Genomic DNA, 57,534 nt, shown 5'->3' with positions numbered 1-57,534 from the left:
TCTCCTGTATGGGGTTCAGTCGCCGGTAAAGCGGCGCAAGGCGCGTGCGCACCTCCTGGAACGTGGCGAATTGGTCGTCGTACAGCGCGCGGGTCACGCGGGACGGTTCAAACAGGCGGTGGGGGCGCTTGAGGCGGGAAAGGTCGTGGAACTGCAGCTTGCCCAACGCCACCGCCACAATAAACGCCGCCCCGCGTGCATTGGTCTGGATGGCGTTCTGCGGCTGCTGGATAACGCGCCCACAGACGTCAGCCATGATCTGGCACCACACATCCGATTGGGCACCGCCACCGGTGGCCACGATCACATCGCTGGGCTGGCCGAGAAAACGCGCGAACGGCTCGAACATCCAGCGCGTATTGAGGGCGACTCCCTCCATGAAGGCGCGGATGATGTCCTCCCGCGAGTGCTCCAGCTTCAGATTGAACAGACCGGCGCGCAGGCTTGGATCACTGATTGGTGAGCGCTCACCACACAGCCAGGGTGTGTAGATCAACCCTCTCGACCCCGGTGGCACGCGTGCGGCGATACGGTCAAGCAAGGCATAGACGTCCGGCTGCTGTTCATCACTGAGCAGCTCATCCGGGTGGTACAGCACCTTGTCGCGCAGGAATGAAAGGTTTGCGCCCGCCGCCGACTGCATGGCCATCGCCAGGTAGCGACCGTTGACGGCACTGGGTACCGCAGCTATGTGGTGACGCACGCTGGTTTTCTTGAAAGGGACGTGAGCCCCTACCCACGACGAGGTGCCCAGATAGAGGTGCGGAGCAAAATCGCTGACGCTGGCGCCGACGGCCACCGCCGAGGTGTCGACGGCACCCGCCACCACTTGCGTAGTGCGCGCCAGTCCGAGCGTCTCGGCAAGCTCCGGGCGCAGCGTGCCGATAACTTCGGTGGAGCGGACAAGCTCAGGCAGTTTGCCGGCCTCTATTCCCAGTGCCTTGACCAGCCCGTCGTCGTAGCGGATGCGGTGAGGGTCGCGGTTATCGGTGATCCATGCGGTCAACATCGAGTCGCTGGTGGCGCAATAGCGACCCGACAGCCGTAGGTTCATATAGTCGAGCACGTTGAGAAACTTGTAGGTTCGCTCATAGCGCTGCGGCTCGTGATCGACGATATAGGCCATGTGCCCGGCGGCATCCATGCCGGACAACGAGGCCACGCCACCGGTCAGGCGCAATGAACGCCAGAGCTTGAGCGGTCCATAGCCAGCCAGGCTGAACCGCCCTCCTCCCATGCGTTTTTTCACCGCGCCGGCCCCTCGTTTGTCCAGCCACAACATGGCACGTCCAATAGCCACGCCGTCCCGATCTACACACACAGTGCCTTCGCCCTGTGTTGAGCAACACACCGCGATCACCTGGCGCCGCCGGACTGGATCGGCGCTGAGCAGTTCATTGGCGCCACGCAGGAAAGCATTCCACCAATCCTGCGGTTCCTGTTCGACGCTCAACCCGCTCACATGCAGCGGCACACTGTGAAACGCCCACGCCCGGATATCGCCTTCCAGTGAAACCAGGGCGCACTTGCAACCGGAGGTGCCGAGGTCCACAGCCAGGACGAGTTGCTCCAGACCGGTGGCCGCCTGAGGCGTCCGGGATAAGAAAAGCGAAGTCATAGAGGTTTACTCAAAAAGTACGCGAAATCGATGCGACCCAACGGTTGTCATCCGTGGCACGCACATGCCCATCGTCCTCGACCATGTACAGTTCACGCGCCTTGGTCTTGACCGCTATCCAGTCGATGCCCCAGTCGAATCCCAACCAGCGGTGGCTCAGGCCGATGTCATAGTCGGCCGCATCCGCCTCGGAAAAATTGACGAGTTGCTGGTAACCAGCGTGCAGCTTCAGCGTGGTGTTCATCCCCAAAGCATATTTGTAGTCCAGGTCATAGAGCATGCTGCCACGGGAGTTACGGTCGCCCTTGGCGTAGCATTCCAGGCCCTTCGTGGGATCGTCACGAAACTGCAACTGGGCGCCGCACACACCGCCGGTGTTGGCACCACGGTAGGTTTTGGACAGCACCCGAGCGACTCGACCTTCCAACGCACCGTAGCCAATTTCCAACACCGCGAACTGGCTGTTGTAGTTGGTCGTGCGCTCATCGGTGGGGGTGAAGGTTTCAAAGTCAAATTTGTTCGGCGCCTTGAACTGTGCGCCGGGGAACATTTCCGCGGCCACGCCCAGGCCGTAATGCCATGCCTCCGGATCGCCGAACCGATAACCACTCGCCAGTAAAACGCCCACTCCGTCGCCATCAATGAATTGTTTTTTGCTGACGGTGGTGAACTCGGCAAGCGCGACCAGGCCACTTTCATGGGCAACCTGAACGGTGACCCGGGCGCCGGGATGGTTTAACGAATCCGAAACGCCCCGGGTCCTGACATCGGATACAGCCTTGGCTGTGACATCAATGGCGTAGCTGGCTATTTCGTCGGCGAATGCCATGGACGGGCTGACGATAGGCCACAGCAAAGCAGCCATCAGACAATGGTGTGTCGTTGCACGCATGAGGCGCTCCTACAAGAAAGGTCGGATTTACAAAGTGCAAACCGGTGCAGGAGGCAGTGAGGCAACACGTTCCAATTGCTCTGTCTTGCCGAGTATCTCGGTACCGACAAAAGCCCGGACATTGAGGAGACCCTCTTTGACCCGAACAACGCCTTTGTATTTTTTATGATCGCGGGGATCAAACACCCAACCATCGCGCCATGCTTCCTGGTCGAAACGATCCAGTTGCATGATCTGTACGCCGCAATCGCTGGTGGTGGAGGCCATGTCCTTGACCCAGACCACCTTTCCACACAGCGCGCCGGGTTTATCGACGCAATCGTCGACTTTGACCACCGCATCCTTTTCCGAGGTAAGCCATAGGCCTTTGGCTTCCTGTGGACCCGCCGCCGCATAACCGATGGAAGAGCACGCCAGTGCCAGTGAAAGGAACAGCCATTGCCGAGCGTTCATAGTCATCACCTGTATTTTTTGTTTTAAGAGACCGTCACACTAGCGACGCATCGGTTATGATAGTCATCGCTACACGATAGTTATAACTACCATTTCTAAGCTCAGCAACATTTTTTTTCATCTTGATAAGCTGATTCTTCAACCTTTCTTTGCTAGGTGCCTATGGCCAAGCCCAACACTGCCAGCGCCCGCGTCGTTACCGCCGGGAAAACGCAAGACCAAAAGAAATCGCCTGCACAGCAGCGCAGCACCGAGACCTACGAGCGGATCCTGGTCGCGACCGCGCAGACCCTGTGTGATGTGGGAATCGAACGTCTGTCCACCAACCTGGTTTGCGAATGTGCAGGGCTGACGCCGCCTGCGTTGTACCGCTACTTTCCGAATAAATACGCGCTACTGAGCGTGCTGGGTGAGCGCCTGCTGGAAAAACAGAACGGCCTGATCGACCACTGGATTACCCCGCAATTGTTGTCCGGCCCGCCCGAGGATCTGGAATCGGCGCTGGCCGAACTGATCCTGGAAACCTACCGGGTCACCGACGCCACCTTGGGCGGTATGTGGATTCTCAAGGGACTGCGCGCGGTACCGGCGCTGGAGCATGTGAGGATCGACTCCCACCGACAGGTCTCAAGCGCACAGGCAGAAATCCTCGCGCAGGTGTTCCCGCAGGCAGATCCACAGCAACTCGCCACCGCCGCCAGGGTGGCGGTAGAGATGATCCACGCAACGATCGAGTTGTTGTTTGATGAGTCCCTGGACCCCAAGAGCGTGTGTGCCATGGTTGCCTCGATGATTATCAGTCATCTGGACCGGTTGACCCCGGCTCCAAACGTGTAAAGAGAGAGGAGCGAACATGGCCGGTGCGGACCCGTTGCCCGGCCGGATCGCACCTTCAACAGCAGCCATGTGCCCTTTACCCTCTCAGCAGCGAGACCACGCGTCACCTCACTTACCGCTGAACTCATTGGGTCCTTCATGCGCCGTGTCGAAAATCCCCCGCCGCCCCCTGTTCGCAATTACGCCCATTTCCATCAGGCGCTGGCTGGGGTGCAGCTACCCGCCGCCTTCATCGATCTGGAGGCACTCATCGTAAACCTGCAGCGCCTGGGCAAACGCGCCGGGGGCTTGCCCGTGCGGTTGGTGACCAAATCCATACGCTCGGTGGAGATGATTCGCACGATCATGGCCGCGGGGCCATTTATGCAGGGCCTGCTGTGCTACTCCGCCGCCGAGGCCGCCTGGCTGGCCGGCTTGGGGTTTGACGACATCGTCGTGGCTTACCCGACGGTCGATGAGCGCAGCCTGGTAAAAGTCGCCTGCCAATTGCGCCGCGGACGCTCGATTACCTTGATGGTCGATAACCGGGCCCAGGTGCAGGCGATCAACGAGATAGCCGTGACAGAAGGTGTGGTCATGCCGTTGGCGATTGATCTGGATATGTCATCGGCTTTTCCGGGGCTGTACTTTGGCGTGCACCGTTCGCCGATCAATGACGTGGGGACTGCGCTCCGGCTGGCCGCCAATATCGCCTCGTGCCGGGGCGTCGTGCTGCGGGGGCTGATGGGCTATGAAGGGCAAATTGCCGGGTTGATGGACGCTGTGCCAGGCCAAGCCGTCAAGAATGCAATCATCCGTTTTCTCAAGCGCCGCTCCATTGCCGAAGTCAATAAACGCCGTGAGCAGGTCGTGCAGGCATTGCGTAAGGCCGGCCATACGCTGCAGTTCGTGAACGGCGGCGGCACGGGCAGTTTTGAAAGCACCCGACTCGACCCTTCGGTTACCGAGTTGGCTGCCGGATCAGGCCTGTACGCACCGACCTTGTTCGACCATTACCAAGCCTTCGAACTGACGCCCGCCGCCGGTTTTGCCTTGCCGGTGACACGCACCCAGGCTCCCGGCGTGATGGTGTGCTCAGGCGGCGGTTACATCGCCTCCGGGCCGGCGGGTAAGGACCGATTGCCCCGGCCCTGGCTGCCCAGCGGCTGCCGCTTGATCGACAACGAAGCCGCCGGCGAAGTACAGACCCCACTGCTGCATACCCTGGCGCAAGCGTTGAACATCGGTGACCCGGTACTGTTTCGTCACGCCAAAGCGGGCGAACTGTGTGAGCGTTTCGATGAACTGTTGGTCATCAGCAACGGGCGCGTGGTGGACCGTGTACCGACTTACCGCGGCGAGGGCAAAAACTTCTCCTGATGGCGCACGCGTTCTCACCACTCCTCTTCCTGCACTTTGCTCAAGGATAACGTCATGAATCAGCCTCTCAGCAACCTGCCCTCTTCGCTTGAGCCCGTGCCGTTACTCAGTGAACTGTTCACGGCCCAACAAGCCGCCGTGCATGCCCAGGGAGCCCCCACCTACGAGCAGCGTATCGCTGCGCTGGACGCCGTGTTGCGCCTGGTCAGCGATCACCACGAGGAACTGCTGGAAGCGGTGTGTGCGGATTTCGGCAACCGTTCGTTCGCCGAGACCCAACTCAGTGAGCTGATGCCCATCGTCAACGGCATCAAGCATATTCGCTCGCACCTCAAAGCCTGGATGCGCCCCAGCAAACGCAAAGTGGGCATTGCCTTCAAGCCCGCCACGGCACGGGTGATCTACCAACCCCTGGGCGTAGTCGGCATTCTGGCGCCGTGGAATTACCCGCTGACACTGACCCTTGCACCGCTGGTGGAAGCGTTGGCGGCGGGTAATCGGGTGATGATCAAACCATCGGAACTGACGCCGCGTACCGCCCTGTTGCTGCAATACTTGCTGGCCCAAACCTTTCCCGCCGACCAGGTCAGTGTGGTCATCGGCGACGCGCAAGTGGCCAGCCGCTTCAGCGAACTACCGTTTGATCACTTGTTGTTTACAGGTTCTACACAGGTCGGGCGTCTGGTAATGGCGGCTGCGGCGCGCAACCTGACCCCGGTGACCTTGGAATTGGGAGGCAAATCGCCAGTGGTACTCACTGCGGATTTCCCACTGAAGAAAGCCGCGCGGATGATCGCCATCGGCAAGCTATTCAACGCCGGTCAAACCTGCGTCGCCCCCGACTATGTGCTGGTGCCGCGCCATTTGGTCGAGCACTTTGCCACCGAATGGGTGGCGGCGGCCAAGCAGCTGTATCCCACCATTGACGGCAATAAAGACTACACCTCGATTATCTCGCGGCGTCACTACGAACGCCTGTTGTATCTGGTCGATCAGGCCATCGTGGCCGGGGCCAAGGTGTGGCAGGACAAGGCGTTCGACCGGACCACCGAGCGCAAAGTCCCCCCAACCTTGCTGACCGACGTGCCCTTGAACACCGATATCATGCGCGAGGAAATTTTTGGCCCACTGTTGCCGGTAATCGCCTATGACACACTCGACGAGGCGCTCGCCTTCATCAATGCGCGGCCCAAACCGTTGGCGCTGTATTGCTTCTCCAATGATCGAACCAGCATCGCGCATGTGGTGCAGCAAACTCGTTCAGGCGGTGTGACCATCAATGGCACCATGCTGCATGCCACCCAGGACGACCTTCCCTTCGGCGGCGTCGGTGAAAGCGGCACAGGCGCCTATCATGGCTATGAAGGGTTCGTGCGCCTGTCCCATGCACGGGGCGTATTCAAGCTAAGCCCCTTCAATATGTCTGACAAGGTCTCGGCACCCTATGGGCGGCTGACCCGCTTGGTAGTCCGCCTGATGCTGGGCAAGTAGGCGCACAACGAGGAGCACTGCATGCTTGCCCCCCTATGGCACACCGCGGATTTACCGGTCAACCTGCTGCGCAGCCTGGCGGATCTCATTGCGCAATTAGGCCTGGACCCCAGCCGGCTGTGCTTGGGGCTGGGTTTCAATGTCGCAGATCTGGCCAACCCGCAAAGCCGGGTCTCGATTCGTCAAGCCTGCCTGATGATCAAACGCGCCCTGGAGATGACTAACGGCCGCGACCGAGGACTGGGTCTGGACATGAGCGCGACTGAGTCCATCACCTCCATGGGCCTGGTAGGTTACGCCATGCTGACCAGCGCCACCCTCGGCAGTGCGATAGCCCTGGGCATCGACCTGCAGAAGCAGACCGGCGCGCTGTTGAGCTTTGAGCACCTCCAATCCCCTGGGCATATTACGCTCCAAGTTACTTGCCCATTTCATGAGCCCGACATTCTGACCTTTCTCGTTGAAGAAGCCTTCGGGATGCTGCTGAATATCGCCCGCGCGCTGGCGGGCCCGATGTTCAGCCCATCGTCGATCGAACTGAGTTACCCAAGGCCCGCCTACGCCGATCACTATGAACACTTGTTTAGATGCCCGGTGCACTTTGATCGCAAGGACAATCTATTTGTCTGCGCCAATCACTGGGCGAATACCCCCATCGGCACCCACGATGCGCTGAGCAATCGACAAGTCGTTGAGCTACTGGAGATGAGTGCTGATCGAGGCGGTGAACTTGAGTTCATCGAGTCCGTCGAGCGCATTCTGCGTCGTGATCTACGTACGCCTGTCAGCCTGTCAGCAGTTGCCTCACAACTGTGTATGAGCGAGCGAACTTTGCGCCGCCGCCTCGCCCAGAACGACATGTCCTATCAGGCCATCCTGGATGACCTGCGCAAACAACGGGCCTTGGCGCTGCTGGGCAATGTGCGCATGACCCTGGATGAGGTTGCCTACGAGGTGGGTTTCAGCGACGCGCAGAACTTCCGCAAGGCGTTCAAGCGCTGGACCGGGCAGGGTCCACGGCAAACGCGCGCTTGAACATTTCAATTAGTCACGCGGCTTTTGGCTGAAGGCTTCAAGCCTGAAGCCATGCCAGGCGATTGCCAGCAGGCGCAAACGCCGCGGCCCATACAGCGCCTGGATGAAGCGTTCGAACAGTTGGAATTTGCGCGGTGTGTAGGGGTACCAATTGGCTTCGATCTTGCTCCCGGCCTTGTCGATCAATATGGCTTTACTGCGAGTGAACCCCAGCAACCCTTCCGGCCCACGCAGTTTTCCGAATCCACTTTTCTTCGCCCCACCGAACGGCAGGCCTGGGTTGCCTTCGCTCATGTTGACGTTGTTGATCGAAACACCACCGACCTCAAGTGCACCAGCCACCCGCAGCGCGCGCTGCGCATCAGCACTGAACACACTGGCGCACAGGCCGTAATGGGTGTCGTTGGCCAACTCGATGGCGTGGGCTTCGCTGGTAAAGGCCATGATCGGCAGTACGGGCCCGAACGTTTCCTCGTTCCAGACCCGCATGTCCGACGTGACACGGTCCAGAATAATTGGCCGCACTGTCAGGGAATTCGCATCGGGTATGACACCGAATCGCAGGCGGGCACCGCGCTCCAGAGCGTCTTGAACATGTTCGATGACCTTGTCGCGCTGAAAGCCGACGGTCATACGCCCGACGTCGGCGTCGCCGTTATCGCCACAGCGTACTACGACGTTTTCCGCCGCCTGCACCAGACTGTCGACGAAACGATCCAGCACGCTGTGTTCTACCAATAAACGCTCCACACCACTGCAGGATTGCCCGGCATTCGTGAAACCGCCCCACAACGCACCCGCCACCGAACGCGCTATTGGCGCGTCGGCAAACACAATCATCGGATCTTTACCGCCCAGCTCCAGCTCAACGGGGATCAACTCGCGACTGGCCTGGGCCATGATCTTGCTGCCGGTGGGGCCGCTGCCGGTAAAAAAAATCTTCGCCGGCTGTTGGTCGATCAACGCCGAGCCCAGGCTGCCGTTGCCGTACACCACCTGGACCAGGGCCTGGAGTATCGGAGAGCATGCAAGGACCTGTTCGACCAGGCCTTTGCAGGGGGCATGTTCGGAGGGTTTGTAGACCACCGCATTGCCCGTTGCAATCGCTGCTGCAATACCAGTAATCGCGTTATGGAACGGGTAGTTCCAGGGACAAATGATCAGCACCACACCCAAGGGTTCATGCAGCAGCAACGATTGCTTGCCCAACAATGTAATTGGCGTCTTGACCTTTTCAGGTTTCAGCAGCCGTTGGGCATTATTCTCCAACCAATTGAGCCAATCGAGGGTGCCAAGGATTTCCGCGATCAAGGCATCTGTTCGACATTTGCCAACCTCGTGCATGACCCGCGCGATGATCATTGAGCGGTGAGCCAGAATCGCGTGTTTGAGCTTGCACAACTCGGCCAGACGCGCCTGGATCGACAGCTGTGAGTGAGTACGCAAGGCCGTGCGGGCATTTTCGAATGCGACCCGGGAAATCTCAGCCTCATATGACAGCACAGTGTCGTGCGGGCGGGATTCGAATTCATTAGGGTGGGTCATTCAACGCTCCTCGGGATCATCGGCCAGCCGCCACGATAACGGGCTGTCGGGCATTGAGGCAGGGTTGATACGGACGAAAAAGGGTTCAAACCGGCTATATCGCGATAGCCACCTGCGAGCCCCGCGAGAAAACCCTAAACCATGAAATTAGTGATCGGAATGCACTTTTGTGCAGAATTGAGTCATTTACGGCCCTACCTGGCTCAGCCCTCAGCACTTTAAAGTACGCCAACTATTCAATCATCGGCGTCGTTATGAATCTCTGGTTTCGGCTTCTCCTCATGCTGCTGCGTCGACCGTGGCGCAAACCGGCAAAAGCACTCGAATCGACCGTCATCCGCATGCGCGTATGGCCATTGGATCTGGACTTCAATCGACACGTCACCAACGGCCGATATTTCACATTGGCGGATGTGGGACGCATGGACTTCGTTTTGCGCAGTGGCGCCTATCGAGTAGCTATCAAAGCAAAGGCGCTGCCCATCGTCGGAGACACTTGGGGTAAATTTCGGCGTGAGCTCAGACTGTTTGAAGCTTTTGAAATCCACACAAGGATGCTTGGCTGGGACGACAAGTGGAGCTTCATGGAGCATCGGTTTGTGAGCAAAGGCAGAGTGATCGGCGTTGTCATGATGCGAGGTCTGTTTCGTTCACAGAAAGGTGTTATCGCGCCAAGCGAATTTGTTCGAGAACTGGGACTGCCCGTGCAGTCGCCAGAGATGCCGAAATGGCTGATGTCGTGGTCGCAGAGCTGCGACGCCATGAGCCGCCAACTCAGAGATGAAGAAAGCACCAATGATCGGTAATCCGGGCCTGCGCGCCATCAACAAAAACCCTAAATGGCAAATTGCCACCACTGGTCGGATTGGCCGTTGCGTCGTTGGACGTTTTTTTTGCTCTGTGGCTCTATGTTCACAGACTTGATCGGATGATCGAGTGCAACTTTTTCAACGTGTTGAGGAGTACCACGACAGGCAGAACATAAGAGGCTCGACCGTAGCGCAGGCGAACCCCTTAAAATAACAGCGGAATGGGCTTTATGGCGGACTCGTATTATGCCTAACCTTCACTCTTTTCCCATTACACCGTTGATTCGCTGGTTTGTTAAAGACAACGAAAACCTGGATCGGGACATCCGCTTAAAGCTACTCAAAGACCCCTTTTCCTCTCGTGCCGCCCTGGTCGCGGCGGGGATGAATACACTGCTTGTGTGCAGCGTTGCAGTCATACTTCACCCAACGTTGTTTTTCATCTGTTGGTTAATCGCCGACATGCTGATTTGGATCATCCGCTGGTTCCTGCTGCGCAGGTTTATTGCCAGTGGCAAGTCCATGCGCCGCTACGCGACCGACCTTTCCCTGCTCTTCGGTTTGATCTGGGCGGCCGAAATAGGCATTGGCACAGCGGGCTGCATTATCAGTCAGGACCCGGTACTCCAAGTTCTGGCATGCACATCGGCAGTCAGCATGAATGGCGCGATTGCCATGCGAAACCAAGGCATACCCCGCTACGCATTTACGCAGATCCTGTTCACGGATATACCGATGAAACTGGCCACGTTGTTCCAACCAGAACCGATGTTGCGGGTGCTGATTCTACAAGCGCCCATGTACCTGACTGGTCTCTGGGTACTGCTGAACAACCTCAATGCAAACCTGACCAAAGCCTATATTGCAGAAGCACAGAGCACGCATTCAGCCACCCACGACAAACTCACGGGCGTATTGAACAGGTTAGGTATGTTCAATGTAATGACGGCGTTACTCAGCTCGAAAGCCAAAGTGGCGAGTGGTTTTTGCCTGCTGTGTCTGGATTTGGATGGGTTCAAAAAAATCAATGATGCCAACGGGCATGCCACCGGCGACAAAGTACTGGTGTGCTTCTCTGCAATGATCAGTAATGTGGTGCGCAAAAATGATGCCGTGGCGCGACTGGGCGGCGACGAATTTATCGTGTTGATGCCGGATATAGACCAGTCATCCGCTTCACTTATTGCAGAGCGAATTATCCAAACCCTGGAAGATTACGTGGGTAAAAACGCGAATTACAAAGGATTGGGTGTCAGCATCGGTATCACCGAGATCTCGCCTTTTGAGCCAGGGAGTGTTGAGCAGATGCTCTCCAGAGCGGATATTGCAATGTATAACGCAAAATCTGCGGGCAAGAACTGTTACCGGTTTGGATAAATTTTTGAACTTATTTGCCTGAAAATAGTGCTCAAGAATCCCGCCAAAATGTTTTTTCGCGACCCGCAAAGTCGGATTAACAGCCCAAGGCAGCCGCGGCGTCGGTGAGGGAGTCGACAACAATATCCCAGTCTTGCTCTGCGACCAGGTCTGATGTCTGGCCCGCCCCATGCTCAGAGGGGCGCGCGATAAAGATCGACTTGAACCCCTGCGCACGTGCGGCAGCCAGGTCTGAGTTGTGCGCGGCAACCATAGCGACCGCTTCAGGTGCGAGGCCCACAGCTTGCGCAGATTTGAGATAGGTTTGCGGCTGGGGTTTGTAGGTTCCGGCGACTTCTGCACCGACGATCACGTCCCAGGGCAACCCGCCAAACTTCGCAAGGTTGAGCATCAAGGCGATGTGCCCATTGGACAGAGGCCCGATTGAGAACTTGCGCTTCAATCGGGTCAGCCCGGCTACAGCGTCAGGCCATGGGTCCAGCCGCTCCCAGGCTTTGTTGAGTTCGACCAGTTCGGCCTCGGGGATTCGGCCAAAATCTGCAGCGTGGCGGGAGAGGACCGTTTCAAGGTTTTCCCGGTTCAGCACGTCCAGCGTTACGAAGGGACGCTCGCCAGACCTGACGCGTTGCATGGCGGGTTGGTACAGCCCGCGCCATTGATCTGCAAACGTCAGTGGATCTACGTCCAGCCCATGACGCTTCAGGAAGGGAGCGACTGCTCGCGAAACACCGCTTCGCCAATCGACCACCGTACCGAACACGTCAAACCCCAGAAAACCTACCCCTTCGAGCTTTGCCATCTCGCCGCCTCTTAAGTCTGTGGTCGTGAACACTGCCCCGATAAACGCGGTAATCAGCGCTCCGTCGGCCGATTATGCGCCGATCACTCCCTTGAGGTTTCGCGGCTGACGAGGGCTCAAGCAATAGAGGCTTGCCGCGCAGGCAGCTTGTGCCTGAGCGGTTGCTGGCGCGCCAGTTGCGCCTGAACCTCAGCCACCGCATCCAGCACGCGTTGCGCCCAGAGCACATCTTGCGGGTCCACCACAACCACGCGAAAGCCGTGGTCATGCCCTTCACTGCGCACGCCTTCGGAGTCATCGACGTGCAAGTCAATATCGAATGCCGGCGGGAATTTCGACGGCGCGTTCGACAGGCCGTGCACCGTCAGGGCTTGGCTGTGCAGCACGCTATTGACCACACCGTCGACGCGAATGCCGTACAGCAACAGCCAACGGCGGATGTAGGACGGCGTGCGACCGGATGAGGTGTAGACCCAGATACTGCAACCCTGGCGCCGTAACTCTCGGGTCAGCGAGCGTGTACCGATACGCAATGGTTCGCCCAGCCAACGGTGGACACAGGCTGGCACCCAGCTTTTTTCAACGGCGCAGTGGTGGAGCTGGCAGGCCAGTGTGTCGTCTATATCGAACGAAATACGGATGCGTGGGCGGCGCAACGCTGGCATCGAGAGCGCCTGCCAGGCGCGGCTGAACGCGGTTCGGCATTGGGTGAGCGTGGCGTACCGGCTCATCAATGGCCTCCCTGATACACAGGCGATGGTGGTTGGCCCAAGAAAAACTTCTTCGGGTCGGGCGCCTGTTCTTCCAGGAAGGCTGCGTATTTTTTTTTGATCTTGGGCAATTCGTACAACGCCTTGACCCCATGCTTGGCGGAGTTGCGTATGACCGAGGACGGGTTGAAGTAGCCCTCGGCGTTTTCCAGCGTGAGCACAAACGGCGGCAACCCGGCACGCATCAGCAAATAGCTGACGATGAGTGAACCACTGCGGTTGTTGCCTTCGATGAACAATTGCGGCTTGCTGAGAATCCTGACGTAGACGCCGGCAGCGCGCTTCCAGACCGACTCACTGCGGTACGCGCAGTACCAGTTGTACAGGTCCTTGATGCCACCCTCAACGTTGTTGAAAAAGTGCTGCTCGGTGGCGGCCAGGTGCTGAGCATACTCTTGCCTGCGCACCGGGTCCGTGCCGCAGAGCACGGTGGCGTTGATTTCGAGCATCAGGTTCAGTTGCTGAAGGTCAAACAGGTCGACGCCGCGAGCGACATAATCGTCAATCAGCGCATAGCCTTCAAGCACATTGTGCAGCACCTCGTCGGTCAACGGATCGCGCGGCTCGATAAAGTGCTGGCTGAGTTCGGTAAAGCGTCCTTGCACCTTACGCAGTGCGCGTTCTATCGCGGGCAGATCAAGACGACGTGTTGCAGGCATTGGCATTCCCAGGAAACTCTGAGTAAACGGTGAACCGGTGAGGGCCGTTAAGCCCCCCTTGGCTTAGCTGAACTTGCCGCTGATGTAATCCTCGGTCATTTGTTCACGCGGGCTGCCGAAGATCTGCGTGGTCGGGCCCATTTCAACCAGATAGCCGGTGCGTGTGCCCTGGGAAATATCCACCGAGAAAAACGCGGTGGTGTCCGCCACACGGATCGCCTGCTGCATATTGTGGGTCACCAGGGCGATGGTGTAGTCCTTCTTCAGCTCAACCATCAGCTCTTCGACACGGCGGGTGGCGATCGGGTCGAGCGCCGAGCACGGCTCATCGAGCAACAGCACTTCCGGCTCGGTGGCGATGGCGCGGGCGATACACAGCCGTTGCTGCTGGCCACCGGACAGCGACAGGCCGCTGACCTTGAGCTTGTCCTTGACCTCATCCCACAGCGCCGCGCCTTGCAGGGCGTGCTTGACGCGGTCACCGAGGTCACCCTTGTAGCGATTGAGGCGCAGGCCGAAGGCGACGTTGTCGAAAATGCTCATCGAGAATGGGTTGGGCTGCTGAAACACCATGCCGATATAACGACGCACGACCACCGGGTCGACGCCCTTGCCGTAAACGTCCTGCCCGAGGAAATGCACGTGGCCTTCAAAGCGGAACCCTTTCACCAGGTCGTTCATGCGGTTGAGGCTGCGCAGCACGGTACTTTTGCCGCAGCCGGAAGGCCCGATAAAACCAGTGATCTTGTTTTTTTCGATCGGTACATGGCTGTCGCGCACGGCCATGAAGTTGCCATAAAAAATCTTGTCGAGCTTGCAGTCCATGACCACAGGCGACTGAGTAACAAACGGAGAGGCTATTTTCGCAGTTGATACGTTCAAAATTCAGATGCTCCCGTTTTTAATACTTAGGCTTGCCGAAAATACGGCTGACAATGTTCACCACCAGCACAATCATCACCAGCACCAGCGAGGCCGCCCAGGCGAGTTCAAGCTGATTGTCGAAGGGCATGCCGGAAAAGTTGTAAATCAATACCGCAAGCGATGCCGTCGGGTTCATCACCGCCAGGCTGCCGTCGTGGTAGATCCAGTAGTTGCTGAACAGCGCGGTAAACAACAACGGTGCGGTTTCGCCCGCCGCGCGCGCCACGGCGAGCATCACGCCGGTGAGGATCGCCGGCATGCCGGTCGGCAAGATGATCTTCCAGATCACCTGCGAGCGCGTGCAGCCCATGCCATAAGCTGCGTCCTTCATGACCTTGGGCACCATGCGCATCGCCTCTTCAGCGGTCAGCACGACGATGGGCAGCATCAATACCGCGAGTGCCACGCCGCCAGCCGGTGCCGAGTAGGTACCGGTGGTCATCACCACCAGCGCATAGGCGAATACGCCGGCGAGGATCGAAGGCAGGCCCGTGAGCATCTTGGCGGCGAAGCGTGCAGCGCTGCCCAGCTTGCTGTCCGGCCCCAGTTCAGCCAGGAAGATCGCGGCCATGATGCCGACCGGAACCGCGATAGCGGCGGCGATACCGACCATCACGAACGTGCCGGCCATCGCGTTGCCGAAGCCGCCGCCCGTCTCGAAACCGGTGGGTGGCAGTTCGGTGAACACCTCAAGGCTCAAACGCGCCCCGCCGCGGGTGATCAGCATGTACAGCACGGAAATCAACGGCACGCTGGCGAGTACAGCGCCAGCCCATACCAGCGTGGTCAGCAGCAGGCTGCGCAAGGCGCGGCCTTCGAACTTGCGCTGCAGGCTGGGCAGAGCCCCTGCGGGCGACGCCAGGTTGTTGGCGGAGGGCGTGATGTCAGTCATCATTTATTCCCACGTTGGGCATAGACCATAATCATGGAGCCGATGACATTCACCAGCAGCGTGATGAACATCAGCACCAGCGCGGCGTACATCAACACTTCGATTTCGTTCGGCCCGGCTTCCGGGAAGTTCAGCGCCAGCAAGGCTGCCAGCGTGTTGGCCGGGGCGAACAGCGAAAGCGAAATATTGTTCGCGTTGCCCACCAGCATGGCCAGCGCCATGGTTTCGCCCAGCGCACGGCCGAGGCCAAGCACCAGCGAGCCGAAAATACCGGTGGCGGCAGACGGCACCATTACCTTGAGAATCGCTTCCCAATGCGTGGTGCCCATGCCGTAAGCGGCCTGCTTGGTTTTCATCGGTACGCCCGTCAGGGCGTCCTGGGAAACCGCGGCAATGGTCGGCAGAATCATGATCGCCAGTACCAGCGCCGCCGGCAGCAGCCCCGGCCCGCTGAGGGAGGTGCCGAAAAAAGGGATCCAGCCCAGTTCGCTGTTCAACCACGCGGTGAGCGGGCGAATCGCCGGGATCACTACGTAAATGCCCCACAAGCCATACACCACGCTGGGGATGGCGGCGAGCAGCTCGACGATGGTGCGAAACACCGCTGCGAGTTTTGCGGGCAGGAAATCCTGAGTCAGAAAAATCGCCATGCTGACGCCGAAAAAGCCTGCAATCAGCAACGCGATCAGGGCGCTGTAAAGCGTGCCCCAAATGGCCGGCAGAATGCCGTACTTGCCCTGGTTAACGTCCCAGACGCTACCGAACAATACATCAAAACCGTGTTTTTCCATGCCTGGAAGGGCCTTGCGTCCCACCTCGAACACCAAGGCGAAGACCAACGCCAGAATTAGAACCACACCGATTCGCGCAAGCGCACGGAAGATGCGATCAACCAGAAAATCCTTCGTAGAGGGTGGCCGGCAGGCAGAATCCGGGTTAACCGGTACGACAAAAGGTGGGTTCATTGGCTAATTCCGGAACGGGGGGGAAACTCCCCCGGCATGCCTGATCGCGCACACCGAGGAAGGCCTGACGCGTGTTACTTGATGTTCGCGGAGGCTTTGCGAACTTGATCGACAACCGATTGCGGCAGTGGGATGTAGCCCATCGAGTCGGCGATTTTTTGCCCTTCGGTCAGGCTGTACTCAACCATTTCACGCATGGCTTTGGCCTTGGCCGGGTTGCCGTTGTCTTTGCGGAAGATCATCCAGGTGTAGGAAGTGATCGGGTACGACTTGGCACCGTCCGGGTCCGGCAGCCACGCCACCAGGCTTTCCGGCATCTTCACCGCAGCCAGGGCTTCAGCACCGCTTTCTGCGTTGGGTACCACGTAATGACCGGCTTTGTTCTGCAACTGAGCGAAATCAACCTTGGCCAGTTTGGCGAAACCGTACTCGATGTAGCCAATCGCGCCTGGGGTCTGGCGTACGGTAGCGGTCACGCCATCGTTTTTCGGCGACTTGATGAACTTGTCACTGGCTGGCCAGTTAACCGTGTTGCCCTCGCCCAAGGACGACTGGAACTCGGCGTTGATTGCTGCCAAGTGCTTGGTGAATACCGCGGTAGTACCGCTGGAGTCGGCACGCACGACAACCGTGATCGGCGTATCGGTGAGTTTCAGGTCAGGGTTGGCGGCGACGATTTGCGGATCGTTCCACTTGGTGATCTTGCCCAGGAAGATGTTCGAGTACACGTCACGCGGCAGCTTCAAGCCTTTAGGGTTGCCCGGCAGGTTGTAGGCCAGCACGATTTCACCCGCGGTCATCGGCAGCAGTTGCACGCCTTCGGCCACCTTGGCCATGTCTTCTTCTTTCATTGCCGAGTCACTGGCGGCGAAATCGACGGTTTTGTTGAGGAAGTCCTGTACACCCGCGCCGCTGCCCTTGGATTGATAGTCCACAGTGACACCCGCGGTTTTCTTGCTGAAATCCTTGAACCAAGTGAGGTAGATCGGTGCCGGAAAGCTGGCACCGGAGCCTGTCAGACGGACGCTCTCGGCTGCGAAAGTCAGCGAGGAGGCACAAAGAGAAACTGTGACGGCGAGTGCTGCAGACTTCATCAAGCTTTTCATTAAAGGGAACTCCTTGTGATTACGGGCTCCCGAACCTTGCAGTAGATTTGTTACGTTTTTATGAAAATTGAATGGCAACCCCTGTTTTTGTCCCGTTTTGCCGTCACAGCAGCGCATTTCGCTGTCACTGCTTCGTAACAAAATGCGACTAAGGCGTTGCCATCGGCGCATTACGGCGCGGGTTGCACGTCCTTGAAGCTCAGCCCCGAACTCCCGCTGATCTGCCAGGGGTTGGCAGCGCCCTGCTGGCTGAACACCACGCGTTCGAAGTGTGAGTCCTTCAAGCCGTCGATACGCGCACCGGCAGCGCCACGCAAACGCACATCCTCGAAAACCAGGCCCTCGTGGTAGGCGTTGTGCAGGCTGTCGCCCTTGACCTCAATCGCACTGCCGTGGGCATTTTCGACGCTGACGTTGTTCACGCGGATGTCCTTGAACTGCCCGGCAATCGTCGAGCGCCGGTAATCCAGTTTGGCGTTGGGGTCGTTGTAGTCCAGGGTGAAGATGAACGCCTGCTTGACCGTGTTGCGAATGGCCGAGTCGCGGAACGTCACGTTACGCGCCCCGCCGCCCATAAAGTTGGTGCTTTTCATGCGCAAGCCAGCATCCGTGCCGTCAGACACGTTGTCTTCGGCCAGAATATTCTGGATCCACGCGCCAGTGTGGCTGCCGGCAACCACCATGCCATGGCCCTTGCGGAAGTAGTTATTGAAGATCCACGCCTGTTCCTGCGGCGGCTGATGCACCGCGTCGGCGCCGGTGCCCGCAGCAAAATTCACGCAGTCATCGCCGGTATCGAAGAGGTTATTAAAGACCATCGCGCCTTTGCTGTTGGCGAACTCAATGCCATCGCCGTTGTTAGCGTCGTAGGTTGTGTGCCGGGTGTTGGCCAGCACCACGTTTTCGGTCTCAAGGTTCATGATGCCGTGGTAAGCCGGGTTCACCACCGTGAAACCGCCGTAAAACACGTTTTTGACGTTGCGCAAAGTGATCAGCGACGAGCGCATTTGCCCGTAGGCGTCCTTGACATTCATGCCGCGCGCCACCGCTTGCTGCACTTGTGCCTTGGCCAGAATGCCGTCTTGCAGATAGCGCGTATTGTCGCTCGCCACATACACCGGCAAGGCCTGGCCACGCTCATCCACGGCATCGGCTTTACGCTTCCAGCCGTTACCGTCGAGGGTGCCCTTGCCGACGATGCGGATGTTTTCGAAGGTCTGGTGCTGACGCGGATCGCGCGGCAATGCATTGATCAGCGAGGCCGGACGCACCGTGGTCGAATACGGATATTGAATGTAACCGGCCAGCGGGTAATCTTCGGCACGCTCGGAACCGAGCAGGGTCGCGCCTTCGGCGATCTCCAGGGTCATGTTGCTCTTGAGGTAGAGCGCGCCGCTTTTGTAGGTGCCCTTGGGCAGCAAGACCTTGCAGCCGACGGTGCAGGCATCAATCGCGCTCTGAATCGCCAGGGTATCGAGGTGGTTGCCATCGCCCTTGGCGCCGTAGGTTTTTACGTCGAACAGTGCCGGCGAATGTGTGGTGCGCTGCAGCACTGGCGCGCTGTCTGCCGACTCTTTGCCGCTGCCATCCACCGAACGCACGGTAAAGCGGTAGGCCGTGTTGGGCTTCAGGCCCTGTGCGGTGTAGCTGTGAATGCCGACGCGGTAATGGAAATTCGCGGTGTCTTGCCGGTAGAACTGGTCGATATAGGGTTTGGCGGGCGAAACCTGGTCGTTGTTGGCGTTGGCGCTGCCCAGCAGCGTGCCGTTGGCGTACACCCGATAGTCCTTGATGTCGGCATGCTCGGCGGGTTTTTCCCAGACCAGAATAATTTGCTGATCGTCAAACGCCAGCGTCGGCACCTGCACCTTCGACGGCGCTTGCAGCGCCCACGACAGCGGGCTGCACGCGAGCGCGACGAGGGCCAGCGCGCAACGCGGCGATCTTCTTTGCGGGCTGTTTTTTTGCGGCATGTTGTTCTCCTTGTGTGTGCCAATGGTCATACCGACCTCCTTTTAACTCGCCCGGCGCCGCTCGGATTCCTGGCTGAAATCACGGCTGGCCTGCACCAGCATGCGCGTGTAGTCGTGCTCGGCCAGGTCCTGGCTCAGCGCCTGGCTGTCGAGCAACTCAACGATTTTGCCGTGTTGCATCACCGCCACCCGGTCGCACACGTGCGTGACCACCCCCAAGTCATGCGTGACCAGCAAATAGGTGAGTTTCTCGCGCTGGCGCAAGTCCATCAGCAGGTTGAGAATCTCGGCCTGTACCGACACATCCAGCGCCGAGGTCGGCTCATCGAGCAACAGCACGCGTGGCTCAAGGATCAACGCGCGGGCGATGGCCACCCGCTGACGCTGGCCGCCGGACAACTGGTGCGGGTAGCGAAAACGAAAACTGTCGTTCAGGCCAACCTTCAGCAGCATCTCGTTGATGCGGTCGTCCTTGTCGCCGACCCCGTGAATAATCAGCGGCTCGCGCAAGGCGGTGTCGATGGTGTGCCGTGGGTGCAGCGAGCCGTACGGGTCCTGAAAAACCATTTGCACCTTGCGAAAGTGCTCCTTGGGAATCTTCTGCTGCAGTGGCGCACCGGCAATGCTCAGCTCGCCGCTCCAGTGCCGGTATTGCCCGGCCAGGCAGCGCAGCACGGTGGTCTTGCCGGAACCGGACTCGCCCACCAGGCCGAACGATTCGCCGTCGGCAACACTCAGGCTGACGTCGTGCAGCACCTGGTTGATGGCAAGGCCTGTGCCGAAGCTCAGGTTCAAGGCGTGTGCTTGGATCATGGGCATGCTTGATTCCTCAGTGGGTCAGCCAGACGGGGTCGCGCTTGAGCACCGGCAAGTGCACGCGGCGGTTATCCATACTCGGCAGCGCGGCCAACAGGCCACGGGTGTAAGGGTGTTCGGCGTATTGCAGGTCGCAGGCGGCCAGCGACTCGACCACCCTGCCTGCGTACATCACCAGCACGCGGTCGCAATAGTTACGCACCAGGTTGAGGTCGTGGCTGACAAAAATCAGGCCCATCTGCTGTTGTTCCACCAACTCTTCCAGCACGTTGAGCACTTGCTGGCGCACCGACACGTCCAGCGCCGACGTGGGCTCGTCCGCAATGATCACTTCAGGGCGGGTAATCACCATCATCGCGATCATGATGCGCTGGCCCATGCCACCCGAGACCTCATGCGGGTACAAGTTGTAGACGCGCTTGGGGTCACGGATGTGCACTTGCTCAAGCATCTGCAGAACGCGCTCGCGCGCATCGCTACGGCTGGCCTTGTGGTGGGCCAGGTACGCTTCGGCGATCTGATCGCCGACCTTGACCACCGGGTTCAGCGAGTACTTGGGGTCTTGCATGATCATCGAAATGCGCTGGCCGCGTATTTTTTGCATGGCCTTTTCACTCGCCGAGAGCAGGTCAACCTCTCCAAACGCCATGCTTTTGGCGGTGATTTTGGCACTCGGCGGGTGCAGCTTGAGCAGGCTGCGCCCAACGGTGGACTTGCCCGAGCCGGACTCACCGACAATCGCGAGTTTTTCGCGGCCCAGGGTAAATGACACATCGCGCACGGCGTGGGTTTCTTTCTGGCCACTGACGAAGCGCACGTTAAGCCCTTCAACATTTAATTTGAGCGCGGACATAAGGTCTTCCTCCGGTTATTCGCTGCGTGGATCAAGGATGTCCCGCAGGCCATCGCCCAACAGGTTGAAGGCCAGGCTGACCAACATGATCGCCGCGCCCGGTACTGCCACCAGCCACCAGCATTCGAGCATGTAGCGGCGGCCGGTCGAAATCATCGCGCCCCACTCCGGCAGCAGCGCCTGCGCGCCCAGTCCGAGAAAACCCAGGGCGGCGGCGGTGAGGATGATCCCGGCCATGTTCATGGTCAGGCGGATGATCACCGAGGACATGCACATCGGCACGATATGCCGCAGGATGATCCGCGCCGGCGTAGCGCCTTGCAGCTCCACCGCCACCACAAAGTCGGCGTTACGCAGCGACAAGGTTTCGGCCCGCGCCAACCGCGCAATCGGAGGCCAGGAGGTCAACGCAATGGCGACCACCGCGTGTTCCAGGCCAGGCCCCAGGGCGGCGATGAACGCCAGCGCCAGCACCAGGCTCGGAAACGAAATGAAGATGTCGGTCAAGCGCATGAACACGGTGTCGACAACGCCGCCGAAGTAGCCCGACACCGTGCCGATAAACAGCCCGATCGGGCCGACGATCACCGTCACCAGCGCGATGATGTACAGCGTGATTCGCGAGCCGTAGACCAACCGGCTGAAAATATCGCGGCCATATTCATCGGTGCCGAACCAGTGTGCGGCGCCCGGCGCCTGCAGCGCATTGGCAAGGTTTTGCGCGACCGGGTCATGCGTGGCGATCCAGGGCGCAAAGGTCGCCACCACCACCAACAGCAACGCAACCAGCAGGCCGGCCAAGGTCATCGGGTTGCGCAACAGGTGCCGCAAAATCCGCAGGCCGCTCTTGCACAAGGCATCAAAGCTGGAACCCGGGGAATGATCCAGCGGGCGCTTGGCCGTGGATTCAATCGAAGACAGATTGGCATTCATAAGCATCTTCTCTGTGTGAAATCAGGATTGCCAGGCGGGCCTGGCCCAACTCAACGCTGCTTGTAGACACCCAGATAACGTGTGGCTTCGGCATCGTCACCGGTGAACCCCTTGACGTCGGCGGCGCTGACCACGGTGTCGGTCATCTGCGAGATCATCAGGATCGGCGCCACTTGCTCGTCGTAGAGCGCCTGCGCCTGGTGATACAGGCTGATCCGCTGCGCGGAGTCGCGCTCAGCGCCCGCCTGATCTATCAGGCGGTTAAGTGGCGGGCTGAAAAACGCAGCACGCCAACCCTGAAAGTTCGGCAAGCCGGCGTCGTCATTGTTGTTGGGGTTGTAGGCGAACGTGCGCAGGCTGAAATACGGGTGCGGGTAACGCTCGGCGCCCCTCGCCACGATGATCTCGAAATGGCGCGCACGCATTGCGCCGTACACCTGGTTGCCGGTGCCGGTGACGATGTTGGCCTTGATCCCGCCCTCCGCCAGCGTCGCTTGCAGGCGCGCGGCAATGTCAATAAACGGCGGTTCCGAGAGTGTGCGAATGGTCGTGCTGAAACCGTCAGGGTAACCCGCCTCGGCCAGCAGCTTTTTTGCCTGTGCAACATCCATCTGATAGCCAGGGTCCGGCAGGCGAGCGGCCAGGCCCAACTGCATTGGCCGCTGGTTGAGCGTGCCGTAGTACGGCATTACCTGGGTGTCGAGGCCCTTGTAGTCGATCAGGTTGCGCACCGCTTCGCGCACTTTGGGCTGGGCAAATTGCGCTTGCTTCATGCTCATCGCGACGTAGTACATCGTGCCGCGGGGCAACGATTGCACCTGAATGTTTTGCTTGCCGTCGAGGGCACGAATGTCCGGCGCTGCCATGCCGTAGGCCAGGTCAAGGTCACCGCGTTCGAGCATCAGCCGCAGCGACTGCGATTCGGTCATGTGCCGCACGACGACGCGCTTGAGCTTGGTCGCGCCGCCCCAATAGCCGTCGAAACGGGTCAACAACAGCGAGTCATTCGCCGTCCATTTGGTCAGCACAAACGGGCCGCTGCCCGCCTCGTTGGTGACCAGCCAAGCGGCGCCGAGGTCGGCATTTTTTTCATGCGCCAGCGCGGTTTTGCGATCCACCACGACCGCACTGGGCGAGGTCGCCAGGGAGTCCACCAACAGCAACGGGTCCAGGGCCTGCGGCAGGTCGATGACCAGGGTGTGCGCATCCGTGGCGCGGATCAGCGACTGAATATTCTCGACACTGTAACCATAGGCTTTCCAGGTGGTGGCCAGACCGAAGTTGAGTTTCATCACGCGGTACAACGACCACGCCACGTCCTCGGCGGTCAACGGGTTACCCGAGTGGAACTTGACGTCCTGGCGCAGATGAAAGGTGACCTGCTTGCCGTCCTCGCTGATCTCCCAGCGCTCGGCCAACTGCGGCAGATGTTTTTCCGGGTTACCCTGGTCACGCTTGATCAGCGTGTCGTAGAGGTTGGCATTCACGCCCGACGCATCCAGGCCCGGCGCGTTGGCCGGGTCGATGGAAAACAGGTTGACCATGCTCATGCCGACGATCAATTGGTCGGCCGGGGTTTTGGCATTGGCCAGCGTCATCGGCCCAAGGGCGAGCATCGCCGCCAACAGGCCAGCGTGCAGTGTCGAAAATCCAGTCTTCATGAAAAAATCCTTGTTTTTATAGTTTTATCGGTACGGCGGCAGCCGTGCGGCTTAACGTGTGCGTGGGTCGAACACCTTGTACAAGGCGTCGCTGATCAGGTTGAGCGCGACAAAAATCAAACCGATCACCAGCACACAACCCATCACCGCGTTCATGTCACCGAGCATCAGGCTGCTGGTCAGGTATTGGCCGAAACCCGGCCAGGCGAACACCGTTTCGATCAGCACCGCGCCCTCCAGCAACGAGCCGTAGGCCAGCGCAACCACGGTCAGCAGTTGCACAAGAATGTTGCGAAACGCATGCCCCCACACCACTTGGCGCCGCGAAAGGCCCTTGACCCGCGCCGTGATGATGTATTCCTGGGACAATTGCTCAAGCATGAAACTGCGCGTCATCCGGCTGATGTACGCCACCGAGTTCAGGCCCAGAATCAGTGCCGGCAGTACGATGTGGCGCAACGCGCTGGCAAACGCCTCCCAGTCACGCGCCAAGGTCGTGTCGACCAGCAACAAGCCCGTGACCTCGGGCACCATGCCGTCGTAAGCGAGGTCGATGCGCCCTGCTCCGCCCGCCCAGCCGAGCCAGGCGTAGAACACCAACAAGCCCATCATGCCCAGCCAGAAGATCGGCGTTGAGTAGCCGAACAAAGTGATCACGCGTGCCACGTGATCACCCAGTCGCCCCTGGTTGCTGGCGGCACACACGCCCAGCGGCAGGCCGATCAGCACGCCGAACAAAATCGCCAGGGTGGCCAGTTCGATGGTTGCCGGGAACACCCGCAAAATGTCGTCAAGCACCGGGTGGCCGGTCAACAGCGCGTTGCCGAAATTGCCGTGGAGCAAGTCGTTGAGGTAAAGCCCGAATTGGGTCCAGATCGGCTTGTCCAACCCCATCGACCGATACACCTGGTCGTAAGTGGAGCTGTCGGCGTCCGGCCCGACCACGGCCAGCACCGGGTCCAACGGCATGACGCGGCCGATGATAAACGTCAGCGCCAGCAGGCCCAGCAACGTCACCAGCACCGTGCCGGCGCGCCGCAGCGTAGTGGAAGCGCGAGCGCCCATGACAGAGGCAGTCATAACAAACATAGTGAGCTCCTGATAAGTCGGTCAGCGCTTCTTGTAGACGTCTTTGTAGCGCGTGGTCGCCGCCGTGTGGCCCTGAAAATCGGCGACGTCGGCGTACACCAGCACGGTGTCGGTCATCTGCGAGACGGGCAAGATTGCCCCGACTTGTTGATCGACCTGCTCCTGGATTTCGCGGTACTGGGCCACCTGTTTGGCAGGGTCCGGCTCGACCTCGGCGCGCTCGATCAACTGGTTCAGTTCGGGGCTGTAGAACGACGTGCGCCAGCCTTGAAAGTTAGTCAGCTTGGCTTCATCGCGGTTGTCCGGGTTGTACACCAGCGTGCGCAGGCTCGAATGCGGATGGCGCTCCGCCCCGCCACCGCCGCGCCCGACGATGATGTCGAAGCTGCGCTCGCGCATCGCGCCGTAAATCTGGTTACCGGTGCCGGTGATGATGCTGGCCTGGATGCCGGCCTGCGCCAGGGTCGACTGCAAGTTCGAGGCAATATTGATAAAAGGCGGTTCAGCCAACACGCGGATGGTGGTCTTGAAACCGTTCGGGTAACCGGCCTCGGCCAGCCAGGCTTTGGCCTGCTCAACGTTGAGTGTGTAACCAGGGTCAGGCAGGCGCGCCGGCAAGCCTAACGGCAGCGGCCGTTGATTGAGCACGCCGTAGTGCGGCATCACGGTCTGGTTGATGCCCTGGTAATCAATCAGCGAACGCACGGCCTTGCGCACGCGTGCATCGGCAAACATCGGCTGCTTCACACTCAGCGCCACGTAATACAGGGTGCCGCGCTGCAAGGTTTGCGTGCGCACCGAGGGGCTTTTTTGCAGGGCTTCGATGTCTGGCGCAGACATGCCCTTGGCGATGTCGAGGTCGCCGCGCTCGATCATCAGGCGCAACGATTGCGACTCGGTCATGTTGCGCATGACGATGCGCTTGAGCTTGGCCGGGCCCGCCCAATAACCGTCGAAACGGTTCATCAGAATCACGTCGTTGGCGCGCCAGTCATTCAGCACAAACGCGCCACTGCCGGCCGCGTGAGTCACCAGCCAGGCGGCGCCCATGTCCTGGTTTTTCTGGTGTTCGAGGACTTTTTTGCGGTCGAGAATAAACGCGCTCGGCGAGGTCGCCAGGGTGTTCAGCACCAGCAGTGGGTCGGTCGGCCGTGGCAGTTCGATCACGAAGGTCTGGGCGTCTGTGGCGCGCATCAAACGCTCGGCGTTTTCAGCCGTAAAACCGTAGGCCTTCCACGTTGAGGCCAGCGCCAGGTTGAGTTTGAGTACGCGTTGCAGCGACCACGCAACGTCTTCGGCGCTCAAATCATTACCGGACTGAAATTTCACCCCGGCGCGCAGGTTGAAGGTCAGGGTTTTGCGGTCATCACTGACCTCCCAGCGCTCAGCCAACGCCGGCACCAACCGGTCCGGCTCAGCCACGTCCTGCACCAGCAGCAGGTCATACAGGTTGGCGTTGATCTCGGACACATCCAGCCCGGTGGCGGCAGCCGGGTCCAGCGACAGCAGGTTGATCATGCTCATGCCGACGATCAGTTGATCGGCCGGGGTTTTGGCAAAGGTCGCAGGTACTGCGGTAACCGTCAGCGCGGCCACCAGTACCCGCGCCCACAGCGAAGGGAAAATGCGCATAGCGAGTGTGCCTTTCTTATATTTATAGGGCATGGACAGCCCGGCGTTTACCGGACTGCCCGTGTACACGTCAGAAGCTTTTCAGCGTATTGGTCTCGATGAAGTTGAAGTCGATCTCTTCACCCAGGCCGGGCAAATCGGACAAGTGCACAAAACCGTCGCTGTCCATCGGGTCGACCAGGCGCTTGAGGTAGGCCGGTACTTCGTCGTAGTCCAGATACGGGTGCAGCAAACCACGCTCATACCAGGTGCAGTTTTTAATAGCGCCGACCACGGCAAGGTTGGCGGCGCCGTTGCCGTGAATTTCGCAGTCCATGCCAAACGATTCGGCCAGATGTGCAACCTTCAGGCACGGCCCGATACCACCGACACCCGCCACACCGGCGCGCAGGATGTCGCACACATCATGCTTGACCCAACTGGCGCGGCTCAGGTGTTTGCCGGAAAGGGTTTCCGGGCCCAGCACCGGGATGTCCAACTGGCCCGCGAGCCAGGCGTAGGACTCGGCGGACTCTTCCATCATCGGTTCTTCGAACCAGGCGAAGTCGAGCTTCTGCAGTTCACGCCCGATGTACAGCGCGTCGGTGCGGCTGTACCAATGGTAACCGTCAAGCATCAGCGCAATGTCCGGCCCCACCGCTTCGCGCACTGCGGCGCAAGCCTTGACGTCGATGCGCGGGCTGGGCGCGAACGACACCGGCGGCATCCACGTGTGCAGCTTGATTGCCTTGTAGCCGCGCTGCACCAGCGTCTCGGCAAACCGGCCGTAGTCTTCGGGGGTTGCCAGGCCGCCGGGCAGTTCATCGCCACACATGGTCGAGCCATACGCCGGCACTTTGTCGCGATAACCACCGATCAGCTTGTGCACCGGCACGCCGAATTTGCGCCCGGCCCAATCCCACAATGCTTGCTCGACCAGCGCCAATGCGCGGTCGGTCAACTGGCTGGCACTGCCACGTTGCCAATGCGCGAGGTCGTGCCAGATTTTTTCGCGGTCAAACGCGTTCTGCCCGACCAGCACCTTGCGCACAAAACCATCCAGAACATACGGGCGGATCAGTTCGGGGGCACCCAAGGCATAACCCTCTTGACCGTCTTCAGTCTGGATGCGCAGCAACGCCATTTGCGCCTGGCTGACATCACCGGGGTGAGCATGGCCGGCGCTGTCGACTGCGCGTCGGGTCGGGTAGGAAAACACTTGCACGTTGACTGCTGTGATTCTCATGGACGTCGTTAGCCTTTTTATTGGATTTATGACGGGAAATATCGCCTGTTGGACCGAGCATAAGTCATCGTACAACACTTGAAAAGACCCAATAACCACCGCGCACCCCTGCCCATTTACCGTCAAAAACCACGCAAAGCCCCGTATTTAAAGACGACTGAGCAATCACTTGTTTGGCTATTAGCCCCTATTTACTGGACATATACATTTCAAAATGTTTCAAAATCAGGGTTAAGCCGTAGACGAGTCATCTTGTCGTACGATAACGTATATCGGCGCCTTGGATGAGAACCTGACGCAACAAGGCACTGCCGTAGCAACTATCAAACGACCCTAACAAAAACAAAAAAGAAGACCGTATGAATACCCACCTACGCACGCTCGTTACTGTCGTGGCGCTTGGCCTGCCGTTCTGTGTCAGCGCCGACTCCGCCAGCATCAACTACCGCCACCAGTACACCGAAGACGACAGCGCCCACGCTGATCGAATCAAGCTTAACTATCGGCTGGACAGTGGATTGGGTTTTGAAGCAGAAATGAAATACCGCACCGCCGGGGACCGCAAAGACGTCGCCTACGACAACATGATCAACAACGGGCACGAGTTCACTGTCAGCTACAACTACGTGCTCAGCGCGCAATCGACGTTGACGCCAGCGTTTCAGATGGACAGCTCAAAAGACTCGACCACCTACAAGTTCGGCCTCAAGTACAGCTACAAAATCAACGACGCCTTCTACGTCGCCACGCGCTATCGCCTGGACGCGCGGAAACTCGACCGCGACCAGGTCAACAAAGACATGCCCGACCACTTCAAGGATGACCAGACCACGCACCGCGCGGAAGGTTGGCTGGGCTATACGCCGGCGAGTAAATGGGCGTACGAATACCAGTTCATCTACTTCAAGACTGACTACATCCGCTACGACAACAAGAAGAGCGATTACGAACAGAACCTGATCGTCAAATACAAACTCAACAAGCAATGGGCACCGTTCATGGAGATTGGTGATGTAAAAGTCAACGCCACCTCCGAAGACCGTCAGGCGCGCTGGCGCCTGGGTGTTCAATACAACTTCATGTAAGGCCGCAGGCGACTTGCCTGGCCCACGCACACCGCTCGACAGGCAAGCGCCGCGGCCCACCCCCCGTTTATTCAGCGCTCAAAGGAAGACCTGAACATGACCACGCAACCGCTCTCGCACAAACCTTACCGGCGCATTTTGCTCACCGGCGCCGCTGGCGGCCTGGGCCAGGTACTGCGCGAAACCCTGCAGGCGCATGCGCAGATCGTGCGCGCCTCGGACATCAGCCCAATGGCGCCGAGCCGTGGCCCGCATGAGGAAGTGATCAACTGCAACCTGGCCGACAAGGCCGCGGTGGCCGCACTGGTAAATGAGGTGGACGCGATCGTGCATTTCGGCGGGATTTCAGTCGAGCGACCGTTCGAAGAAATTCTAGAGGCGAATATTCGCGGCACGTACCATATTTATGAAGCTGCCCGGCAAAAGGGGGTCAAGCGCATCGTGTTTGCCAGCTCCAACCACGTCACCGGTTTCTACCCGCAAGAGGTTGAACTGGACGCGCATTCACAGCGGCGCCCGGACGGCTACTACGCCCTCTCCAAGGCTTACGGCGAAGACTTGGCGGCGTTCTACTATGATCGCTATGGGATTGAAACCGTGAGCCTGCGCATCGGCTCGTCGTTCCCGGAACCGCGCAACCGCCGGATGCTGTCGACGTGGCTGAGTTACGCAGACCTCGATCACTTGGTCGCCCGTGCGCTGTTGGCCGAAGGTGTCGGGCACAGCGTGGTGTATGGCGTTTCAAATAATAAGCAGCGCTGGTGGAGTAATCGCCACGCGGCTCATTTGGGCTTCGCGCCGCAGGACAGTTCCGAAGCGTTTCGTGCCAAGGTCGAGCAACTACCGCAGCCTGCCACGGATGAGCCCGGCAGCCTGCTGCAGGGCGGGGCTTTTACCGCGGCCGGACCGTTCGAAGACGCGCCACGCTCGCCGTGAACCCACCTCAGCCGTTGAGCGCTTCGGCGGCGGCAGCCTCATACGCACGACGCATGCGCTCGCGGCTGTTGGACAGGTGCAGGCGCATCGCAGCGCGGGCGGCGTCGGCATCACGCCGCGCAATCGCCTTGAAGATGTCTTCATGCTCGCGACTCAAGCGCTCAAGGTAAGGTTCCTCGTTGTCCTTGACCAAGCGCTTTGAGTGCAAGCGTGTACGCGGCAAAATGTTCACCCCAAGGTGCAACATGATGTCGGTGAAGTAGCGATTGCCGGTGGCCAACGCAATTTGCTGATGGAACTGGAAGTCTGCCGACACGGCGTAATCGGCACTCACCGCGCGTGAGTTGAGCGCGTCCAGCGAGTCGCGCATCACTTGCAGTTGCGCATCGGTGCGCCCCAGGCATGCCAGGCCTGCGGCTTCAACTTCGAGGCTGATGCGCAGCTCGAGTACCGCCAGCACGTCCTGCAAGGTAACGATGGTTTGCGGGTCGATGCGAAACCCGCTGGGGCTCGGAATATCGCGCACAAAGGTGCCGATGCCATGGCGAGTTTCGACCAGGCCCGAGGCTTGCAGACGCGATATCGCCTCACGCACCACCGTGCGACTCACACCGTGCTCTGCCATCACCTGGGTTTCCGTGGGCAGCTTGGTTGCACGCGCAAGTTCGCCGGTACAGATGCGTCGGGAAAGCTCGGTGACCAATTCTTCGGCGAGGCTTCGATGCCGGCGGCGAACAGTGGTTTGGACGTTCGGTTTGTCCGTCAAGAACAAAATTCTCGGTTTGCGGAAGAGCGCACATCATAGCGCATAGGTTGTACGACAACGTAGGCGCACATGATAGTATTTCGCCTGCAGCGGACGTTCGATTCGCTGCAACGATGACAAGGACGTCCGCTCGAGAAATGCGCAACGACGTGCGCATTTAAAAACTCAAGTTAATCAAGGATCTGATTATTCATGACAAAGCCATCAACCTTCACCGCTTGCAAACTGGCCAGCGCCATTCTCGGCTCCCTGGTGCTAAGCAGCCTGCCTGTACACGCCGCCGACATTTGGCTGGATTCCGCGACCACGGGCTGGGCCACTCAGAACGGTGGCACCAAAGGCGGTTCCAGAGCAGCGGCGAACAACATCTACACGGTAAAAAACGCCGCCGAGTTGAAAAACGCACTGAGTGCATCGGTGGGCGCTAACGGTCGCATCATCAAGATCACCGGCGTGATCGACGTCAGCGAAGGCAAGGCGTACACCACCACTGCGGACATGAAAAAGCGTGCCCGCCTGGATATTCCCGGCAAGACCACCATCGTCGGCACCAGCAGTAACGCCGAAATCCGCGAAGGGTTCTTTTACGCCAAAGAAAACGACGTGATCATCCGTAACATCACTATCGAGAACCCTTGGGACCCGGAGCCGATCTGGGACGCGAACGATGGCAGCGCCGGTAACTGGAACTCGGAATACGATGGCTTGACCATTGAAGGCGCCAATAACGTGTGGGTTGACCATGTCACCTTCTCCGACGGCCGCCGCACCGACGCGCAGAACGGCAGCGCTAACGGCCGACCTAAACAGCACCACGACGGCGCCCTGGACGTGAAGAACGGCGCCAACTACGTGACCATTTCGTACACGGCGTTCAAATCCCACGAGAAGAACAACCTGATCGGTTCGAGCGACAGCCGCACCACCGATGATGGCAAGCTCAAGGTGACGATCCACAACAGCCTGTTCGAGAACATCTCGGCCCGCGCCCCGCGCGTACGCTTCGGCCAGGTGCACCTGTACAACAACTACCATGTGGGCAGCACTGGCGACAAAGTCTATCCATTCTCGTACGCGCATGGTGTAGGCAAGAACTCGAAAATCTTCTCCGAGAAAAACGCGTTCGAAATCAGCGGCATCAGCGGTTGCGACAAAATTGCCGGCGATTACGGTGGCAGCGTTTACCGCGATCAAGGCTCGACGCTGAATGGCAGCGCCCTCACCTGCTCGTGGAACTCGAGCATCGGCTGGACCCCGCCTTACAGCTACTCGCCGCTTGCGGCAAACAAAGTAGCCGCCGACGTCAAGGCCAAGGCCGGTGCCGGTAAACTCTGATTGAGTGGTTGCAACGCGTAACGAAAAGCCCTCGGTGACGAGGGTTTTTTTTGCGGTTCTTCAGGACGTCCCGGGAAAGATCGAATCAATATCAAACGTGTACGGTGCGCCGGGGGTATAACCTGACAGTGACGCCATAAATTCCTCGTCGCTCACGATGGCGGCGGGCGCCATGGCCAGTTGTTCAGCCCGCGTGTTTTCCGCGTGAGCCTGCCAGCGCAGCAGGCTGTCTGCGAGTGCTTCCGCTTCTTCTGAAAGCAAGCCGTAGACGCTTGCAGCGGTCACCTTCTCATAGCGCAACGTGGCCAAGCGGTCACGCGTCTGTTGCACTTTATGCGTTTCTCGACTGAATGCTTCAACCGCAGGTTCGTGGCTTTCGCGGTATTTATCGCCACGCGCGTACAAGTCTCGGCGCCGGAGGAACAACTGTTGGTTAATGCGGATCAGAGCAGCGTCTACAAAATCGAATTCACGCGGGGTGACCAGCGAACGTTTGAGCTGCAGCGATTCCTGCGCGCGTCGAAGCGCGGCCCAGCAATTGGGAATGTAGCCTCCAACCATTGAATGGTTGCTACTGTGCTTTAAGCCTTGAGCAATCAGCCCGGGGCGGTCGGGCAGTCCATTGATTTGCTGCACGGCCAACGTGCAGGCGGCGTGCTGGGTAATGGTGTCGCAACCGGGCTGCCAGAGGATGGAAGAGGTTTCTTTGCCGCCCAACTCCACCGGGAGGAAGTGGCGTAATGTGCCGTGGTGTTCATACGGCTCGCCGCTGAGGTTGGTAATGCCCGCAACAAACACCGAGAGGCCGACGGGGACGTTTACGAAGGTTAAGGCGGCGCCAGTCGCGTAGACCGGGGTTTTGGTGTTCATCCAGGTGCCGGGCACGCTGGGCACTGGGTCGTTGTGGTTGACCATGCGGTAATGCACCAGGTTAGCGGCCGCTTTTACGAAGGTGGCGTCAGCCGCTCTTGGGGCGCCGTAGGTGTAGAGCGTGATGTCGGCACCATACTTTTTCTGCCGACGTAGCATTTCCGAGAGCAACAACGTGATGGCGCCGCCCAGGCTGTGGCCGCAGATGATCAGTTTTTGGCCGGTGTAGAACTTATCGAGATACTTGTCAGTGAGGTCATAGACTTTAAGTGCAGCCTCATAGAATCCTCGGTGGACATTGCCCACACCTTCCACAAAGGGTACTTGGAGTGCATCGGCATCACGCAGGGCATCCGCGATTATTTCATTGGTGCCGCGTACGGAAATCAGGATCAACTCATCGTTGTGCGTGATAAACGCTTGGGTGTCGGTGTTATCAATTTGGTCTCGATCATCCAGAAAGTGAATGCTGGCCGGGTGCTCCTGTTTTTCTTCTAAATCCGGGCTGTTCGCGGGATACAGATCCGGGTCAAACGGTACGATTTCCAGGCGTTTTGAGTACGGCACGTCTTCGTATAGCGGGTAGTACGCGGTGGTTTGGGAGGGGTCCACTGTCCAGATTTCATCAAACTTTGCCAACGCATCACCGAACCAGTTACCCATACTTGGTGTGCTCGGGAAACTTACTTTCTTGTCTCTGATGGGCGCCTTGCCGGGCTCCTGCCCAAACGGGTGGTAGCTCAAGGTGGCCATAATGGCGAGCTGATACAGGTTCAGTGCACAGAACTGCGGGTCAGTAGACAGCATCGGACACAGCGCGCGTAAAGGGCGAACTTCCAATACAGTGTGCTTACTGGCAAGCAAGCAGACCCCACGCTTTCCATGCTCGCCCATCAGTGAAGCCCAACGCCGCATGGCCGGGTATTGACACTCGACTTCAGGCGGTAAATGCGCAATATGGTCGACGAAATGACGAACTTCGACCTGGAAGAAAAAGTCTGCACACGCTTGCGCAGGGTTTGTTGCAGTGCGCGAGCCGTCTTTATGAAGGTAGCGGGTTTGCTCGGCGCGAACTTGCAGTTCGGTTATCGGGAGCGGGTAGTGAGGCCTTTGTATTCGACGTATGTAGGTCAGTTCTTGCCCTTGATATTCGTCCTCAAGAGTTAATGCAATGGGTCCGGCAAAGTGGTTTTCAACTTTGCCATTGCCTGATGCGTCAAGCGTGCCTTTATATTTAAAGCCTTCTGCATCAATAACGCTGTAGGGCAGTCCTGCGTAAGGTTGCCCATCGCCATTTTCATCCACCAACTGAAAGCTCGTCCATTTACCTCGGATCGGGCAGGTTAACATGCGGCTATTTAACGGGTGCTTCAGCTCATCATCCAATGCGCTCATTGAAGTGCTCCTTATTCTGTACAGCCGGGATAAATGGTACAGCTACGCCCATCGGGCATTTTGAAACTGCTGAAGTCTTTGTGGTTTCCAAAGCAATACGCATCTTGATCCTCAAAGCTTTTTCCCATACAACGTTTCCAGCCATTGGGGAATTTGACCCATGTATCACCCCAGCCTGGCCTTTCCTCTTCAGCCAACTTGATCTTCAGCTTTACGGTTTTACCGGGTAGTTGATCCAAGGTGTACGCCCCTACAGGGCGCCCTTTAGTAACCAAGCCCTGATCATCACTTTTTTTACAGTCGAGAAGCTTGGAAATGTAACGCTCAGGTCCGATAGTACGGAACAGCCATTGACACCGACCATGTATCGCGCTCTCCCCTGCAGAATCAAAAAAACCTTTGTACTTATCTTCCAGTTGATCTCTAACAATAATCATCGCTGTATCTGCGCCAAAGTCGCCACGGGCTTTTCCATATGTGCCGTAGACTTCAACTTCAACGCGATAGATAACTAATGGACAGCCTTCAATAGTTCGATAGATGGGGATTTCCAAGTCGCGCTTGTAGCGTTCTTTATAATCCAAGTGCCATCTCTGGTTGTAACCTATATGAGGCTTTTTAACCGTGCACGTTTCTCCCTTGACAGGTGCGTACCTGGCGACTGCCTCGTAAGTAAAATCAGGAGGAAAGTCAGCCATGAAGGTGAAGCTCTCCGAGTCCCCGGTAGCACACCCTGTTGTCAGCATTACGCAGCCCCCCAGGAACAGGGTTTTAAGTGCATTCGTCATAGCGAGGCGTTCCCTTGCAGAGATCCATCAACTAGCTGAAGAATCGTCCAGTTGCCTTGGGGCGGGCAGTTAAACGTGCGGCTATGTAACGGGTGCTTTATCTCTTCATCCAATGCGCTCATTGAGTGATTCCTTATTCTGTACAGCCGGGGTAAATGGTGCAACTACGCCCATCGGGCATTTTAAAGCTGCTGAAGTCTTTGTAGTTTCCGAAGCAATACGCATCTTGATCTTCAAAGCTTGTTCCCATGCAACGTTTCCAACCGTTGGGGACTTTGACCCATGTATCGCCCCAGCCTGGCCTTTCCTCTTCAGCCAACTTGATCTTCAGCTTTACGGTTTTACCCGGTAGTTGTTCCAAGGTGTAAGCCCCTACAGGGCGTCCTTTCGCCACCAAGCCCTGGTTGTCGACTTTTTTACAGTCGAGTAATTTTCTTATATATCGCTTAGGGCCTACAGTACGGAACATCCATTGGCACTGACCATTTATGACGCTTTCACCAGTGGCATCAAAAGCTCTTTTGTACTGATCTTCCAGTTGCTCTCTAATAACGACAGCGGTTGTATCCCCGCTAAAGTCTCCACGGGTTTTTCCATACGTTGCGTTAATCTCCAAGTCGATTCGATAAATAGCCAGCCGGCAGCCTTTGACTGTCCGATATATTGGCACTTCCGACGCTGGCTTATACTCCGTGCGCCACTCTCTGTTAAAGGCTAGGTATGGGTTATCATCCAGAGTGACCGTACACGTCTCTCCTTTGGCAGGTGCATACTTAACTACAGCGGAGTAGGCAAAGTTTGGAGGCAGGTCAGCCGTGAAAGTAAAACTATCCAACTTCCCGGTAGCACACCCTGCTATCGGCACAACGCAAAACCCCAAGAACAAAATTTTAAGTACCGGTTTCATAACGGCGCGTCTCCTTGCCAAAACTGTACTTCCTGATAAATACGCTCGAAATGCGTTACTGGTGTTTCACCAGCGCGCGCCCGCGAGCGCTCTGCAAGTGTGCCGTTGGTTGCCTTTAAACTCTGGACCAGTAAAAACTCCACTTGCTCGGGCGACCGCCAGCCCCAAGCTTCAGCCAATTCCAACTGCGTGCTTAGCCATAAATCAGGGTCTTGTTGTTCAGCAATTCGCGCATAGGCATCCAGATGTTCGGCCAGCAAGTAACGCCTGGCATTGATCTGACTGATACGTGCGAATTGATCACCGTCAACCGGCACCTCGCACCAGGCAGGCCTCTCAGGAACGGGATGGTTACCCGGTGCACAATTATTCAGCGTTAGCCAGTGCTCACCCTGCCAGTAGCAAACGCTGGCAATCGGCCCCAAATACCCCGCAACAGCCCCGCCGGTTAAGTGCGCCAGTGCGCGGGTCAATACCCGGTTGTCATGGAAACGATAGAGCGCCTGATACGGTCGCGCCCCGACAATCAGGCGGTCACGCCAATGTTTGGCCAGTGCGTTAAGCCCTGCCTCCGGTGGAAGGCTGGCCAGCCAGCCCCAGTTCCTTTCAGGCGCGTCAAGCAACGCGTTCAAACGCCGATCGTCAGGGTTGTCGATAAGGAACACAAAAGGCCCCGCACTCGCCAACTCTGCGACCGGTGTTTCGCTGTACACGCTGCAATAGTGGTCAGCGTTTTGAGCGCCTATCAGCGCCTGACGGGTTTCGTGCTCGCCCTCAGAGTCGAGAATCAGGCACAGGCAATACCCGAGGTGGCGTTGTTCGATCATCCATTGCCGAGGCGACAGAGTGCTCATGCTGTGGCTCCTTCAGGCAAGCACACTGCGTTTTTGCAGGCCTCGCAGACTGGGCAGAAATCAGGTTTTTCACGTTTGGAATCGGCCATCAACGCGTTTTGGGAAGGCGCAATTACCGGTGGCAGCTCGGCAGGCGCCAGTAGCGCAGTCAGTGCCCCTGGCAGTATTGGGTTGGCCGGCGTCCCTGGCATTGGCGCGCCGCCGAGTTGAATCTCGCAACTGCTGAAGATCCCGCCGGCGCCCATCACGATGTGTTGCCCACCGGCTTTCAGGGTGATGCTTGCGCCCGCATCCAGAATCAAACGCGCGCCGGCTTTAAGGTGAACTTCCTGACCGGCTTCGGCGACCAGCGTTTGCCCGACGCGCGTGTGGCTGCTGTTCGCCACGCATAAATAGTCGTTGGCCTTGAGCCGGGTTTTGCGGTCGGCGGTGACGGTGCGCTGGTCTTGCGCTTCCAACACTACAACGCTGTTGCCCTTGATGATTTCCTTGCGCTCGTTACCGACGTGCAGACGGCTGTCGTTTTCAACCCGATGCTCCATGTCCCGCTGAGCGCGCAGGTAAATCAGCTCCTGGCCGCTGCGGTCTTCCAGGTGCAATTCGTTGAAGCCGCTGCTGCCCGGTGAGCTGCGACTGCGAAACACGCTGCGGGTTTTGTGGGCGGGCAGTTCGTAGGGCACGGGGTTAGCGCTGTTACTCAGGCAACCACTGATCACCGGGCGGTCGGGGTCGCCCTCGAGGAATGAAACCAGTACCTCCATGCCGACCCGAGGAATGGTCACCGCCCCATGGCTGTCGCCCGCCCAACTGGAGGCGACACGCAGCCAACAACTGCTTTTATCATCGGCCTGACCTTCGCGGTCCCAATAAAACTGTACCTTGACCCTTCCGTGTCGGTCACAGTGGATAGATTCGCCTTTGGGACCAGTCACCAATGCCGTCTGACAGCCAAATATCCGCGGCTTCCGGTAAGCCTGTTGCGAGCGATAGAACACGTCCCACGGTGTGGCCGTAAACGTGTTGCGGTAACCCTGAACGAAGGCGTCTTTGTGCGCACTGCTGTCGCTCGCAAGGCTCTCCTCCAGAACAGCCGGTTGCAGACCTTCGTGGCCAATCGAGGTGAGCAACCAAAGGTCATTCCAGTCATTTCGCGGGTGTTGCGACAGCGGTAAAAAATGCCCGCTGACCAGCGTGGGTTGATCACTTTTACCCTCGGCCTGACGGTAATCTGCGCGATGGCGTTCCAGAGCCCGCTGGCTCAACAACTGGCCGCGTGTGCGCTGAGTAAAACCACCGGGGTATTGGTAGTCTTCCAGGTCCGGCTGGCCGTCTTGGGCTGGCGGACGATAGCTCGCCTGGAGCGTGATGCGGGCCTTCTCGAAATTGTAATCACGTCGCGTTGTGCGGCTGGTACGCGCCGCAAAACGCAGGTTAAAACGCTTGATTACGGGTTCGTCAGCGACCAGCCCAGTGTCCTGCACGTAGGCTGTGGGGCTGCTCAGCTTGGGGAATATGGTTTGGTCGTCACCCAATACCAGTACGTGGCCGTTTGGCGAGTGCTGAAAGTGATAGTGAATACCCTCTTCCCAGCACAAACGGTGGATGTACAGCAGGTCTGACTCGTTGTACTGCACGCAGTAATCGCGAACGGGATAGGTCGAGCCCATGTGAAAGCGGTAGGCGTCACCCTGGATGCCATGCTCTTCAAGAATCAGCGCGATGATGTGCGGGACGCTTTGTTGCTGGAAAATGCGCTGGTTGGTGCGGTGCGCCAAATAGGCCAACTGCGGCACCAGCGTAAGGCTGTAATGGGTCAGGCGCTTGCCGGAGTCACCTTGGGCCACTCGGTAGATTTGCCCATGAACACCCGCGCCACTGTTGTTGAATGCCAGGAAAGCTTGTTTGTGCAACAGACGTTCGATGTTCAAGTCAGGGTGTTCGCTGACCAGTTCCAGATCAAACGAAAAGGGCGTGCTGATGGCTTCTTTGCCGGTGAACGAAAGCACCTGAAAATCATGCTCGAAATCGTTGATCGTCAGGTTGAATTGCGCGTGTGGGGTTGCGACGAACATCCGCCTTTTCCTTGTCGGACTTTTAGCTTGGGCCCATAGGCTGGCAGCAGGCAGGCGCCTGTGAGCGTGTGGGGGCTAAAAATCAGGTTAAACAAGGAGCGGAAAAGAAATATGCAGGAAACTTCCTATATCTAAACGGAATTTTCTCTGATTCAGGAAGAGCTTGGGATCGCGCGTTACTGCGCGCTGGAACCAGGCTACTGCACCAACTGATTAATCTCGATGATCGGCAGCAGAACCGCCAGCACAATCACCAGCACCACGGCGCCCATCACCACGATCATCAGCGGTTCCAGCAGCGCGGTCATGCCCATGGCTCGGCGCTCGATGTCCCGCGATAAGGTCTGCGCCGCACGCTCAAGCATTGGCGGCAGCGCGCCGGTTTTTTCGCCGCTGGCGATCAGGTGGATCAGCACCGGCGGGAACACCTTCTCCACGCGTAGCGCAGCGGCGAGGTTGACGCCTTCGCGCACCTTCGCGGTGGCATCACTCACGCTCAGGCTCAGGCGGTCGTTGGACAAGGTTTGCCGCGCGGCTTCCAGGGCACGCAACAGCGGTACCCCGGCGCCACCGAGAATCGCCAGGGTCGAGGCAAACCGCGCGGTGTTCAGGCCCAGCACAAAGCGCCCGATCAACGGCAAGCGCAGCACGCGGCTGTGCCAGTTGAGGCGCGCCACCGGGTTGCGCAAATACACGCGCCAACCCCAGAAACCCGCGACCATAACGCCCAAACACAGCCCGCCCCAACTGCGAATGAAGTCACTCGCATTGAGCATCGCCAGGGTCAGCCCCGGCAGGTCCTGGCGCGCCTGCGAAAATGCGCTGACCACCTGCGGCACCACGTAGCTGAGCAGGAAGATCACGATTGCAATCGACACCAGCCCGACCACGCCCGGGTAGATAAACGCGGTGAGGATTTTACTGCGCAGGTTGTTGCGCTCTTCGATGTAATCGGCTAACCGCTCCATGACCTGCGCCAAGTCGCCGGACTCTTCGCCGGCGGCAATCAGCGCGCGATAAATCGCTGGAAAATCCCGTGGCCGGGTCGCCAGCGCATCGGCCAAGCGCATGCCGCCGCGCACATCGGCACGCACCGCGCTGAGGGTTTGGGTGAGGTGCTTTTTTTCCGCCTGCTCCACCGTGGCGCTCAGCGCCGCTTCCAACGGCAGGCTCGCGCCCAGCAAGCTCGCGAGTTGGCGCGTCGCCCACGCAAGGTCGTTGTCGGAAAGTTTGGCGCTGAACATCGAGCCGCCGCCAGTCGGCGTGGGCTGTTCAAGCTGCACCGAGAGCGCGGTCAAGCCGCGACTGCGCAGCACACCAAACGCCGCACTTTGGCTATCGGCTTCGAGATGCCCGGACTCGATTTTACCGGTGGCGTCGGCCGCTTCGAAACGGTAGCGATTCATCAGGTGTCCCGTGTCACGCGCAGGATTTCTTCCGGCGCCGTGGTGCCGCTGCGCACCCAGCGCTCGCCGTCTTCGCGCAGGCTGAACATGCCGGCTTGGCGAGCAGCGGCGCGCAGCGCTGGTTCACCGGCGCCTTGGTGGATCAACGCGCGAATCGCATCGTCGATGCAGAACAATTCGTGAATGCCGGTGCGCCCGCTGTAGCCGGTGTGGCTGCAGGCCGCACAGCCGAGCGGGCGCCACGTGCCAGGCTGCGCCAGGTCTGGCTGTTTGCAGTGGCTGCACAGGCGCCGCACCAGCCGTTGCGCGAGCACGCCAAGCATCGAAGACGCCAGCAGGAAGGGCTCGACGCCCATGTCAATCAGGCGGTTGACCGCCGACACCGAATCGTTGGTGTGCAGCGTGGCGAGTACCAAGTGGCCGGTGAGCGACGCCTGCACGGCGATTTGCGCGGTCTCCAGGTCACGGATTTCACCGATCATGATGATGTCCGGGTCCTGGCGCAGAATCGCCCGCAAGGCCAGGGCGAAGGTCATGTCGATCTTGGCGTTGACCTGGATCTGGCTGATGCCTGGCAGGTCATACTCCACAGGGTCTTCAACGGTGAGGATGTTGCTGGTGCTGGCGTCGAGTCGCGCCAGGGCGGCGTAGAGGCTGGTGGTCTTGCCGCTGCCGGTGGGGCCGGTGACCAACACAATGCCGTGGGGCTGGCGGATCAAGTTGTCCAGCTTGGCCAGCACCTGCGCGTCCATGCCGAGGGTTTCCAGCTGCAGGCGCCCGGCTTGTTTGTCGAGCAACCGCATGACCACCCGTTCACCATGGCCGGTGGGCAGCGTGGACACGCGAATATCAATCGGCCGCCCCGCCACCCGCAAGGCGATGCGACCGTCCTGCGGCAGGCGTTTTTCGGCGATGTCGAGTTGCGCCATGATCTTGATCCGTGACACCAGCGCCGCGTGCAATGCCTTGCGCGGCGACACCACGTCACGCAAGGCGCCGTCGACGCGGTAGCGCACCACCGAATGGCTTTCGTAAGGCTCAATGTGAATGTCGCTGGCCTCGTCACGCGCGGCCTGGGTGAGCAACGCGTTGATCATGCGGATCACCGGCGCGCCGTCCTGCGTGTCGAGCAGGTCGGTGATTTCCGGGATCTCCTGCATCAGTCGGTCGAGGTCGACTTCGTTTTCCGCCGCCCCCACCACGGCCGCCGCGCTGCCGGTGTCGGCGTAGGCCGCGGCGAGCAGCCCGTCGAGTTCCTCATCACGCACCTGCTGCAAGCGCGCCGGGCCGAACTGGCGGCGCACTTCGCTGATCGACCAGCCGGGCGTCGACGGGCACACGGTCAGCACGAGCCCTTCTTCGCCGCCGCGCAACACGATGCGCTGGGCCTTGGCCCACGCGTAGGGCAACGTGCTCATTGCACCGGCACCGCACGCATCGTCGCGCGTGGCAGACTTGGCAGCGGTTCCGCTGGCACACCCACAGCGGTTGCCGGCAATTGCGGCGCTTGCATGTCCGGCATCGCCCAATTGCGCTCCGGTTGCAGTGCACCCTGAGCGCGGCGAATGAAGTCGTAGCGGTTGAGGGTGATCGCACGTCCGCCAGCGCTGTCACGGATGATGTAAGGGCGCAGGAAGACCATCAGGTTGGTTTTGGCGGTCGAACGGCGTTCATTGCGAAACAGCGCACCCAGCCCCGGGATGCTCGACAACCACGGCACCGCTTCGTTGCTCTGGCTGTAGCCGTCCTGCAGCAAGCCGCCGAGCACCATGATCTGCCCGTCATCAAGCAAAATACTCGTGTCGATTGCACGTTTGTTGGTGACCACGCCCGCCGAACTCGCCGTGTTGGAAGCGCGCTCGTCAATGCTGCTGACTTCCTGGTAGATGTCGAGCTTCACCGTGCCACCCTCGGAGATCTGCGGCCGCACATTGAGCTTGAGCCCGACCTCCTCGCGCGTCACGGTCTGGAACGGGTTATTGCTGGTGCCCCCGCCACCGGTGACGTAGCTGCCACTCACGAACGGGATGGTCTGGCCGACGAAAATGCTCGCGGCTTCGTTGTCCAGGGTCAGCAAGTTCGGGGTTGACAGCACATTGCTGCCACCCTTGCTCTTGAGTGCCCGCGCCAGCACTTTGAGGTCCATCACATTGCCGATACCGGGAATGTTAACCGTGCCTTTGAGGTAACCCACACTCAGGCCGCCGGGCAGTGCGTCGATGCTGGTCCTGCCGCCAGCCTGGAAGCCGCTGCCGCCCAAGTTGGTGCCGCCGATTACGCCTTTACCGGCAAGGTCACCACTCTGCCATTGCACGCCAAATTCGTTGGCATCGTCTTCACTGACCTCAACGATCAGGCTTTCGATCACCACCTGCGCGCGGCGCTGATCAAGCATGTCGATGACTTCACGCAGGTTGCGGTACAGCGGCTCGGGCGCGGAAATCAACAAGGTATTGGTGGTGGCATCCGCCTGGATGGTCACACCGCCGGCGCTGAAGGCAACATTTTGATCCGCCGCTTGAGTACCGGCCGGCGTGCTCGAATTGCCATTGCTCTGCCCGTAGGCGGGGTTGCTGCCGGCAGTGCTGGCGGTACTTGATGTCTGGCTTGAGCTGCTTTGGCTGCCCTGCCCGCCACTGGTGTTGGCACCCATCGCACTCAACACCGAACGCCCGGTATCGGCCGTGCCGCTTTCGCTTTCGCCAGTCAGTAAACCGCGTAACGCTTGGGCCAGCTTCGCTGCCTGCGCATTGCGCAAATACACCACGTGCAGGTTGCTCGGGTTGCTTTGGGCGTTGTCGAGTTTGTACACCAGGTTACGCGCCAACTCGGTCCGCTCGGGGCTGCCGGAGCGGATGATAATCGCATTCGAGCGCGGGTCACCGATCACCGAAATCTTCTGGCTCGGGTCGTTGCCCGGCTGCTCCAGCAGTTGCGAGACCATGCCGGCGATGTCCACCGCGATGCCGTTTTGCACCTGCACCACGTCGGTGTCGATAGCGCTTGGGGTGTCGATGCTCTCGATCAACTGCGCCACGCGCGTCAGGTTGTCGGCGTAGTCGGTGATCACCAGGGTGTTATTGCCGGGGTAAGCGTTGATCGGGTTGTTCGGCGAGATAATCGGGCGCAGCACCGGGATCAGGTTGACCGCGTTTTCGTAGTGCAGCCGAAACGTGCGGGTCAGCATGCCATTCGCGGCTGGCTTGGTGGCGCTGTAGATCGGCCCGCCGAGCAACTTGGCGTCGGCCTCCGGCACCACATGCGCCACACCGCCGACATCGACCACGCTGAAGCCCTGCATGCGCAACGCTGCCAGCAACATGTCATACGCCTGGTGGGCCGGCACCTCGCCTTCAGACACCAGCGTCAGGCTGCCCGCCACGCGCGGGTCGACCAGAAACTGTTGCCCGGTGGCACGCGACAAGCTGCGCACCACGGCTTGAATATCCGCATCAACGAAATTCAAGCTCACCGGCTGGTTGCCCAACGGGCTGTTTGCCGCCGCGCTGCCGGGAACGCTGCCAGCCCGTCGCGCCGGGTTGACGATGGTGTGTTGCGGCCGCGCCTGGCGCTGGATTTTCGCCTGGGCGCGCTGGCGCTCCAGCAGCACATCACCGCTGCGCTGCGTGTTGGCCAAGGGTTGGCCAAGTTCACTGTCGACCAGCAACGGTGGCGGGTTTGACGCCGTTTGTGTGCTGCACGCGCTGAGTGCCAGCAGCAGCAACGGCGCAGCTGTATGTACGTAGCTGCGCAGGTAATTGGAACCTGACCACTTCATGAAGCTTCCTTAGCGCCAAGCGCCTGATCCATGCGGACGGTTCCCGACAGAGTGCCTGCCGTATTATCGGTACGGGTCTCGCCTGCACGCTGCACACGAGCCTCGACCACTTCCAGAGAAAATTGCGCTGGGGCGCTGACCAGCCAGCCCATCACGGCATCCGCCGGCGCATCGTCGAAGGTCAACTGCCAGCCACTGTCGAGTGGCTTTAATTGGTAGCGACCGGCCAGGTCGCGCGCATCCAGGCTGTGGCGCAATGCCTGTTCAAGCGGCTGGTTGGCGGGCGCAAGCGGCACATCGCGCAGCAACTGCTCGAGCGCTTGGGCTTGCGCACACAATTTCGGCGTTTCAGCCTGCCAATACTCGATTTTTTTCAACGGCGGCTGTACCAGCGCGAACCAGATCAACAAGCCGCCCAGCAACAACGCCGTGCCGCTGACCAAGCGTTTTTCGCGCAGCGACAGGCCGCGCCACAGTACGTGGACGCGCGCGTTGAACTGCTGCCACTGGCCACGCCAGACGGTCACGGAATGCTTATTCATCGTCCTCCACACCGCCGGAGCCGGATTCAGCGGGCGCGGCCACCGCCGGCAGCAGGCGCCAGCCCGTCGGCGTCGCCTGAACGGCCACGCCAGCCTGCGCGAGCGTGGCTTGCCAGGCTTTGTCTGCGCGGTTAACACGCGCATCATCAGGCAGGTTCAATTGCAGCTCACCGTGTTCAAATATCAGGCCTTGCACACTGCCCACCATGAACGGCATGGCGTCAGCGGCTTGCAACACCAAGCCGGTAAAACCCTGGGTCGCGTCAGTACTCGCCGGGTTGCTGCGCGCGCTCAACTGCTGACGGGCTTGTTGCAGTGGGTTGAGAATCACCGGTAACTCAGGAAAGGCCTGTTTGACGCGCTGCGCCATGTGCGCTTTGAGTGCCTGGCCTTCACCCGCGGCACGCGCGGCGTACAGGTTCAGGCCCAGCAGCCACACGCCGATTGCCAGCGCGCAACAGGCAAGCGCCCTGCCCCAGCCGGCGGCCGGTTTGGCGGCCTTGCTGACACCTGCGTGCAACCCCCAGCCCGGTGCACCAGCGCTCCAACGCAGCTGCGCAGGTTGCCGCTCAATGACTGCCGCGGGTGCGTCTTCGCCGAACCAGCACAAGCGGCTGCCACTGGCCGCCAGCCGGTCCAGGCAGGCCTGAACCTGTGGTTCGACCACGCCGTGTTCGGCGCTGAAGCGCAGCAGCAAATGCCCTTCCTGTACACACGCGCTGATGTGCCCGGCCGAGGGCACCGGCAGGCCGTATGGCGCGGGGTAAAGCCCGCGCAGCTTCAAACGGTGCTGGCTCAACAACGCTGCGAAGTGCTCCAGCGCCACCCTCGGTAACCAACTGAGGAACACCTGCCCTTGACTGTTGCGGGGGCTGTGGGCGACATACATCTGTTCACTGCGGCCGAGGATCAGCGCTTGCGCCGCACACGCCACCGCCGCGTGGGTCTTCGCGGCCGACAGCGGTGGCAACTGCACGTGCGTGAGCACGCTGTCTGCGGGGTGCAGAAAACACTCCACGGCCTGCGATTGAGCAGACGCGGCCAATTGCAACAAGCTGCTGACGCCGCTGTGGCTGACGCAACCGTTGCGGTCCAGGCGTGCGAACTCAAACTCGCTGTCGGCCGTCAGGCTGTGCAGCGGCGGCAACGCAATGCGCACGCAGGTCATACGCCCAGCCTCGACCAGATCACCCTTGGCCGCTCGCCCTCCGAGCGGTACAGCAACGCCTCCAAACTGACGCGGCGCTGGTCACGGCGAGTATTTGCGTGCAGCACAAACCACTCGCTGCTAATGCCCACGTTAAGCTCGTCGACGGTCAGTTGTGGCGAACGCAAGCGATTGAGAAAGTCGCCACGGTTGATAAACCATTGGCCTCGATCACGCTCCGCCACCAACGCCTGCGCCGTGGGCAACGACAACCCTGGCACCACCGCCGCCAACACTTCGGCGCTGGCGGTGTTGCCGTTGACCCAGGTCGTGACCGGGATAACCGTGACATGCTGCGCCAAAAGAGCCAACACACGTTCGTTCACGCCCTCGATGCCGCGCAGGTCGTCGAGGCTGCGCAGCATCGGGCGGGTCGCGGCGATCGGCTTTGCAGCGGCGTTGGGTGAGGTCGCACGGCCGCTGTCAAAGCGGCTTTGCTGCAGACTGTGCGGGTGCTCCTGGCGTGGATAAGCCGCAATCACGCGCTGGCTGATGCGTTGCGCCACGCCGGCAGTGATGCCGAGCATCGCGCACAGTTGCTCAAAACTGCGCAACTGTGCGGCGTTGACGCGCTCGTTGCCGATTAAATTACGCAGGTTGAATTTGCCTTGCTGATCTTCCAGCCGCCCTTCAAAACTGGCGCCGGAGACCGGGCTTTGGATCGGCTGCGCCCACGCTTGGCCACGCCTCGTCAGCGCCTCTTGCCGACGCGCGTCCCAGAGCAATTGCCGACTTGTTTCCAGGCCACCAAGCAGCACCGCACTGCTCTGCAGGCGGGACTGTTGAGCTTCCAGCGAACGCGTGAAAACACCCTGGCGGGTGAGCATGCCTGCGGCGATAACCGCGACGACAGCGGTAATCAGCAAGGCGCTGATAATCGCCATGCCGCGTTGTTTCGCCCAGCCAGGCGAATAGGTGGTCATGGCGACGCTTAGAGCTGCCAGGAGCCAATATCGGCGTTCACGCCGTCGCCGTCAGGTTGCCCGTCTGCGCCGAGCGAGAAGATGTCGACTTCGCCGTTCGCGCCGGGGTTGAGGTAGTGGTAAGGATGACCCCAAGGGTCATTGGGCAGGCGTTCGAGGTACGCGCGCCAATTGCTGTTTTTCGCGTCCGCCGGGCGCTCAACCAGCACCTTGAGCCCTTGGTTCATGCTGGGGTAGGTGCCGTGGTCGAGGCGGTAGAGTTTCAATGCCTGCATCAGGCCGGCGACATCTTGCCTGGCCGCCGTGGCCCTGGCTTGATCGGGGCGGTCGAGTACTTTGGGCACGACCAGCGCCGCCAGAATGCCGAGAATCACCACCACTACCATGATCTCGATCAGGGTGAACCCCTGCTGACCACGGCCGCCTCCAGGCTGAAATTTGACGCGCGCGAAATCCATATCGACCATCCTTGGCTTGAACTCAATTCGGCGCGCAGTGTAACAAAAGCAAGAAAGTGTGTATTAAAAAAACTCAACCGCGCGCCGGGTAATTTGCCGGATGGCGAGTGTTATCCTGTGCGCCGGTCAACCGCAAAGAGTCACCCATGGAGCTGTCGCGCAAGGAGCAAGGTTTTACGTTGATCGAGGTGCTGGTGGCGCTGGCGATTATCGCCGTGGCGATGTCGGCGGCGGTGCGCGTTGCCGGCCTGATGACCCAAAGCAATGGGCTGCTGCGTGATCGCTCGATGGCGCTGCTGGCCGCACAAAGTCGGCTGGCGGAACTGCGTTTGGAAGGCAAACTGAAGCCCGGGCGCAAAGCCTTCGAGTGCGATCAAGGGCGCCTGCGGCTGCGCTGCGAACAAACTATCGCGCCCAGCGCCGACACACGACTGATGCGCGTCACGCTGCAGGTATCCGACAGCGAGCGCGAGGCGCCACCTTTGGCGCGGCTTGAGACGCTGCTCGGTCAACCACCGGAAAAGCCCGAATGAACCGGCTCAACGCCGTATCAATTGCGGCAACACGGGGGCGTCCGGCAGCGTGCTGACCTTGAATCGAGTCTGCTCGTTGCCGCGTTCAATCACCACGGCATCGCGCTCAATCGCCACCAGGCGCACGCCCTGGCTGAGCCGCTCACCCGCGAGAAAACCACGCGGCGGCGCGCCGTTGAGACTGAGGATCGCCACGGCGCCGTGCGCACCGGCCATCAGCCCCGAGACCTTGATGTCCACCTGCGCAGGCTGGTTGGAAAACCACTGCAATGCAGGCGTGTTGAGCGGCACCGCCGCGCTTTCGCGCTCGGCGACCGGCACTTGGCTGTCGGCCGGGTTAACCCACAGCGATGACCAGACCACCACGCCGGCCAGTGCTGCGAGCAGCGCCGCCGCCTGCACCGACTGCGTGATCGATAAGCGAAACGTAAATGCCAAGACCGAACCTCCCTGTTGTCCCGCCGCAGAGTCTACAGTACGGCGCGGCATCTTTAACCGCCGCAAACAGCCGAGACACGCAACACCGCTCGACAACGAAGGAACGTTGCCTCATGCACAAACACACGCAGCAGGGCTTTACCCTGATCGAACTGATGGTGGTGCTGGTCATCATCGGCATCGCCAGTGCGGCGATCAGCCTGAGCATCAAGCCCGACCCGGCGCACCTGTTGCGCCAGGACGCCAACCGCCTCGTGCAATTGCTGCAGATCGCCCAGGCTGAGGCCCAGGCCGACGGTCGCCCGATCGCCTGGCTGGCGGATAACCACGGGTTTCGCTTCAGCCGCCGCAATCAACAAGGCGCAGGTTTTGATCACTTCAAGACAGACCCGCAACTGCGCCCTCGCGCGTGGGACACGGCGGCGGTTCAGGTACGCGTCATCCCCACACAACGCGTGGTACTGAATGCCGAGTGGTTCGACACGCCGTTGCAACTGGAACTCTCGGACGGGCAAAACAGCCTGTCGGTAATGCGCACAGCGGCCGGCCAATTTCGAGTGATGAACGCACCATGAAAACCGCCCAACACGGCTTTACGCTGATTGAAGTGATGGTGGCGATCATGCTGATGGCCGTCGTCAGCCTGATTGCCTGGCGCGGCCTGGACGCGGTGACCCGCACCGACAGCCATTTGCAGGCCAGCACCGAGCAGACCGAACAAATACTGCGAACCTTGAACCAGTTGGAGCGCGACTTGGCGTTGCGTGCCAGCGTCGAATTACGCGCGCCAAACCTGACCGGCCAGGAGGCTGAACCCGCGCCAGTGCCCGCGGTGATCAGCGTACGCAGCGCCGACAATCAGCGCTTTCGCCTTGACGTGATCCGCAGCGCAGCCTCGGTTGACGGCCTGCAACGCGTGCGCTGGTGGCTGAAGGGCGAAACCCTGTATCGCGCAGCAGCACCTGCGCGCAGTCACTACCCATTGCCGGCGCCAAACGAGGGCGTGGCCGTACTCGACAAGGTCAGTGACCTGCAGGTGCGCGTTTGGGAACCCGGCCAGGGCTGGCGTCAACTCAGCGGCAATCGCAAAGACGAACCCTCTGGCCTGGAAATCAACCTGACCCGGCAAACGCTGCAGGGTGCCGAACACTATCGGCAAGTGATCGGCCCACTCGATTGAGCAAAGCGCGCGGCACGCCGACATCACGCACGGCTCCACACGCCTCACAACATGATTATTTATGATTATAAAAATAATCTAAATAACATAATTTAATAATTAGCTTATTCCAAAAAAGACCTTCACTCGGGTTTTTTATAGTAATACCTTCGCATCAGCCCTTGAAGCCAATCACCCTCGGCTGAAAACAGCCTGAACTTCCCTCACCGATAATGCTTTCGAAGCTGCACCCGTACCACGGGCCAGTGCCGGGCTTAATGGACTATTTCCGACATGCCAGACATTGCCACCGCGCTACCGAGCAAAAAGTTTCACCTGTCACTGTTAACCAGCTCACTGCTGCTCGCGGCGGCGCCGACGTATGCCAAGGCTGATGATACCCAGCTCAACACCGTCACGGTGATTTCCACTGGCTTGCGTGGCCAGGAACGCACCGTGGCCAACAGCCCGGCGCCGATTGACGTGATCAACAACGAACAACTGCTCAAGACCGGGCGCGCCGAGCTGTCCGAGGCGATTGCAAAACTGCTGCCCTCATTCAATTTCGGCACCAATATCGCAGGCTACAACTCGGTGACGCGCCCGCTGAGCAACCGCAGCCTCGGCCCGGCCTATACGCTGGTACTGGTGAATGGCAAACGCCGCCACAACGGTGCAACCGGCCAACGTGGCTCGATCGACAACAGCGGCGCGAATGCGGTGGACATCGACCTGATCCCGGTCAGTGCGGTCGACCACATCGAAGTGCTTAAAGACAGCGCTGCCGCACAGTACGGTTCGGACGCGGTGGCCGGGGTGATCAATATCATCCTCAAGTCCAGCGACAACGGCGGGCACCTGGAAACCAGCTACGGGCAGTTGTTTTCCGGCCAGGGCGAAACCATCAAGGTGGCCGGCGACCAGGGCTTTAAACTCGGTGAAAGCGGCTTTTTTCACTTTTCCGCCGATGCGCGCAAACGTGGCGAAGCGGCCTGGAACGACAAGGCCGACAGCAGCGTGCGCGCGTTCAACGACCCGGCCAGGGAGGCGGCATGGGACCGGGTTGCGATCAAAAACGGCGACCCCGACCTCAAAGCCTTCAACCTCGGCTATAACGCCGAGCTGCCGCTCGAAGACCTCACGCTGTATTCGTTTAGCACCTACGGCGAGCGCGATGCCGAGGCCGCCAATTACTTCCGCCTGCCGACCGGCAGCGCGGCGGTGCCGGAAGTGTTCCCGGACGGTTATTACCCGCTGAACAACATCAAGGACCGCGATTACCAGTTGCTGTTCGGCGGCAAGGGCTTGCTCGCCGAGTGGAACTGGGACCTCAGCACCACCTACGGGCGCAATAATGTTCACCACTCAAGCGACCTCAACATCAACCCGTCGCTGGGCACCGCGTCGCCGACCAAATTCGATAACCTCGCCACCTTCCGCTTTGAACAATGGGTGAATAACCTCGACTTCACGCGCCGCTACGACAGCCTGTTCAACCTGACCTCGCCGGTGCAGGTGTCGGCTGGCCTGGAACATCGTTGGGAGCATTTCAGCACCTTTGCCGGCGACCCCGAGGCCTACATCACCGGCACCTACCCTGCCGCCTCGGGCGCGCAGGCGGCGGTGACGATTCGCCCGGAGGACGAAGTCAGCCTGACCCGCAACAACTATGCGGGCTACCTGGACCTCGGGTTTGACTTGACCGAGCGCTGGTTTCTCGACGTGGCCGGCCGCGTCGAACATTACGACGATGATTCCGGCAACACCTTCGGGCTCAAGGTCAATTCGCGCTACGAACTCACCGACAGCGTGGCCGTGCGCGGCACCGTAGGCACCGGGTTTCGCGCGCCGTCGCTGACCCAGATTGGCTACACCGTGGCGGACAATCGGGTGGCCGTCGACGTGAATGGCAACGTGGTACCGGCCGTCACTCGCCTGACGCCTTCCGGCAGCAACCTCGCCAAAGCCCTGGGCGGTGATGACCTCAAGCCGCAAAAGTCACGCAACCTGGGCTTGGGTTTGACCTGGCAACCGGCGCCGCGCACCAGCATCACCGCCGACGCTTACCTGATCGACATTGATGACCGCATCGCGCTGACCAGCAACCTGTATGACCAAGGCAACGGCGTCATCAACGGCATTCTTGCCGCGCAAGGCATACCCACGGGTACGTGGGTCAACTATTACACCAACGCCTTCGACACCCGCACCCGCGGCCTCGATGTGGTTGCCGACCACACCACGCCGCTGGCGGCCTTCGGCGAGGTGCGCTGGAGCCTGGGCTTTAACTGGAACAAAACCACCGTCGAAGACAGCCGCGACACCCCGGCGGCGCTCGCCAGTTCCGGCGTAACCTTGGTCGGCCGTGACCGTGAGGGCGACCTGACTGAAGCCTCACCCAAGACCAAATGGATTCTGGGCGCCAACTGGAAGGTCGAGGACCTTGCGGTCAACCTGCAAACCAGCCGCTACGGCGCGGTCAAGACCTTGGCCGTCAACCCCGGCGGTGACCGCAGCTTCGGTGCCAAATGGATCACCGACCTCGACGTCAGCTACACCTTCGTCGATCACCTGACCGTCAGCGTCGGCGGCACCAACCTCTTCAACGTACGGCCCGACCGCCACGCGGTGTACAGCAACCTGGGCCTGGCGCCTTACGGCAACGCGCCGTTCTACCCCGGCGGCGGCTACTGGTACACCAAGCTCGCCTACGACTTCTGATCCACACCTTGCATGCACCCGAATCGCCACGAGGGCACCCCATTGAATACCTCCCGCTTGATGCGTCGTTTGCTGGCCCCTGGTGCGTTGGCGTTAAGCCTTGCCGCGTGCTCACCGTCGTCCACCGACACGGCCGCCAAGACCTTGAACATTGCGTTCTTCGGCGACAACACCACCTTGGTCAGCCTTGATCCGTTTCAGGTGTACTGGCTCGAACACCGCGTGTTGCTGCGCAATGTCGCCGAGTCGCTGACCGACCAGGACCCGGCCACGGGCAAGATCATTCCGTGGCTGGCCGAGCGTTGGGAGGTCAGTGACGATGCGCTGACCTACACCTTCCACCTGCGCAATAACGTGACCTTCAGCAACGGCGAGCGCTTTGATGCCAACGCGGTGAAAACCGCGTTCGACAGCGACAAGGCCTTTGCCGCCGAGTTGCCGGCGACGTTCGGCGCGACGTACCTGGCAGGTTATGACCACGCCGAAGTGGTCGATGATTTCACCGTCAAATTGGTGCTCGCCAAGCCCAACGCCGGGTTCCTGCAGGCCACGTCCACCACCAACCTGGCGATTTTGGCGCCCGCCTCGTACGCGCTGAGCGCCAAGCAGCGCTCGCTGGGCAAGATCATCGGCACCGGGCCATTTGTGCTGCAAAGCTACACGCCGGAAGTCGGCGCGCACCTGACCAAGCGCAAGGGGTATGCCTGGGCCTCGGCGAACATGCACAACCAGGGCGAAGCTCACGTTGATGCCGTGGACATCAGCTATATCCCCGAAGAGAGCGTGCGCAACGGCCTGTTCCTGCAAGGCAAGGCCGACATTCTGTGGCCGCGCAACCCGTTCTCGGAGGTTGACCTGAAACTGTTCCAGTCCAAAGGCGCGACCCTCCAGAGCCGCTCGCTGCCGGGACCGGCCTTGAACCTCTACCCCAACACCCGTGGCGACCGCCCGCTGGCCGACAAGCAAGTGCGCCTGGCGCTGCAAAAGGCTATCGACCGCACCAGTTACGCCAGCACCGTGTACAACGCCGAGTTCCCGGTGGTAGACGGCATCTTCGATGTGACCACGCCCTACTTCAAAAGCCAGGGCGGCAAGTTGGCATTTGACCCGGCAGGTGCAGAGCGCCTGCTCGATGAAGCCGGCTGGGCCAAAGGCGCCGACGGCTATCGGCAGAAGAACGGCAAGCGCCTCAGCCTCAGCTACAACATCAGCCCTGCGGAAACTGCCGGTGACGTGCTGCTTCAAGACCAACTGCGCAAGGTCGGTATCGAGCTCAAACTCAGCGTGGTGACACGCGCCGAATGGGTCGCCAACAACTCCGCCGGCAACTATGACCTGACAATCAACTACATGACCCGCGCCGACCCGATCATCCTGCAAACCATCCTGGATCCACGCACCGCCAACAGCTCGACCCTGGCGACCAACCTCTACGAACCGGCGGTGCTGGAAAAAGCCAAAGGCTTGTTCGATGCCGGTATCACCGCGACCCAAAGCCAACAGCGCGCGGCGGCTTACGGCGAGCTGCAAGACTTGCTGATTGATGAGGCCTCGGCGTTCCCGGTGTATGAGCGCGTGTGGCAGGCCGCGACGTCGGCCAAGGTGAAAAACTTCCGCTGGACCGCCGAAGGCTTCGCGCTGCTCGGTGACATCGAGATCGCTGCGCCATGAGCCGCTACCTGATCGGCCGTGTCGGCCAGGCGCTGTTGGTGTTATGGGGCGCCTACAGCATCACCTACTTCATCCTCTACCTGCTGCCGGGCGATACCTTGTCGATCATGCTCAGTGCCTCGGGCATGGAAGCCGATGCGCTGTCGCCCGCCGACCTGGCCAAGGCGCGGGCTTACTACGGCCTGGACAAAGGCCTGTTCGAGCAATACATCGACCTGCTGCTGGGCGCGTTGCGCGGTGACTTCGGGCAATCGCTTTCGCTGAATCGCCCGGTGGCCGAGCTGCTTGCCGAGCGCCTGCCGCAAACCTTGGCGTTGGCCGGGCTGGCCATCGGGCTGTCACTGGTCGGCGGCATCGGCCTGGCCTACCTGACCGCCTACATTCGCTGGCAGCCACTGAAAAAAGCACTGGCGCGCCTGCCGTCGCTGGGCTTTTCGGTGCCGGTATTCTGGATGGGCCTGCTGCTGATTCAAGTGTTTGCCTTTGGCCTTGGCTGGTTCCCCGCAACCGGCAGCCGAGGCATTGAAAGCCTGGTACTGCCAGCGATCACGCTGGCGATTCCGAGTGCCGCGGTCTACGCGCAGGTGCTGCAACGCAGTTTTCAGGGCGTGTGGAAAGAGTCTTACATCGTCACCGCCTACGCCAAGGGCCTCAGCCGTGGCCAAGTGCAGGCTCGCCACGGGTTCAAGAACGCCGCGCTGCCGATCCTCACGCTGATCGGTTTGCAGGTGGGCAATACGGTGTCCGGCGCGGTGCTGGTAGAAACCATTTTCGCCCGCTCCGGCATTGGCCGCCTGGCCCAGGAAGCGGTGCTGCGCCAGGACATTCCAGTGGTGCTGGCGATCGTCGCGGTGTCGGCGGCGGCATTTGTACTGGTGAACCTGCTGGTCGACCTGCTTTATCCGTGGCTCGACCCGCGCATCTCACACACGCCAAAGGTGTCTTAGACCATGACTGTTCTTGAGCAGAACCTCGGCCGTACCACCCTCCCCGCCAGCCCCGGCGTGTGGCGCCGGCGCAGTCGCCTGCAACGCGCAGCCTCAGTGGTATTGCCATTGTTGCGACGGCCGGGGTTTACCCTGGCGGCGCTGATCGTGTGTTTCGCACTGGTATCGGCCCTGGCGCCACAGTGGCTGAGCAGTTTCGACCCTTACGCCACCGCGCCCGCCGCCAAACTCACACCACCCAACCTGAGCCATTGGTTCGGCACCGATGAGCTGGGCCGCGACCTGTTTACCCGAGTGGTCTACGGCGCCAGCCTGTCGGTACTCGCAGCCTTCCTCGCGGTCGGTATCGCGCTGGTCGGCGGGCTCGGGCTGGGCATTTTGTCCGGGTTTGCCGGCGGGCGAATCGATGCGGTGATCATGCGTTTTGTCGACGTGCTGCTCGCCCTGCCCGGCCTGTTGTTGGCCCTGGCGATTGTCACAGCCATCGGCTTCGGCACTGTGCCGGTGGCCGTCGCCGTGGGCATCGGCATCATTCCGGGGTTCGCGCGCACCACCCGCGCCGAAGTCCTGCGGGTCAAAACCCTGCCCTACGTCGAAGCGGCGCGTTTGGGCGGCGCGAGCTGGGCGCGCACCTTGCTGCGGCACATCCTGCCCAACGCCTGGGGCCCGGTGGCGGTGCTGGCGACACTCGATTTCGGCGCCGCGATCCTCGCCACCGCGGGCCTGAGTTTTCTCGGTTTCGGCGCCGCACCGCCGGCAGCGGAATGGGGCACCTTGATCGCCAACGGCCGCCACTTTCTAATCACCGCGCCGTGGGTTTCGCTACTGCCCGGCCTGTTCCTGGTCGCTGTGGTGTTCAGCCTCAACCATATCGCCCGCACCTTTGAGGAGATTCAGCGATGAGCACGAGTAATCTGTTGGTCGATGTGCGTCAACTCAGCGTTACGTACCGCACCGGCGGCCACACCAACCAGGCCGTGCGGGCGTTGTCATTTTCGATTGCGCAAGGCGAAACGCTGGCGATTGTCGGCGAGTCCGGCTCAGGCAAATCAACGCTGGCGAATGCGATTCTCGGCCTGCTACCCGACACCGCGCAGATCAGCGCCGGCCAATTGTGGGTCGACGGCAACGACATCACGCAGGCCAACGAACGCCAGAAACGTGCGCTGCGCGGCCGCACCATCGGGCTGGTGCCGCAAGACCCAATGGTCAGCCTCAACCCGACTTTGCGCGTCGGCCAGCAAATTGCCGAAGCGCTGGTGCTGGCCAAGGGCAAGCGCTGCCCCGGCATCGATGCCGACATCGTTGAGTTGCTGCAACAGGTGGGCATCGACAAGCCAGTGCTGCGCGCCCGCCAATACCCGCATGAGCTCTCGGGCGGCATGCGCCAGCGCGTGCTGATCGCCATCGCGCTGGCCAGCAACCCACGCCTGATCATCGCCGACGAACCGACCAGCGCCTTGGACGTCACCGTGCAACGCAGGATCCTCGACCACTTGCAGCGCCTGGTCAGTGAACGCGGGATTTCCCTGTTGATCATCACCCATGACCTGGGCGTGGCCACCGACCGCGCCGACCGGGTGCTGGTGATGCAACACGGTCAAGTGGTCGAGCAAGGCCCGCCACGGCAGATTTTGGTGGCGCCGCAACACGACTACACCCGCGCGCTGATCGCCGCCGCGCCAGCGTTCGCCAAACGCCGCGAGCCGCGGGTCAACCTTGACCCGGCGCGCACGCCGATTCTGCGCCTGCAAAACCTCGGCAAGACGTTCGCGCTGCCCAAGGTCAAGGGCGAAGACGCAACGTTTGTGGCCCTGGAAGACCTCAACCTGCAGGTTTACCCCGGCCAAACCCTGGCCATCGTCGGCGAGTCCGGCTCGGGCAAGAGCACCGCGCTGCGTATTGCGTTGGGCCTGGAAAAACCGACTCACGGGCGGGTCTGGTTCGAACAACAGGACGTTACCGAGCTCAGTTGGCGCGAGTTCCGCCCGCTGCGCCAACGCCTGCAACTGGTGCAGCAAAACCCGTTCGCCGCGCTCGACCCACGCTTCAGCGTGTTTGACAGCATCGTTGAACCGCTGGTGTCGTTCGGGTTGCTCAAAGGCCCGGCCCTGGAACAGGCCGCGCGCGAGCTGATCAGCCGCGTGCACCTGCCGGTCAGTTACCTGGATCGCTTGCCGCGTGAACTCTCTGGCGGCCAGTGCCAACGCGTTGCCATTGCGCGGGCGCTGGCGTTGAAACCCGATCTGTTGCTGCTCGACGAGCCGGTGAGCGCTTTGGACGTGTCGGTACAGGCGCACATTCTCGACCTGCTGGAAGAGCTGCAACGCGAGATGGGCATTGCCTATGTGCTGGTGTCACACGACTTGTCGGTGGTCGCCAACTTCGCGCACGAGGTGCTGGTGTTGCGCAATGGCCGAGTGATCGAGCAGGGTTCGGTGGAGCAGATATTCAACCGGCCGGCCAGCGAATACACGCGTGAATTGATTGCCGCCATCCCTGGCCGGCACCTGGCGGCAAGCGCTGCGTAATCACACTGTTAGCGCTGGGCGTGTTTGACCTGCACTTCAGGCATCGCCGAGGAGTGATGGTTGAGGATTTTCCACTCGCCCGCCACCAGCTCGTAGATAAAGCTGTAGCGCGCCTGCACCTGGCGCGTCTGGCCGTTTGGCTCGGTCAGGGTGAACGTGTAGACCCCGCTGTCCATCGCCACGTTACTGCCCAGGCGGCGGATCTCACGGTAATTGATCTGGCCGACCGGCTTAAGCGTCAGGAAGTGCTCAAAGTAGTTTTCGATCTGCTCACGGGTGGTGCGCACCTGGTTCGACACGGTCGGCTGCAGCACTGCGTTCGGCGCATACAAGTCGACCACAGTGTCGACGTTACCGCTCTGCAACGCGCGGTTCCAGCGGTCAAACAACCCTGCAACCTCGCGGTCCTGCACATTCGCCGGTGCCTGGGCTACCTCGCGGTAGACATACGGTGCTGTCTCGGCGGCCTGAACAAACGGTACGCTCAATGCAAACAACA

General features: G+C 60.0%; 51 protein-coding genes (2 of these 51 running past the window's edge). 17 read left to right on the top strand and 34 right to left on the bottom strand.

The features are described 5' to 3' along the window. The 3 genes in view from ACOZK9_RS12995 to ACOZK9_RS12985 are tightly spaced (at most 27 nt apart) and all read right to left on the bottom strand, a layout consistent with a single transcriptional unit that may run on beyond the window. Nucleotides 1-1,618, bottom strand: the 5' portion of a protein-coding gene (locus ACOZK9_RS12995; RefSeq protein WP_421555967.1) for a xylulokinase. 11 nt of this gene lie to the left of the window's left edge; only the first 1,618 of its 1,629 coding nucleotides appear in the window; it begins with the start codon at nucleotides 1,616-1,618; the stop codon falls past the left edge of the window. A 10-nt stretch (nucleotides 1,619-1,628) separates the two neighbouring features. Further along, entirely contained in the window at nucleotides 1,629-2,510 is an 882-nt protein-coding gene (locus ACOZK9_RS12990) for a TorF family putative porin (RefSeq protein ID WP_421555966.1), read from the bottom strand. Nucleotides 2,511-2,537: 27 nt separating this feature from the next. Beyond that, complete coding sequence (locus ACOZK9_RS12985; RefSeq protein ID WP_058411594.1) at nucleotides 2,538-2,963, bottom strand: DUF2147 domain-containing protein; 426 nt, start codon at nucleotides 2,961-2,963, stop codon at nucleotides 2,538-2,540. 162 nt (nucleotides 2,964-3,125) lie between these two features. On the opposite strand from ACOZK9_RS12985, the gene ACOZK9_RS12980 reads away from it, so the two are divergent. The 4 genes from ACOZK9_RS12980 (at nucleotide 3,126) to ACOZK9_RS12965 (ending at nucleotide 7,685) form a co-directional block, all read left to right on the top strand. After that, complete coding sequence (locus tag ACOZK9_RS12980) at nucleotides 3,126-3,800, top strand: TetR/AcrR family transcriptional regulator (RefSeq protein ID WP_058411595.1); 675 nt, start codon at nucleotides 3,126-3,128, stop codon at nucleotides 3,798-3,800. A gap of 210 nt (nucleotides 3,801-4,010) precedes the next feature. After that, nucleotides 4,011-5,159, top strand: coding sequence for an amino acid deaminase/aldolase (locus ACOZK9_RS12975; protein ID WP_421555965.1), 1,149 nt, complete (start codon nucleotides 4,011-4,013; stop codon nucleotides 5,157-5,159). A 54-nt stretch (nucleotides 5,160-5,213) separates the two neighbouring features. Next, nucleotides 5,214-6,650 carry a coniferyl aldehyde dehydrogenase gene (locus ACOZK9_RS12970; RefSeq protein WP_421555964.1) on the top strand — a complete coding sequence of 479 codons (1,437 nt, stop codon included), beginning with the start codon at nucleotides 5,214-5,216 and terminating at the stop codon, nucleotides 6,648-6,650. A 21-nt stretch (nucleotides 6,651-6,671) separates the two neighbouring features. Further along, nucleotides 6,672-7,685 (top strand): AraC family transcriptional regulator, encoded by a 1,014-nt coding sequence (locus ACOZK9_RS12965; protein ID WP_122251365.1) that lies wholly within the window; start codon nucleotides 6,672-6,674, stop codon nucleotides 7,683-7,685. 9 nt (nucleotides 7,686-7,694) lie between these two features. On the opposite strand, the gene ACOZK9_RS12960 is transcribed toward ACOZK9_RS12965, so the two are convergent. Further along, the gene (locus ACOZK9_RS12960; RefSeq protein ID WP_152748498.1) at nucleotides 7,695-9,230 is read right to left on the bottom strand and encodes an aldehyde dehydrogenase family protein; all 1,536 of its coding nucleotides are present in this window, start codon (nucleotides 9,228-9,230) and stop codon (nucleotides 7,695-7,697) included. Between the two features lie 254 nt (nucleotides 9,231-9,484). Between ACOZK9_RS12960 and ACOZK9_RS12955 the strand changes: the two genes are divergently transcribed. Further along, complete coding sequence (locus ACOZK9_RS12955) at nucleotides 9,485-10,036, top strand: thioesterase family protein (protein WP_058411618.1); 552 nt, start codon at nucleotides 9,485-9,487, stop codon at nucleotides 10,034-10,036. A gap of 249 nt (nucleotides 10,037-10,285) precedes the next feature. Further along, nucleotides 10,286-11,416 (top strand): GGDEF domain-containing protein, encoded by a 1,131-nt coding sequence (locus tag ACOZK9_RS12950; RefSeq protein WP_122251363.1) that lies wholly within the window; start codon nucleotides 10,286-10,288, stop codon nucleotides 11,414-11,416. 76 nt (nucleotides 11,417-11,492) lie between these two features. Here ACOZK9_RS12950 and ACOZK9_RS12945 read toward each other — a convergent pair whose 3' ends face one another. From ACOZK9_RS12945 to ACOZK9_RS12875, 15 genes are all read right to left on the bottom strand, one after another. After that, a complete protein-coding gene (locus ACOZK9_RS12945; protein ID WP_152748497.1) occupies nucleotides 11,493-12,215 on the bottom strand; it encodes a haloacid dehalogenase type II in 723 nt (240 codons plus the stop codon). Nucleotides 12,216-12,331: 116 nt separating this feature from the next. Continuing rightward, nucleotides 12,332-12,946: a hypothetical protein gene (locus tag ACOZK9_RS12940; RefSeq protein ID WP_421555963.1), complete on the bottom strand. Its 615-nt coding sequence runs from the start codon at nucleotides 12,944-12,946 to the stop codon at nucleotides 12,332-12,334. Next, nucleotides 12,946-13,644 (bottom strand): hypothetical protein, encoded by a 699-nt coding sequence (locus tag ACOZK9_RS12935; RefSeq protein ID WP_058411603.1) that lies wholly within the window; start codon nucleotides 13,642-13,644, stop codon nucleotides 12,946-12,948. Before ACOZK9_RS12935 ends, ACOZK9_RS12940 begins: the two co-directional genes overlap by 1 nt. Nucleotides 13,645-13,707: 63 nt before the next feature. After that, entirely contained in the window at nucleotides 13,708-14,469 is a 762-nt protein-coding gene (gene pstB / locus ACOZK9_RS12930; protein WP_045058436.1) for a phosphate ABC transporter ATP-binding protein PstB, read from the bottom strand. Between the two features lie 76 nt (nucleotides 14,470-14,545). Continuing rightward, complete coding sequence (gene pstA / locus ACOZK9_RS12925) at nucleotides 14,546-15,460, bottom strand: phosphate ABC transporter permease PstA (protein WP_058411604.1); 915 nt, start codon at nucleotides 15,458-15,460, stop codon at nucleotides 14,546-14,548. Beyond that, entirely contained in the window at nucleotides 15,460-16,425 is a 966-nt protein-coding gene (gene pstC, locus ACOZK9_RS12920) for a phosphate ABC transporter permease subunit PstC (protein ID WP_152746196.1), read from the bottom strand. The genes pstA and pstC overlap by 1 nt, the downstream gene beginning before the upstream one ends. 74 nt (nucleotides 16,426-16,499) lie before the next feature. After that, nucleotides 16,500-17,531 (bottom strand): phosphate ABC transporter substrate-binding protein PstS, encoded by a 1,032-nt coding sequence (gene pstS, locus ACOZK9_RS12915; RefSeq protein ID WP_058411606.1) that lies wholly within the window; start codon nucleotides 17,529-17,531, stop codon nucleotides 16,500-16,502. Nucleotides 17,532-17,701: 170 nt separating this feature from the next. Continuing rightward, nucleotides 17,702-19,504 carry a glycoside hydrolase family 28 protein gene (locus ACOZK9_RS12910; RefSeq protein ID WP_421555987.1) on the bottom strand — a complete coding sequence of 601 codons (1,803 nt, stop codon included), beginning with the start codon at nucleotides 19,502-19,504 and terminating at the stop codon, nucleotides 17,702-17,704. Between the two features lie 42 nt (nucleotides 19,505-19,546). Further along, on the bottom strand, nucleotides 19,547-20,323 hold the full coding sequence (locus tag ACOZK9_RS12905; protein WP_058411607.1) for an ABC transporter ATP-binding protein: 777 nt from the start codon (nucleotides 20,321-20,323) through the stop codon (nucleotides 19,547-19,549). Between the two features lie 10 nt (nucleotides 20,324-20,333). After that, on the bottom strand, nucleotides 20,334-21,173 hold the full coding sequence (locus tag ACOZK9_RS12900) for an ABC transporter ATP-binding protein (protein ID WP_122251360.1): 840 nt from the start codon (nucleotides 21,171-21,173) through the stop codon (nucleotides 20,334-20,336). Between the two features lie 15 nt (nucleotides 21,174-21,188). After that, nucleotides 21,189-22,106 carry an ABC transporter permease gene (locus tag ACOZK9_RS12895; protein WP_421555962.1) on the bottom strand — a complete coding sequence of 306 codons (918 nt, stop codon included), beginning with the start codon at nucleotides 22,104-22,106 and terminating at the stop codon, nucleotides 21,189-21,191. 50 nt (nucleotides 22,107-22,156) lie between these two features. Beyond that, a complete protein-coding gene (locus tag ACOZK9_RS12890; protein WP_122251359.1) occupies nucleotides 22,157-23,767 on the bottom strand; it encodes an ABC transporter substrate-binding protein in 1,611 nt (536 codons plus the stop codon). A gap of 51 nt (nucleotides 23,768-23,818) precedes the next feature. Beyond that, a complete protein-coding gene (locus ACOZK9_RS12885; RefSeq protein WP_122251358.1) occupies nucleotides 23,819-24,856 on the bottom strand; it encodes an ABC transporter permease in 1,038 nt (345 codons plus the stop codon). Between the two features lie 21 nt (nucleotides 24,857-24,877). Next, nucleotides 24,878-26,488: an ABC transporter substrate-binding protein gene (locus ACOZK9_RS12880; protein ID WP_152748496.1), complete on the bottom strand. Its 1,611-nt coding sequence runs from the start codon at nucleotides 26,486-26,488 to the stop codon at nucleotides 24,878-24,880. A 70-nt stretch (nucleotides 26,489-26,558) separates the two neighbouring features. Next, nucleotides 26,559-27,713: a mandelate racemase family protein gene (locus ACOZK9_RS12875; protein WP_058411612.1), complete on the bottom strand. Its 1,155-nt coding sequence runs from the start codon at nucleotides 27,711-27,713 to the stop codon at nucleotides 26,559-26,561. A 359-nt stretch (nucleotides 27,714-28,072) separates the two neighbouring features. Here ACOZK9_RS12875 and ACOZK9_RS12870 point away from each other — a divergent pair, with 359 nt between their 5' ends. Together ACOZK9_RS12870 and ACOZK9_RS12865 are read left to right on the top strand one after the other, a co-directional pair. Then, a complete protein-coding gene (locus ACOZK9_RS12870) occupies nucleotides 28,073-28,798 on the top strand; it encodes an oligogalacturonate-specific porin KdgM family protein (protein ID WP_058411613.1) in 726 nt (241 codons plus the stop codon). Nucleotides 28,799-28,894: 96 nt separating this feature from the next. Then, nucleotides 28,895-29,734: an NAD-dependent epimerase/dehydratase family protein gene (locus ACOZK9_RS12865; RefSeq protein ID WP_058411614.1), complete on the top strand. Its 840-nt coding sequence runs from the start codon at nucleotides 28,895-28,897 to the stop codon at nucleotides 29,732-29,734. A 7-nt stretch (nucleotides 29,735-29,741) separates the two neighbouring features. Here ACOZK9_RS12865 and ACOZK9_RS12860 read toward each other — a convergent pair whose 3' ends face one another. Next, the gene (locus ACOZK9_RS12860; RefSeq protein WP_058411621.1) at nucleotides 29,742-30,500 is read right to left on the bottom strand and encodes a FadR/GntR family transcriptional regulator; all 759 of its coding nucleotides are present in this window, start codon (nucleotides 30,498-30,500) and stop codon (nucleotides 29,742-29,744) included. 192 nt (nucleotides 30,501-30,692) lie between these two features. Between ACOZK9_RS12860 and ACOZK9_RS12855 the strand changes: the two genes are divergently transcribed. Then, nucleotides 30,693-31,835 carry a pectate lyase family protein gene (locus ACOZK9_RS12855; protein ID WP_122251356.1) on the top strand — a complete coding sequence of 381 codons (1,143 nt, stop codon included), beginning with the start codon at nucleotides 30,693-30,695 and terminating at the stop codon, nucleotides 31,833-31,835. A gap of 60 nt (nucleotides 31,836-31,895) precedes the next feature. Here ACOZK9_RS12855 and ACOZK9_RS12850 read toward each other — a convergent pair whose 3' ends face one another. The 12 genes from ACOZK9_RS12850 to gspG all read right to left on the bottom strand — a co-directional run bounded on the left by ACOZK9_RS12850 (nucleotide 31,896) and on the right by gspG (nucleotide 47,035). After that, complete coding sequence (locus ACOZK9_RS12850; RefSeq protein WP_421555961.1) at nucleotides 31,896-34,100, bottom strand: lipase family protein; 2,205 nt, start codon at nucleotides 34,098-34,100, stop codon at nucleotides 31,896-31,898. Nucleotides 34,101-34,111: 11 nt separating this feature from the next. Beyond that, nucleotides 34,112-34,888, bottom strand: coding sequence for a hypothetical protein (locus tag ACOZK9_RS12845; protein ID WP_152750523.1), 777 nt, complete (start codon nucleotides 34,886-34,888; stop codon nucleotides 34,112-34,114). Between the two features lie 133 nt (nucleotides 34,889-35,021). Next, nucleotides 35,022-35,795, bottom strand: coding sequence for a hypothetical protein (locus tag ACOZK9_RS12840; protein ID WP_058414601.1), 774 nt, complete (start codon nucleotides 35,793-35,795; stop codon nucleotides 35,022-35,024). Beyond that, the gene (locus ACOZK9_RS12835) at nucleotides 35,792-36,649 is read right to left on the bottom strand and encodes a DUF4123 domain-containing protein (protein WP_152750521.1); all 858 of its coding nucleotides are present in this window, start codon (nucleotides 36,647-36,649) and stop codon (nucleotides 35,792-35,794) included. The genes ACOZK9_RS12840 and ACOZK9_RS12835 overlap by 4 nt, the downstream gene beginning before the upstream one ends. Beyond that, nucleotides 36,646-38,721 (bottom strand): type VI secretion system tip protein TssI/VgrG, encoded by a 2,076-nt coding sequence (locus ACOZK9_RS12830; RefSeq protein WP_421555960.1) that lies wholly within the window; start codon nucleotides 38,719-38,721, stop codon nucleotides 36,646-36,648. The genes ACOZK9_RS12835 and ACOZK9_RS12830 overlap by 4 nt, the downstream gene beginning before the upstream one ends. A gap of 197 nt (nucleotides 38,722-38,918) precedes the next feature. Next, entirely contained in the window at nucleotides 38,919-40,127 is a 1,209-nt protein-coding gene (gene gspF, locus ACOZK9_RS12825) for a type II secretion system inner membrane protein GspF (RefSeq protein ID WP_058414603.1), read from the bottom strand. Continuing rightward, entirely contained in the window at nucleotides 40,127-41,545 is a 1,419-nt protein-coding gene (gspE, locus tag ACOZK9_RS12820) for a type II secretion system ATPase GspE (RefSeq protein WP_421555959.1), read from the bottom strand. Before gspE ends, gspF begins: the two co-directional genes overlap by 1 nt. Then, a complete protein-coding gene (gspD, locus tag ACOZK9_RS12815; RefSeq protein WP_421555958.1) occupies nucleotides 41,542-43,905 on the bottom strand; it encodes a type II secretion system secretin GspD in 2,364 nt (787 codons plus the stop codon). The genes gspE and gspD overlap by 4 nt, the downstream gene beginning before the upstream one ends. Beyond that, on the bottom strand, nucleotides 43,902-44,447 hold the full coding sequence (gene gspM / locus ACOZK9_RS12810) for a type II secretion system protein GspM (protein WP_152750512.1): 546 nt from the start codon (nucleotides 44,445-44,447) through the stop codon (nucleotides 43,902-43,904). Before gspM ends, gspD begins: the two co-directional genes overlap by 4 nt. Then, nucleotides 44,440-45,615 (bottom strand): type II secretion system protein GspL, encoded by a 1,176-nt coding sequence (gene gspL, locus ACOZK9_RS12805; protein ID WP_421555957.1) that lies wholly within the window; start codon nucleotides 45,613-45,615, stop codon nucleotides 44,440-44,442. The genes gspM and gspL overlap by 8 nt, the downstream gene beginning before the upstream one ends. Further along, complete coding sequence (gene gspK / locus ACOZK9_RS12800; RefSeq protein ID WP_152750510.1) at nucleotides 45,612-46,577, bottom strand: type II secretion system minor pseudopilin GspK; 966 nt, start codon at nucleotides 46,575-46,577, stop codon at nucleotides 45,612-45,614. Before gspK ends, gspL begins: the two co-directional genes overlap by 4 nt. An 8-nt stretch (nucleotides 46,578-46,585) precedes the next feature. Then, a complete protein-coding gene (gspG, locus tag ACOZK9_RS12795) occupies nucleotides 46,586-47,035 on the bottom strand; it encodes a type II secretion system major pseudopilin GspG (protein WP_058414609.1) in 450 nt (149 codons plus the stop codon). 146 nt (nucleotides 47,036-47,181) lie between these two features. Between gspG and gspI the strand changes: the two genes are divergently transcribed. Continuing rightward, nucleotides 47,182-47,568, top strand: a complete 387-nt coding sequence (gene gspI / locus ACOZK9_RS12790; RefSeq protein ID WP_058414610.1) for a type II secretion system minor pseudopilin GspI — start codon at nucleotides 47,182-47,184, stop codon at nucleotides 47,566-47,568. Between the two features lie 6 nt (nucleotides 47,569-47,574). Here the strand turns inward: gspI and ACOZK9_RS12785 are convergent, their stop codons facing one another. After that, entirely contained in the window at nucleotides 47,575-48,006 is a 432-nt protein-coding gene (locus tag ACOZK9_RS12785) for a hypothetical protein (protein ID WP_058414611.1), read from the bottom strand. 113 nt (nucleotides 48,007-48,119) lie between these two features. Between ACOZK9_RS12785 and gspH the strand changes: the two genes are divergently transcribed. From gspH to ACOZK9_RS12750, 7 genes are all read left to right on the top strand, one after another. Next, nucleotides 48,120-48,581: a type II secretion system minor pseudopilin GspH gene (gspH, locus tag ACOZK9_RS12780; protein WP_152750508.1), complete on the top strand. Its 462-nt coding sequence runs from the start codon at nucleotides 48,120-48,122 to the stop codon at nucleotides 48,579-48,581. Further along, nucleotides 48,578-49,186, top strand: coding sequence for a prepilin-type N-terminal cleavage/methylation domain-containing protein (locus ACOZK9_RS12775; protein WP_152750506.1), 609 nt, complete (start codon nucleotides 48,578-48,580; stop codon nucleotides 49,184-49,186). Before gspH ends, ACOZK9_RS12775 begins: the two co-directional genes overlap by 4 nt. Before the next feature lie 273 nt (nucleotides 49,187-49,459). Next, nucleotides 49,460-51,886 carry a TonB-dependent receptor plug domain-containing protein gene (locus tag ACOZK9_RS12770; protein WP_421555956.1) on the top strand — a complete coding sequence of 809 codons (2,427 nt, stop codon included), beginning with the start codon at nucleotides 49,460-49,462 and terminating at the stop codon, nucleotides 51,884-51,886. 60 nt (nucleotides 51,887-51,946) lie between these two features. Beyond that, nucleotides 51,947-53,557 (top strand): ABC transporter substrate-binding protein, encoded by a 1,611-nt coding sequence (locus tag ACOZK9_RS12765; protein WP_421555986.1) that lies wholly within the window; start codon nucleotides 51,947-51,949, stop codon nucleotides 53,555-53,557. Continuing rightward, nucleotides 53,554-54,504, top strand: a complete 951-nt coding sequence (locus ACOZK9_RS12760) for an ABC transporter permease (protein ID WP_421555955.1) — start codon at nucleotides 53,554-53,556, stop codon at nucleotides 54,502-54,504. Before ACOZK9_RS12765 ends, ACOZK9_RS12760 begins: the two co-directional genes overlap by 4 nt. Nucleotides 54,505-54,507: 3 nt before the next feature. After that, nucleotides 54,508-55,407 (top strand): ABC transporter permease, encoded by a 900-nt coding sequence (locus ACOZK9_RS12755; protein ID WP_058414617.1) that lies wholly within the window; start codon nucleotides 54,508-54,510, stop codon nucleotides 55,405-55,407. Continuing rightward, entirely contained in the window at nucleotides 55,404-57,035 is a 1,632-nt protein-coding gene (locus ACOZK9_RS12750; protein ID WP_421555954.1) for a dipeptide ABC transporter ATP-binding protein, read from the top strand. The genes ACOZK9_RS12755 and ACOZK9_RS12750 overlap by 4 nt, the downstream gene beginning before the upstream one ends. 8 nt (nucleotides 57,036-57,043) lie before the next feature. Here ACOZK9_RS12750 and ACOZK9_RS12745 read toward each other — a convergent pair whose 3' ends face one another. Beyond that, nucleotides 57,044-57,534 carry the 3' portion of an SgcJ/EcaC family oxidoreductase gene (locus ACOZK9_RS12745; RefSeq protein WP_152747849.1) on the bottom strand. Its footprint extends 28 nt past the window's final position, so 491 of the gene's 519 nt are visible here — the last part of the coding sequence; the start codon falls outside the window, past its right edge; it ends in the stop codon at nucleotides 57,044-57,046.

Source organism: Pseudomonas kitaguniensis (genome assembly GCF_049199985.1).
GTDB lineage: Bacteria > Pseudomonadota > Gammaproteobacteria > Pseudomonadales > Pseudomonadaceae > Aquipseudomonas > Aquipseudomonas kitaguniensis.
This window is presented reverse-complemented; position numbering and strand designations above follow the sequence as displayed.

Coding starts and splice junctions, on each gene's coding strand:
- gspG (WP_058414609.1), bottom strand. CDS start 47,035: ATGGATTTCGCGCGCGTCAAATTTCAGCCTGGAGGCGGCCGTGGTCAG.
- ACOZK9_RS12945 (WP_152748497.1), bottom strand. CDS start 12,215: ATGGCAAAGCTCGAAGGGGTAGGTTTTCTGGGGTTTGACGTGTTCGGT.
- gspD (WP_421555958.1), bottom strand. CDS start 43,905: ATGAAGTGGTCAGGTTCCAATTACCTGCGCAGCTACGTACATACAGCT.
- ACOZK9_RS12845 (WP_152750523.1), bottom strand. CDS start 34,888: ATGACGAATGCACTTAAAACCCTGTTCCTGGGGGGCTGCGTAATGCTG.
- ACOZK9_RS12775 (WP_152750506.1), top strand. CDS start 48,578: ATGAAAACCGCCCAACACGGCTTTACGCTGATTGAAGTGATGGTGGCG.
- ACOZK9_RS12885 (WP_122251358.1), bottom strand. CDS start 24,856: ATGTTTGTTATGACTGCCTCTGTCATGGGCGCTCGCGCTTCCACTACG.
- ACOZK9_RS12950 (WP_122251363.1), top strand. CDS start 10,286: ATGCCTAACCTTCACTCTTTTCCCATTACACCGTTGATTCGCTGGTTT.
- ACOZK9_RS12765 (WP_421555986.1), top strand. CDS start 51,947: ATGCGTCGTTTGCTGGCCCCTGGTGCGTTGGCGTTAAGCCTTGCCGCG.
- ACOZK9_RS12760 (WP_421555955.1), top strand. CDS start 53,554: ATGAGCCGCTACCTGATCGGCCGTGTCGGCCAGGCGCTGTTGGTGTTA.
- ACOZK9_RS12910 (WP_421555987.1), bottom strand. CDS start 19,504: ATGCCGCAAAAAAACAGCCCGCAAAGAAGATCGCCGCGTTGCGCGCTG.
- ACOZK9_RS12940 (WP_421555963.1), bottom strand. CDS start 12,946: ATGAGCCGGTACGCCACGCTCACCCAATGCCGAACCGCGTTCAGCCGC.
- ACOZK9_RS12865 (WP_058411614.1), top strand. CDS start 28,895: ATGACCACGCAACCGCTCTCGCACAAACCTTACCGGCGCATTTTGCTC.
- gspI (WP_058414610.1), top strand. CDS start 47,182: ATGGAGCTGTCGCGCAAGGAGCAAGGTTTTACGTTGATCGAGGTGCTG.
- ACOZK9_RS12755 (WP_058414617.1), top strand. CDS start 54,508: ATGACTGTTCTTGAGCAGAACCTCGGCCGTACCACCCTCCCCGCCAGC.
- ACOZK9_RS12770 (WP_421555956.1), top strand. CDS start 49,460: ATGCCAGACATTGCCACCGCGCTACCGAGCAAAAAGTTTCACCTGTCA.
- ACOZK9_RS12960 (WP_152748498.1), bottom strand. CDS start 9,230: ATGACCCACCCTAATGAATTCGAATCCCGCCCGCACGACACTGTGCTG.
- ACOZK9_RS12905 (WP_058411607.1), bottom strand. CDS start 20,323: ATGCCCATGATCCAAGCACACGCCTTGAACCTGAGCTTCGGCACAGGC.
- ACOZK9_RS12850 (WP_421555961.1), bottom strand. CDS start 34,100: ATGAGCGCATTGGATGATGAGCTGAAGCACCCGTTAAATAGCCGCATG.
- pstB (WP_045058436.1), bottom strand. CDS start 14,469: ATGGACTGCAAGCTCGACAAGATTTTTTATGGCAACTTCATGGCCGTG.
- ACOZK9_RS12980 (WP_058411595.1), top strand. CDS start 3,126: ATGGCCAAGCCCAACACTGCCAGCGCCCGCGTCGTTACCGCCGGGAAA.
- ACOZK9_RS12890 (WP_122251359.1), bottom strand. CDS start 23,767: ATGAAGACTGGATTTTCGACACTGCACGCTGGCCTGTTGGCGGCGATG.
- gspM (WP_152750512.1), bottom strand. CDS start 44,447: ATGAATAAGCATTCCGTGACCGTCTGGCGTGGCCAGTGGCAGCAGTTC.
- ACOZK9_RS12855 (WP_122251356.1), top strand. CDS start 30,693: ATGACAAAGCCATCAACCTTCACCGCTTGCAAACTGGCCAGCGCCATT.
- ACOZK9_RS12875 (WP_058411612.1), bottom strand. CDS start 27,713: ATGAGAATCACAGCAGTCAACGTGCAAGTGTTTTCCTACCCGACCCGA.
- gspF (WP_058414603.1), bottom strand. CDS start 40,127: ATGAATCGCTACCGTTTCGAAGCGGCCGACGCCACCGGTAAAATCGAG.
- ACOZK9_RS12935 (WP_058411603.1), bottom strand. CDS start 13,644: ATGCCTGCAACACGTCGTCTTGATCTGCCCGCGATAGAACGCGCACTG.
- ACOZK9_RS12750 (WP_421555954.1), top strand. CDS start 55,404: ATGAGCACGAGTAATCTGTTGGTCGATGTGCGTCAACTCAGCGTTACG.
- ACOZK9_RS12985 (WP_058411594.1), bottom strand. CDS start 2,963: ATGAACGCTCGGCAATGGCTGTTCCTTTCACTGGCACTGGCGTGCTCT.
- pstC (WP_152746196.1), bottom strand. CDS start 16,425: ATGAACCCACCTTTTGTCGTACCGGTTAACCCGGATTCTGCCTGCCGG.
- ACOZK9_RS12835 (WP_152750521.1), bottom strand. CDS start 36,649: ATGAGCACTCTGTCGCCTCGGCAATGGATGATCGAACAACGCCACCTC.
- ACOZK9_RS12840 (WP_058414601.1), bottom strand. CDS start 35,795: ATGAAACCGGTACTTAAAATTTTGTTCTTGGGGTTTTGCGTTGTGCCG.
- pstS (WP_058411606.1), bottom strand. CDS start 17,531: ATGAAAAGCTTGATGAAGTCTGCAGCACTCGCCGTCACAGTTTCTCTT.
- ACOZK9_RS12965 (WP_122251365.1), top strand. CDS start 6,672: ATGCTTGCCCCCCTATGGCACACCGCGGATTTACCGGTCAACCTGCTG.
- ACOZK9_RS12870 (WP_058411613.1), top strand. CDS start 28,073: ATGAATACCCACCTACGCACGCTCGTTACTGTCGTGGCGCTTGGCCTG.
- pstA (WP_058411604.1), bottom strand. CDS start 15,460: ATGACTGACATCACGCCCTCCGCCAACAACCTGGCGTCGCCCGCAGGG.
- ACOZK9_RS12955 (WP_058411618.1), top strand. CDS start 9,485: ATGAATCTCTGGTTTCGGCTTCTCCTCATGCTGCTGCGTCGACCGTGG.
- ACOZK9_RS12830 (WP_421555960.1), bottom strand. CDS start 38,721: ATGTTCGTCGCAACCCCACACGCGCAATTCAACCTGACGATCAACGAT.
- ACOZK9_RS12895 (WP_421555962.1), bottom strand. CDS start 22,106: ATGAATGCCAATCTGTCTTCGATTGAATCCACGGCCAAGCGCCCGCTG.
- ACOZK9_RS12880 (WP_152748496.1), bottom strand. CDS start 26,488: ATGCGCATTTTCCCTTCGCTGTGGGCGCGGGTACTGGTGGCCGCGCTG.
- ACOZK9_RS12970 (WP_421555964.1), top strand. CDS start 5,214: ATGAATCAGCCTCTCAGCAACCTGCCCTCTTCGCTTGAGCCCGTGCCG.
- gspL (WP_421555957.1), bottom strand. CDS start 45,615: ATGACCTGCGTGCGCATTGCGTTGCCGCCGCTGCACAGCCTGACGGCC.
- gspE (WP_421555959.1), bottom strand. CDS start 41,545: ATGAGCACGTTGCCCTACGCGTGGGCCAAGGCCCAGCGCATCGTGTTG.
- ACOZK9_RS12990 (WP_421555966.1), bottom strand. CDS start 2,510: ATGCGTGCAACGACACACCATTGTCTGATGGCTGCTTTGCTGTGGCCT.
- ACOZK9_RS12900 (WP_122251360.1), bottom strand. CDS start 21,173: ATGTCCGCGCTCAAATTAAATGTTGAAGGGCTTAACGTGCGCTTCGTC.
- gspK (WP_152750510.1), bottom strand. CDS start 46,577: ATGACCACCTATTCGCCTGGCTGGGCGAAACAACGCGGCATGGCGATT.
- gspH (WP_152750508.1), top strand. CDS start 48,120: ATGCACAAACACACGCAGCAGGGCTTTACCCTGATCGAACTGATGGTG.